Below are 57671 nucleotides of genomic sequence, written 5' to 3' on the forward strand. Positions count from 1 at the left end.
CCTTTTTTAGTGTATAAAATAGTTTTCAAATCAGAAGGCTCGTATTTAATGTTGACTTTATTTTGGTCATCATTAATGCCATGATTCATCTCATATTCTGTTAGCTTAGTTAATTTACGGTCAATATCCGAAACATCAGTACTAACGAGTTGATCAAAACTTACTTGATCATTGATTTTGTCGCTATAATTGTAACCTTGTCCGTCTTTAATATAGCCAATATTAGTGATACTGAATTTTTTCAAACTATCTTTTGGATGTTTGATGAAATCGTTGTTAGATACTTTTTCACTTGGAACACTATCGTTTTTTAATGTAACGATTAATTGTTCTTTTGGATTGTCTAATAATTGTTTAAGTTGAACAGTTTTAGTTGAATGATGTGAACTATCCTGAGTTTGATGTTTGTCTGATTCCGTTTTATGACTTGAGTTAGACTGACCGTCGTCTTGATGTGATGTACTACAAGCTGTTAATAGTAATGTTGCACCTAATATACTTACTAAAATTCTTTTCACTATAAAAAACATCCTTTGAATTTAAAATATTATTTCACACGTGTGAATGTAGTTTCGTCATCTGCTGCTTCACCGGGTTCTTCGGTAACTGTAAGTGTGTCATCTTTGACTTTAACGTAAGCTGTTTCACCTACCAATTTGATCTTAGCTAAATCTTTATGGTCTTCATCGTCTTTAATCGTTCCTTCAACTGTAGATCCTTCAATGTTAACTTTTAATTTATCGTCTTTAACTGTCAGTTCTTGACCTTCACTGTTTTTCCATTTTCCTTCAGCTTGTTTTGCGGGGCCATTAGAACAAGCCGCCGCAAAAGTAATTAGTAAAGTTAATAGTATTAGAATTTTTTTCATGTGAGGAATCTCCTTTAAATTTTGTTTAATATATAATTATTTTGTAATTTCCATAGTTCTTTGCTAAATGTCTCAATTAATGTTTGAGGTGACACCATACGTATAGAATGTCGATACATGAAACAGAGGTTAAGCGCATCAGATTCTGATATCGCAAGAACCACAGTGATTGTTTGACGCGTTCTTTGAATGGTATACGTTTCATATTGTTTGTTTAATTGTCTATAGAGTTGATAAGTCATTTCATAAGTTACATTGATATAAGTAGGGTCATCGTCTTGGGTGAATTGATGTGATAAATAATAATTACATGTTGATTTTTCGTATATTATTGTTTGATTATGTGTATTTAAAAATGACTTAATATCTTTAATATCTCTTTGAATTGTTCGTTCATTTGTATTAAAAAATTCAGCCATATGTTTAACGTTCACGTGATGGTTAGATAACAATTTTTTATAAATAGATAAAATTCTTTTTGTTTTGTACCCCACAGTGTCGTGCCCTCCCTAGCCATATTATATTGAAAAAGTTGCTTGATAATTGTCGTTTCAATGATTTTGTAGATATGGATTTAAAACACTTTATCATGATGTTTTGAGTGTTTTAAGTTGGTAGAAATAAAAATAGAACCACTGACAAAATGTGTCGTGGTTCTAGTCGTCTTAGTAATGATTGATTTGTGATTATGGTGGGGCACTGTGTTTTATTAATAGTTCAATATAAACTTGAATATATGTCATGTCTCTTCCTCCTTTTTTACGTATTCAAGTTGTAAACTAAGAAACAATTGAAAATTGTTTCTCTTGAACTTGAACTTTGGAATGAACAAAGTTTCATTTGGAGGAGGGGATAGGGATGTGTTGCAGTATAAGGAGAGAACGTGCAGTTAAAAATTATTTTTTCTTTGAAAAAATAATTTCGATTTTGGTTTAGTGGTGTGTTGATTTATGAATTGTCGAATGAAATTGAAAGGGTTATTAATGTATTTAAAAAGCCCCAAAGGTGGATTGAATATCCACCTTTGGGGTGATTGCTTTCGTATATCTCCTTAAATGTCTAAATAATATTGTTATCCTTTAAAAATATAATCCATTAATTGATTAATTGTAATTAATTTTAAAATTCAAATTAAAAGGATTACAATTATATATAGATAATAAATTTTAGAGGTGTTGTTCGTGAATATTAAAATTACTAAAATACTAGAATTAGTGATTTCATGGATTACGTTATTTATCATTGGTACGGATTTATTTGTCATATCGCCTTTGTTGCCAAACATTCAACAAAATTTTGATATCTCTAAATATGAAGCTAGTTGGTCTGGGACAGTATTTTCAATTATGTATGCTATCATGGCTCCAATATTTGGGATATTAGCGGATAAATGGGGGAAAAAACGTAATATAGTCGTTGGTTCAATCTTCTTTGCGTTATCTAATTTTTTAACGTTTTTAACTCCAAACTTTGTATTACTGTTAATTAGTAGAATTATTGCTGGTACCTCTGCGTCTATGATTACATCTTCAGTGTTTGCGATAACAGGGGATCTCGCACCGTCTTCTAAAAAAGGATTATGGCTATCCATAGCAACTTCTGGATTTTTAACTTCAATTTGGATTGGTGCTCCACTAGGAAATCTTTTAAGTAACATTACAAATTGGAGAACTGTATTTTTATATCTTTCAATAGCTTCGATCATCAGTGCTATTTTGATCATATTTATATATCCAAATCATATTAATTCTGGAAGTGCTCGTCAGCTTGATGCTAAAACACTTTCTCCTATTATCAAAGATGTTGTTGTGACTACATTTTGGGCATTTGCGATTTACGGTTTATACACTTATTTAGGCAGTGCACTACGAGATATTAATCATTTAAATTCAAGTATTGTGGGTGTTGCCTTTGTATTTTATGGTGTTGGTGCACTTGTAGGTAGTCTACTAGGTGGCGTACTTTCCGATCGCTTAAAAAATAACACATTGATTTCTAGCACATTTATCGGACTAGCCATTGCTTTAGTGCTAGTAGGGATTACGTTTAAAAATATCTATCTAGTTTATCCTTTATTAACATTATTAGGTATAAGTGGTTATATTGTATTTTCGGCCTTTCAAGCCTTTATATCTAAGCGCCATCGTGAAACATCCGGCAGTGCCATGTCATGGAATCAAACAGCAATGTATTTAGGAATCACATTAAGTTCTGTCGTTGGAGGCATTTTAATAGAAAACAGTCATATTGTATTACTAACACTATCATGCGCGTTATCAGCGGTATTAGGAATGATTTGGTTTAAATCTCGAATAAAACATAGCTAATATGTATAGCGGACTGTTTTAGAAAAATAGATGATTTTTTTGAAAAGTGAATACGGCATATGTTCTTTATATTTATGGTTTTATTTTTAAAACGAAATTTGTATGGTTTATCAACGAAAAATCCCCTCAAAATTAGAATTGGAATCTAACTTTGAGGGGATACATTTATCTATAATAATTTAGTCTATTTTTTATTTTTCTTATTACGTTCGTTCATAGAAATGATTATCGGTAATAAACCACAACAAATCATGATCATGAATAAAGTTTCAGCGTTCATGTTAAAACACCTCATTTGTTTTAATTATTTATGTTCTTTTAATTTTTGATATGATGTATAAAATTTAACGCTATCTACAAAAGCCAAAATTAATGGATATAAACTAGCCAAATAGTTATGCTCATAAAAAATGAAATAGGCAGCAACGGTTAAACAAATTAAAAATAAAATAGTGGTTAAAATAAGCATTGATTTATGGTTTTCCATATATTATGTTTCACCTCTATAAATTCACTTTAGTTGTTGTTATGTTCATCATCTTCCTTATTAGGTTTAGTTAAAATATCTGTGGTAAATCCCCATACTGCGACAATAGCAACAAATAGCAATGAATATAGAGCATTAATGTAATCTGTTGTAATGACAAGTATTCCATATACGATTACAAATAAAGTTAACAGTAAAAAAGAAATAGTTCTTATTTTAGATTTAGTCATAGTATAGTCAACCTTTCACGTTACTTTTAAAATTCTATTTTTTTAAATAAGGTTTTTCTAACGGGATAGCTAATGATTACACATTTCTATTCATCTAGTTTTATTATTGAATATAATGTTTTATCGTAAAAAATTCTCTTTTCATTAAAATACTTCTCATAATTTATGATAACTTAAAAATACAATATTTATCTACATATTTTATGTATTTTTATAAAAACAAAGGAATTAGATTAATATATTCAAAGTGAAAAATATTAAATTAAAATGAATAATTCATATATACCGATTACACATAAAGATTAATATGTTATGTTGAAGAAAAAAGGGTGTGGAAAATATGCTAACTAAAAACATAAAATATCCATATACTAAATTCGTTTTTGATGTTGTTGGTGTGATTTCAAGCATTGGTCTGTTATTATTATTGGTATTTAATTCTTACGCTAATTTTGAAAGTAATGGTAGTTCAGAGGTAGGAATTGAATGGACAGGAAATACTTTGGTTTCTGGAGCTATATTAATTGGTCTAATCGTAGTATGTGCTTGTGTTTCTTTTATCCTTAAAAAAATTAAGCAATAATAAGTTATATGTTTTTAACTCGCATAGTCGAATAGACAGTATTAAGGGAGTGGGACAGAAATAACATTTTTCCAAAATTTATTTCGTTGTCCCACCCCGGCAAGGTTGACTATAATTGAAAAAAGCTTGATACAAGTGCATTTTCAAATCAGTCAACTACTGCCAATATAAAATTTTAGCCTGAGACATTGATTTATGTCCCAGGCTGTTTGTATTTTAATTCAACATTTGACTCAAATCATCTTCAATTTTTAGCCTTTTTAATTATCATTTGTTTTCTATGATAATTTCCCATGCAAAAGTATTTTTTTGAGTGATAGTATATTGGAAATCATTTTTCTTAAGTAAAGTGTCTATCTCTTCTAGATAGGGATAGTATTCAGTTTTTAAGTCTTCAACTAAATTAATGTAGTTCTTTTTTGTATACTTCTCTATAATTTCTTTTTTAGATAATTCATCTTTGAATAACGTATCTAATATAATAATACGACCATCTGTAGTTAAATGCCTTTTCATATTCTTAAACGCAGTATCTTTCTCTTTATAAGTAAGGTGATGAAAAGAAAATGAAGCAACAATAAAGTCGAATTTCTTAGTTGTAGGAATATCTAAAAAGTGTCCATATTCAATATCGATATTTTTATCTTTTTTAGCAACCTCGCGCATTTCTTTGGAAGGATCAATAGACAAAATGTTTTTTATATCGTTATTTTTATACATTAACTCTGTTAAATTTCCGGTACCAGCACCAATATCTAGAACATCACCATAAACCTTTTTAGATATTTGTGAAATTAGATCGTTATAGTTATAAAATACATCATAGTATTCCTCGTTATTACCATTTACTGTTTGGTCATAATCGTTTGCCCAATTTTTAAAAATATCCATAAACCGCATAAAGAAGTCCCCTTTTTGAGTAATCATATAGAAATCGTCAACTTTAAAATACTACTTTTTGTTTTATATTTCATCATATAAGTCTTATTACCTTATGGAATATGTAGGTTTTATTGCAAAGTCAGAGAAAAGACAACTTAATTAAAAGTTGTCTTTTGTATTTTAAGTCAATATCTGAGTTGAATAGTTTTTCAATTTTTAGATTTTTTGTTTTGATAATAGCGAGTAATTATCAAGGCAGTAATAGCACATGCGATGCCACCAATTAATCTAGCAATCCATATATTGATTGGAGCACTTTCGAAAATCATCAATACCATATTACCAACAAAAATAGATATAAAAATTATTAAAATAGTTCTTAATGTAGACATATCATCGACCTCTTTCATCTTTAAGTACTAGCATCAAACTTTTATTTATTTTTATCCCTCAGTAAATCAGAAGTTGGAGTAAAAAACAAAGCTAATATAATACTGGTTGCTAGACAGTCACCCCATGAAAAATCTTTACCTAAAATCCAGTCAATAACGTAATGAACTATAAAAATTAATATAAAAAAGAATAAAAATCTCCGTAGATGCTTCATAATAAAGTCTCCTTCTATGGCATTCTTTTTATTAAAATTGGAGTTAAATATTTTAATAAATCAATATTAATGATTTCTTTGTAGAAAAACATTTATTATTAACCAAATCATGTAATATTAAAATATTTAATAGAATAATAATTAATAAAATATTAACAAAGTTCTATATCAGAATCTAATGTAGATGGAATATAATTAATAAATTAAGATTGTAAAATAAAAAATAAATTAAAAATTAATGGTAACTAGAAATCATTTTATGTTAAAAATATAAGAGAGAATAATTTTTTAAAGATTTAACATATTTTAAAACTTTCATTAATGAGGTGTGAGTAGTGTTCGAAATTAAAGATGAAAATTATGTAAAACGTGCATTCAAAGTATTTATTTGTACAATGATTGTTTTGTTGATCACATTTATTTTAGCGCTTATATTTAGTCCTTCATTAGAGACATTCAAACATATTGGAGATAAAATAAGTATAACTGCAACACATGGTTTAGGAAAAGTTTGGCAATATATTGTAAATAATGGTCTTAAAACTCCGTTACAAATGTTCATACTTTCTTTAATTCCAATTCCATTTTTATATTGTTTAAATTTAATATCTACTACAGTTATAACTGGAATTATGTTTGGTTTTGCGATTAACTTTGACTTGCACAAAGGTATAATAATGGTAGTTTCATCGATTCCACATGCAATTATAGAATTACTAGCATTTTGTTTCGTAGTTAGTGCATTGTATAAATTTAATCAAGCAATTGTTAGAAAAGTAAGTAATACGTTTAGAAAAACTAAAAAAACTAATTATTCTATTAAATTAGCCTTTACTAACCTAGTCAAAATCTATGTTTTAATTGCTTTACCTCTATATATTATCGCAGCCTTTTTAGAAACCTACTTTACAGATTTTATAAATAATTTATTCACTTAAATATATTTTGATAGGCAAGTTTCTAAAATTAGAGTGGAGGTTTGAACGAGGTATGACAAAAAGAAACTTAAGACTATTATTTAATATTATCTTTTCTGTATTATTCGTTCTTTACTTTGGACTTGAATTTTTTACAAATATAAATGCGTTTTATTACTTTATACCAATTATCATTTTAATGATTATTTGTTTAATATTAAGAGATAAATTAGCGCCCAAAAATGGCAGATGAACTATGAAAAACATAAAGAACAGGGATAAAAAGAGTACAAAGTAATGCTTTGTACTCTAAATTAATCTATATGAACTTATTTATTATTTTTAGAAAAGCGTTTGAATGTTAATAAAGCACCTGCTGCTAACATTACTGCTGCAATCATAGTAACTAAAGTTGTGTTAGATGTTTCACCAGTTTCTGGTAAAGCTTGAGCTTCAGATTGTGCTTGAGTATTGGCTTGAGTTACTGTGTTATCAGTAGCTTGAGCTTGTTGTCCGTTGTTTTGAGCAGCTACAGTATTGTCAGTAGCTTGAGATGATTGATCATTACCTTGTGTATCTTGACCGTTTAAATAAGCTTTACCTTCTGAAGGTATTACAAAATGAACCATTCCGTATTTCTTTTCATAATCTAAATTATGTTGAACGTACTCATTATAACTATTGTCATAGCTATTTACTGCACCAGGTCCGCCACCTTCTCCACCATGACCAGCAAGACGTGATTCTAGTAAACGGTCATGTTGTTTTTGCCATTGATCAGGTGTAGGTAAAGTAACCTTTTGTGTGTCAGCGTGTGCTTCATTTGAATGAGTAGCGCCGACCCCTGTAAATAATAATGCTCCTGCTAAAGTTGTTGCCCCTAAAATTTTAGTTGTTTTCATAAAAATATCTCCCATCTATAATTTTTTGAATATTGCAACTAAATAATAACATAGGCTACTAAATAAAAAAATAATATTTTTAAAATAATTCTTAGTATTTAGACAATACAAAATAATTGTCATTAAATGTCTATATTATTGGTTGAAGTATATAGTTTTATTTACAAAATCAAGGGGTTAACTTATTTGAAGGATATTTAAACTACGATCAAAAAAATAGGCATTCAGAAATAAGAATATTAGCCTTTAAATGTTAAATTGTATAACTAATAATAGAATAGAGTAGACATTTGTTTTATAATCATATTATTTTTAGACTACCCTTAGACATACTTGGATCAAGTGGGTGACTTGTCTAAATTCCTTTTGTATAAGTTCATGATTTGTGGTAATATCATCATGCATAAAAATACGAGATACTAATAGATAAGAAGGTTTAAATATATTATGAAGGAAAATTTTTGGAGTGAACTACCACGTCCGTTTTTCATTTTAGCTCCTATGGAAGATGTGACGGATATCGTCTTTCGTCATGTCGTGAGTGAAGCGGCTAGACCGGATGTGTTTTTCACTGAATTTACAAACACAGAGAGTTTTTGTCATCCTGAAGGCGTGCATAGTGTTCGTGGACGCTTAACATTTAGTGAAGATGAACAGCCTATGGTTGCACATATATGGGGAGATAAACCCGAGCAATTCCGCGAAACAAGTGTCCGTTTAGCAGAGATGGGCTTTAAAGGTATTGATTTAAATATGGGTTGCCCTGTAGCAAACGTTGCTAAAAAAGGTAAAGGATCTGGCTTAATTTTAAGACCTGAAGTTGCGGCTGAAATTATTCAAGCGACTAAAGAAGGCGGATTACCTGTAAGTGTTAAAACGAGATTAGGTTATTATGAAATTGATGAATGGAGAGATTGGTTGAGACACGTCTTCGAACAAGACATCGCAAATCTTTCTATCCATCTTCGTACACGTAAAGAAATGAGTAAAGTCGACGCACACTGGGAACTCATCGAAGCCATTAAACAATTGCGAGATGAAATTGCACCGAATACATTATTAACAATTAATGGTGATATTCCAGACAGACAAACAGGTCTTGAACTTGCTGAAAAATATGGCGTTGATGGTGTCATGATTGGTAGAGGTATTTTCCACAATCCATTTGCCTTTGAAAAAGAACCACGTGAACATACGAGTAAAGAATTATTAGGATTGTTAAGACTACATTTATCATTATTCCAAAAATATGATAAAGATGAAGCCAAACAATTCAAAAGCTTACGTAGATTCTTCAAAATATACGTAAGAGGTATCAAAGGCGCTAGTCAGTTGAGGCACCAATTGATGGAGACAAAATCGATAGCCGAAGCACGTGAACTGCTTGATGAATTTGAAGCCAATATAGAAGAAGACGTAGAAATTTAAGAAGTGAGATAATGTTGCATCCCAAAGGTTGGACTAAAATCTAACTTTACGGGGTGCATTTGTATGGATAAATATTATAAATTTAAATACACTAAACACCCCTGTTAACCATATGGCTAGCAGGGGTGTTTTTTGGATATTTATCGCATTTTTAATCTCTTTTTATTTATAAGATAAACAGTTAAACATTTTCAGTTATTAAAAACATATGTCGAATTCAAACTTTTATAAGTGGATATAATTGTAAGATTTAGCTTGGCTAGCTGAAATCGTACGAGTGTCTGTTACATAAGGTCCGCCTGAATAGTTCATTTCAGAAACAGTAACGGATCCATCACTACCGACACTTTCTACATAAGCCACGTGACCATAAGTACCTTCAGATGTTTGTAGGATAGAACCTTTTTCAGGACTATTGTCTACAGTATAACCAGAAGATTGTGCTGCACTTGCCCAGTTGTTCGCATTGCCCCATGTACTAGGGATTTTTCCACCAGTTCTATCATAAACGTACCAAGTACATTGTCCAGCAGTGTATAAGTTACCAGATGTAGATGATGTTGTTTGTTTTGAAGTTGATGTAGTTGTAGATGAACTACTTGATGATGAGCTAGAGCTGCTTGAACTTGATGACGAACTATTACTTACTGATGTTGAATTTGATGTGTTGTTATTATGATTGAATGATTGTTGTTTAAACTGAGGTTGTTTATAACCGCTAGATTGATGATTATATTGCGGATGCCATTGACCATTCATTTGATTATAATTTTGATGATTTTGTTGATTAAATTGTCCATTAAACCCTCTAGGTCCTTGTTGATTAAATTGACCTTGTTGTTGAGGTGCTTGATGGTGATTATATTCTGCAGCGTCTGCATGATTAGCATTTATTCCTATTGCTGCTACACCGATGCCTGCTGTTAGAGTTGAAATTGTAACGATTTTTTTCATAATAAATAAGTCCTCCCAAAAATTTGTGATTCTACCATTAATTGAAGTAGCGATAGGTAGAATACACCGTCAGTTTTATTTATATTTTTTCGTCGCTCCCAACGACAAGGTATACTCTAACAGAAGAATTTGAGGTTATGGGTGATGTTACGTTTTCGTAATTGAAATTCAACTCAGTTGCACATCTCCGTAACAAAAGACTTTCCAATATTACTTGCTGTAACAAAACGTGAAGTGTAGATGTTTACTATATTAATTTAATATTTTGGCTTTATTGAATGCGCATTAACATTACAGAAAGTTGTAATAATTGAGAGAGAGGGATTTATGGTTAAAGTGATTAATATGAGTTCTATTATTTCTCAAAATAAAACAAGCACTCGTAGTTGAGTGCTTGTTAATTTATGTGAATAGAATGAATATGACGAATAGAGTAACAATAATAGATATGATGACTTCTTTCCAGTTTTTCTCTAAAGCATATGCCACAATTGATATTAATAATCCGGCAACAATAAAGATGCTCTCTACTGATTTAAAAGGAGAACCTCCATACATAGTATCCAATATGATACGAAGGATAAATATTAATATACCTATAATAATCAATGTCCCACTAGCTATATTCAAGTAAAAGGATAATTTGTTTATATTTGTGTTTTTCTCATCTTTATTAATAGTACTCATATTATCAACTCCAATTAGCATTCTTAAATAAAATTACCAATTCGTTTAAATTTATAGTAACAAAATTTTATGATGTTTTGGAAAAGAATCTGAAAAGGTTAATGATTTTTGTCTAGTCAATTTAACTTGATTAAAAGGGGATTCCAGTTTGGCTTTTAATTAAATACTTTCTTTTGAATATTTAGTCGATATATGAATGCTATTAGTCTATCATTTGCTTATGAATCCAAGGAAAATATTGAATATGCACTTAAGAAAATACGTGAATATGTAGATGGAATCTAAGGGAAATAGAGGGATTCAGTTACTACACACATAATTGTGTTGCATTTCATGGTGTATTATGTTACTATATTATTAACAAATATTTCATTCAAATATGCACCAAATCCCCTAACTACGCCTATAGTTAGGGGATTTTTTAGTGTGGCTAAAATCGCCTATTTATCATTGCGCTTACGTAGCCAATGCGTAAACAAAGCAACGATGCAGCCACTTATCATAGTGGCTTGTTCATAGCATATGCTACTTTTCTTAATGGCAACCAAATTATACGTTTCAAATAATAGTTTAGTGAAATAGATAATTAGAGATTGATAATAAAGGAGGCTTTAATTGATGTTTAATAACAAAAAGAATGATAATCGCTTTAATGTAGAAAATGTCTCTAAGAACTCAAATGTACGTTGTTATGTATTAACTGATAAAGATACGGGCATTCAATATCTTGCGACATGGGTTAGTACAGGCGGTGGCATTACACCTTTATTAGATGAAAACGGTAATGTATCTAAAGTAGACACAACTTCATTGAAAGATGATTAATATACATATTTATTTTTAAAGGAGGTTTTACCTTGTTACCTATGATCATAGGTGGAATAGTAACTATCCTTATTTTAATAAGTATTAGCAAAGTTTTTAATGGCAATGAAAAGTAAAAGACTACATAAAATGATGTAATTATAAATGCAACGGGTAGAGCGCACTTTAAATAGTACGTTACCCGTTGCATGATTTATATTAGGGAGTGTTTTATCGTTATTTTGGATATGTGTCAACGCTCAAGTACAGAATAGGGGGGCTCTATACTTACTAGGGCTTTATCGCAAATGCGCGAACTGGGAAACCAGGTGCGTCTTTAGGTTTAGGGCTGATTGCATAAATGACGGCACCACGTGTAGGTAATTGATCTAGGTTAGTTAATAATTCGACTTGGAATGTATCTTTCCCTAAAACATATCGTTCTCCTACAATATCGCCGTTTTTAGCAATATCAACTGAAGCATCAGTATCAAATGTTTCATGACCAACTGATTTAATATGACGTTCTTCAATTAAGAACTTGAGTGCGTCTAATCCCCAACCAGGTAAATGCTGGTTACCATCTTCATCTTTGTTTTCAAATGCTTCGATATCTGGCCAACGTTTAGACCAATCTGTGCGCAGTACAACAAATGTGCCGTCTTCAATTTGACCATTTTCAGCTTCCCACTGTTCTAAATGTTTGCGAGTTACAATAAAATCTGGGTTTTCTGCAACTTCTTTTGAAAAATTCAAGACAATCAATGGTAATACTAATTCTTTTAAATCTAATTCTTCAAGATATCTTTGATTTTCAACAAAATGAATAGGTGCATCAATGTGTGTACCATATTGGGTTACAATATTCCATCTTTGCACATAGAAACCATGTTCTTTAACTGTAAATAATGTAGATACTTCACCTTTTTCAAAATCACTGAACCTTGGAATATCAGGGTCGAAAGTATGTGTTAAATCGACCCATGTTGATTCTTTCAATTGATTTAATTGATCCCATAAAGGATAGTTTGTCATAAGCATCACCCTTAATTTATTTTATGCTGTTGTAGCATTATTTTCTTCACGTTTCTTTCTAACAGCGTTAACTAGTACAGTTAATGCTTCTTTAACTTCATCTTCTTTACGTGTTTTTAATCCGCAGTCTGGGTTTACCCAGAATAATGAGCGATCAATTTGTTGTAAAGAACGATTAATAGCAGTGGTAATTTCATTTTCTTTAGGGATACGAGGGCTATGGATATCATATACCCCTAATCCAATACCTAAGTCATAATTGATATCTTCAAAGTCTTTAATCAAATCACCATGACTACGAGATGTTTCAATAGAAATCACGTCTGCATCTAAATCATGGATTGCATGGATGATTTGACCAAATTGAGAATAACACATATGCGTATGAATTTGTGTTTCATCTTTGACGGATGATGTTGCTAATTTAAATGAATGTACGGCATCTTTAAGATATTGTTCATGGTATTCAGAACGAAGCGGTAAACCTTCTCGTAGGGCTGGTTCGTCTACTTGGATTACTTTAATACCATTTTCTTCTAATGCTAATACTTCAGCATCAATAGCTAGGGCGATTTGATCTTGTACTGTTTTGCGTGGGATATCTACACGTTCAAATGACCAGTTTAAAATTGTAACTGGACCAGTAAGCATACCTTTAACCGGCTTATCAGTTAAACTTTGAGCATAAACGGTTTCTTTGACTGTTAATGGTTCAGTCCATTTAACATCACCATAAATAACAGGTGGTTTTACAGCACGTGAACCATATGATTGAACCCAACCAAATTTAGTAACTAAAAATCCTTGTAATTTTTCGCCAAAGAATTCAACCATGTCATTTCGTTCGAATTCACCATGTACAAGTACATCAAGTCCAATATCTTCTTGAATTTTAATCCAACGTGCAATTTCATTTTCTAAAAACTCATTATAAGCTTCATCTGAAATACGATTATTTTTCCAATCAGCACGGAATTTACGAACTTCTCGTGTTTGTGGGAATGAACCGATAGTAGTTGTTGGTAAATCTGGTAAGTTCAATCTTTCGTATTGTGCTTGCTTACGTTGTGAGAATGGTGATTGACGTTGTGTTGGAACACTATCAAAATCATACTCTAAGTTTTTAAATGACTGACTTTGGAATCGTTCATATCGAGATTTAAGTTCATCAAATTTAGTAGTGTCATTGTCGTTAAATACACGACGTAAAGCATCTAATTCATCTAATTTTTCAGTCGCAAAGCTTAAACCTTCAGCGATAGATTCATCTAGCGTTTCGTCATCTAATGAAACAGGGACGTGTAATAATGAAGATGATGGTTGAATAACAATATTTTGTGCGTACTGTTGCAATGTTTCGATAAGTGATTTTTTAGATTCGATATCAGCAGCCCAAACGTTTCGGCCATCGATAATACCTGCGTATAAAGTTTTATTCTTATCAAATTCACCAGCTTTAATTTGTTCTAAGTTGAATCCATGATCATGAACGAAATCTAGTCCTAAACCACCAACTGGTAATGAACTTAAGAATTTAAGATTTACACGTTCAAAATATGTTTGAATAACTAATTTTTCTCCTAAACCTGCTTCTGCAAAATAATCATAGGCTTCTTTAGTAATACTTTCATAACTTTCACTTTCATCTGTAACCAAGACTGGCTCATCAACTTGGATATATTCAGCGCCAGCATCAACAAGTGATTGTAGTACTTCTTTATATAATGGAAGTAACGTTTTTACTTTTTCTTCAAATGATTGGTGACCACCTTTTGATAATTTTACGAAGGTAATCGGTCCTACAATAACAGGGTGCGCATTAACATTAATTGATTGTGCATATTTAAATCGTTCTAATAATACATTATGATTTACTTTTGGTTCTGCGTTATCCCATTCAGGTACAATATAGTGATAATTTGTGTTAAACCATTTGATTAAGGCACTTGCGACATGTTCTTTATTACCACGTGCAATATCAAATAACAAGTCATCGTTGACTTCTCTGCCTTGGAAACGTTCAGGAATGATGTTGAATAATAATGATGTATCTAAGATATGGTCATATAAAGAGAAATCACCTACAGGAATGCTGTCTAAATTATAATTTTTTTGTAGTAAAAGGTTCTCTTTGTGTAAGTCAGTGAGTGTTTGATCTAAAGTTTGTTTATCAATTTTTTGAGCCCAATAGCTCTCGATAGCTTTCTTCCATTCTCTTTTTCTACCTAATCTCGGGAATCCTAAGTTTGATGTTTTAATTGTTGTCATAATATTGCCTCCTTATGAGTGGTAATAGATTTTGAATATGCTGCTAGTTCTAATGAATAATCGACCTTTTGAAAAGGTGTGATAATGTACAATCCATTAAAGTATTCATGTACCGTGTCGATAAGTTCCTTAGAAAGTCTAAGGCTAAGTTCTTTTGTTTTTTCTTTATCATCTTTAACTGCTTTGAATTGATTAAGTACATCTTCTGACATTTTTATGCCAGGTACTTCGTTGTGTAAAAATAGAGCATTGTTATAACTTGCGATTGGCATAATACCTATAAAGAAAGGTGTGTTTAAGTGTTTCGTAGCTTCATAGACCTGTTTAATCTTTTCTTTACTATATACAGGTTGTGTTATGAAATAGCTCATGCCACTTGCTACTTTCTTTTCAAGGCGTTTAACTGCTCCATCAAGTTTTCTTACATTCGGATCAAATGCTCCGGCGATGTTAAAGTTCGTATGTTTCTTCAGCGCATCACCATCTGTGTTAATACCTTGGTTAAAGCGAAGTGCGATTTCTGTTAAACCTTTTGAGTTAACATCATAGACATTAGTTGCTCCTGGTAAATGACCGACTTTGGAAGGATCACCTGTAATGGCTAAAATTTCATTTACGCCAATTAATGACAGGCCTAATAGATGAGATTGTAAGCCTATTAGATTTCGGTCACGACAAGTAATATGAACTAGCGGTTCAATGTTGAATCGTTGTTTGATAATACTTGCAGCAGCAATGTTACTAACACGGACAGTAGCTAATGAATTATCTGCTAGAGTGACAGCATCAATATCGGCATCATCTAGTTTGCCAATATTATTAAAGAATTGTTCAGTGTCTAAGTGTTTAGGTGTATCAAGTTCGACTATAACTGTAGGTCCTTGTTTCACCTTTGAAGTCAGAGACTGTTTGAAACTAATATCTTTCTCGCGATTAACTTTCTTATGAATTGGTATAACGTTTTTATGATTGACCGGTTTTAAATTAGACACGGATGTTTTAATGTAATTAATATGTTCAGGAGTGGTGCCACAACAACCACCTATTAATCTCACACCTTCGTGAATTAATTCTTGAGCTATATCACCAAAATATTGAGCGTTATCACTATATTTGAATTCACTATTCTTAATATCTAATAAGCTTGCGTTTGGATAGCAGGAAAGAAAAGCATTATTAGGTAATTCAATATGTGAAAATGAACGTTGCATATGATGTGGACCGTGATGACAATTGAGTCCTACAATATCTGCACCACATTCTACAAGATGTTTTAACGCATCGTTGATAGGTGTTCCATCTACCAAATAATTTGTATTTGAAGCGGTCAATTGCGCTACGATTGGAATGTCATATTTTCTTTTAGTAGAAACGATAATGCCTGTTAATTCTTCTAAATCATAATAAGTTTCGAATAATAGGGCATCTACACCTTCATCTACTAAAGTATCTATTTGATTTTCCGTGTGATATTGAATTGTTGAAAGACTTAATTCATCTTGTTTAACACCTCTAAAGCTACCCACTGTTCCTAATATGAAAGTGTCATTGTTTGCGGCTTTTTTAGCAATTTGGACAGCGGCTTTGTGAATTTCTTTAACTTTATGTTCTAAACCAAAGACTTTTAACTTTTCAAAATTGGCTCCATACGTATTGGTTTGAATAACATCAGCGCCAGCTTCTATATAGGATCGATGGATACGTTCAACCTTTTCAGGATGCGTTAAGTTATAAGCTTCAGGGCAGGTGTCCAAGCCTTCGGAATAAAGAATAGTTCCCATTGCACCGTCAGCTACTAAAACGTTGTTCTGTAATTTCTTCAGAAATTGACTCATTAAATGCCTCCTTTAAAGCGTAGTTGATGTCAGCAATGAGTTCATCCGGATTTTCTAATCCTACGCTTAAGCGGAATAATCCAAATGTAATACCTCTTTCGTTTCTAATATTTTCTGGTATTGCTGCATGTGACATGGTGGCAGGATGAGATAATATCGTCTCAACACCGCCTAAACTAACTGACACGAGTGGGATAGTAAGGGCATCTACAAATGCTTGGGCTTTTGTTTCATCTTTTAACCTAAAGCCAATAACCGCTCCACCGGTCTTAGCTTGTTTGAGATGTATTTTGTTATTTCCTGGGTAATATACTTCTGATATTTCATTTCTTTGACTTAAAAATGTTACTAGTTGTTCTGCATTTGCTACAGATTGTCTGAATCTGACAGGAAATGTTTTAAGATGTTTGGCTAATGTCCAACTATCATATGAAGATAAGGCATTTCCAGTACCATTTTGTATTAAATATAATGCGTCAGCTACATCTTCACGATTAGTGATGACCGCACCAGCAAGTAGGTCGCTATGTCCACCTAAAAACTTAGTTGCACTATGAATGACAATATCTGCACCAAGTTCTAGAGGAGATTGGCCTAGTGGTGTCATAAATGTATTGTCAACTGCTAGTAATAATTGATGTGTTTTAGCTATTTTTGCAACGGCTCTTATATCTGTCACTTTAAAACAGGGGTTAGATGGTGTTTCTACATAAATTAACTTTGTATTAGGTTGAACAGCTTTTTTAATATTTTCTGAATGCGTAGCGTCTACTGTTGTAAATTCGATATTAAATCGTTTTAAAATATCTTCTGTTAAGCGAAAAGTACCACCATATACATCATTAGGTAATATGACATGGTCACCAGTTTTTAAAGTAAGTAAAACTGCAGATATTGCTGCTATGCCAGAAGCAAAAGCATATCCATATTTTCCATTTTCTAAGTGTGCCAATTTTTCCTCTAAAATTGTTCTGTTTGGGTTACCACTTCTTGCATAGTCATATAGTTGATTGCCACCAAGTTGATCTTGGTGAAATGTTGATGAATCATAGTAAGGTGGATTTGCTGAAATATAATCTTTTCCGCGTCGTTCATCAAAAATCACTTCAGTATCTATTGATAAATTCATGAAATCACTCCTAATTTTGAATGCGCTAAAGCTTGAATAATATCTGCTTCAATATCGTTATAATCTTCTATTCCGACTGATAATCTAATTAACTGTTCATCGATACCACGTTTATCTTTCTCTACGTCAGGCATGTCAACGTGAGTTTGGGTATAGGGGAATGTAATAAATGTTTCAGTACCGCCTAAGCTTTCAGCAAAGATGCAAATATCTAAATTTTCCAAAAATTTAGGGACGCTAAACGCCTTATTGAGGCGTAAACTTAACATTCCAGTGCGACCACTATATAGTACTTCATCAATTGCTTCTAATTCCTGACATTTAGTAGCTAACTTTTTAGCGTTTTCTTGAGAACGATCAATACGAAGATGTAGTGTTTTAAGCCCTCTTTGTAATAAATAACTGTCTAAAGGTGAAAGGGTAGCACCTATCATATTATGAAATTGTCCTAGTTCTTCAGCTAAACTTTCATCTTTAACTGTTACTACACCAGCTAAAACATCATTGTGTCCGCCTATATATTTGGTTGCTGAATGTAAAACAATATCAGCGCCTTCTTCTAATGGTGTTGATAGGTATGGCGTTAAAAACGTATTATCAATGATTGTCAGTAAATGACGTTGTTTACTTAATACGTAATACGGTGTGACATCAATATCTATCATTTGCGGATTTGAAATAGGTTCAATGAAAAGTGCTTTTGTTTGTGGTGTAATTGCCTTTTCAACTTCTTCATAATTTAGAAAATCAACGTATTTAAACTTCACGCCATATTGTTGTTCATAGAAATCAAATAATCTAAAAGTACCTCCGTATAAATCAAAAGCGACTAAGACTTCATCTCCTGGTTTGAATAAATTACAAACTAATTGAATCGCAGCCATTCCACTAGATGTTGCAAATGATGCAACACCTTTCTCTAATTTGGCGAATGATTCTTCAAATGCTGAGCGAGTAGGATTTTTAGTTCTTGTATAGTCATAACCTGTTGACTGACCTAGTTGAGGATGTTGGTAAGCAGTTGATAAATATATTGGATTTGCGATAGCTCCTGTATGATCTTTAGTTAAAGCTATTTGTGCTAGTTCTGTATCCTTCATTACTAGACCCTCCTTAATTAAAATAAAAAAGCTTCCGTCCTTTAAACCCGATAGATTCGGATGTAAAGGACGAAAGCTTTAGTTTCGTGGTACCACCTTTGTTTGCTACTTTATTGCTAAAGTAACCTCTATCAGTACACCATATTGCTAAAATAAGAGGCACTGATAAATAATAAGAATCACAAAATTATCATTAAAAAAACTCATTAATTCAAACTGAAGAAATGAGTATTAACGATAAAATGTGCGTCTAGAAATTCCAGTACGCCATTTAACAAAATGTTAATACTGTATCGCTATAACGGGCGAACCCGTTGATACCTCGTATTGGCATCAACACTCCAAGGCCATTTTCAAACTTTCTTTCAATATCTTCTCTCAGCTTGTGAAGATTCTCTGTATAAGCAGTGTAAGTTTTACTTTCCTTTTTATAGTGTGTAAAATGTTTCGTTTTGTAATTGTTAATACATAGCTTACATATAGTAGAATCATTTGTCAACAATTTTTCTGAAAATTTAGATTAAAAAATAAATTCTGATATTAATGTTACGCTGATGACATAGTTAAACAATATGAAAAGAATTTCTTGTAAGTTATCATTACTACTTGTGAAAAAAGATGTAAATTTTTAAAATGAATAGAGATACGATATACATCAATATCAAAGCGTTAAATTCATATAGAAAGATGTGAAAAAATGGCTCATCAAGAAGATCAAAGATTAAAATTAAACAAAGATGAACATATACATTCCGTTTCATTAGCATTAATCAAAGCTAATCCTTATCAACCGAGAAAAACATTTGATGAGTATAAATTAAATGATTTGGCACAATCGATAAAACAACATGGTGTATTACAACCTATTGTTTTAAGAAAAACTGTTCAAGGTTACTATATTGTTGTAGGTGAGAGACGTTTTAGAGCATCTAAACAATTAGGTTTAACTGAAATTCCTGCAATTGTTAAAGATTTATCTGATGAAGATATGATGGAATTAGCCATCATTGAGAATTTACAACGAGAAGATTTAAACGCGATTGAAGAAGCTGAAAGTTATAAGAAACTTATGGAAGATTTAAATATAACACAACAAGAAGTAGCTCAACGACTTGCTAAATCACGTCCATATATTGCTAACATGTTGCGGTTATTAAAACTTCCTACTGATGTTGCTAAGATGGTGAGAAATGGTGAGTTATCTGGAGCCCATGGACGTACACTATTAGGTTTAAAATCTCCTCAAAAAATGAAAACAGTAGCTAAAAAAGCAGCTAAAGAATCATGGAGCGTAAGATACTTAGAAAGTTATATCAATGATTATTTAAACCAAAACTCCACAAAGATAAATACAGACGAACCTAAATTAAACAAACCTAAATTTATTCAAAAACAAGAAAGAGAACTAAAAGAACAATATGGTGCTAAAGTTGATATATCAACTAAAAAGAGTGTTGGAAAAATTACATTTGAATTCAAATCAGAAGAAGAATTTAAGTTGTTAATTAAACAACTTAATCAAAATTTTGAGTAATCGTAATGATTAAAATAATATAAACAGCAATATATTAGTAGCTTATAAAACCGTAGACCGATTAAAAAATCGTGATTTTAAGATATAATGATTTAATTATGAAATGATTGAGATGAGGAGGTAATTACACAATGAATCAGGTCAAACATATCCTTTCTTCTTTATTAGAACCACTTACAAAAGTAGAAACATATGAAAACTTAGCTATTAAAATTATTACAATTTTGATTTATATTGTAGCTGCTATTATTGTAATAAGTATTTTGAACAAAGTTATAGAACAAGGATTTAAAATTCAAAACAAAAGTAAAAAAGGAAATAAAAAACGTTCCAATACATTAATATCACTCGTACAAAATGTAGTTAAATATATAGTATGGTTTATTGTTATTACTACAATTTTAAGTAAATTTGGTATCAGTGTTGAAGGCATTATAGCTAGTGCTGGTGTAGTAGGACTAGCAGTTGGTTTTGGTGCGCAAACAATAGTTAAAGATATCATAACTGGATTTTTTATTATATTTGAAAATCAATTTGATGTTGGTGACTATGTTAAAATTAATAGCGGTGGTACTACAGTCGCTGAGGGAACTGTAAAATCTATCGGGCTTAGATCAACGCGTATTAATACAATTTCTGGTGAATTAACAATCTTGCCAAATGGTAGTATGGGTGAAATTACTAACTTTTCTATTACTAATGGTACATCCATTGTAGCTATACCAGTTTCAGTAGAAGAAAATTTAGATCACGTTGAGAAAGAGTTAAATAAATTATTCCAATCACTTAGAAGTAAGTATTACTTATTTGTGAGTGATCCAGTAGTAGAAGGTATTGATTCTATAGACAATAATAAAGTTACTATTAGAATTTCTGCTGAAACAATACCAGGCGAAGGTGCATCTGGAGGAAGAATTATTAGAAAAGAAGTACAACGATTATTTGTTAGAGAAAATATTAAGATGCCTAAACCTATTTTTGCCCCATACGATGAGCAAAAACGTGGCTAGTTATCATTGGAGGTAATTTCATGACGTCAAATTACGGAATAAATGATATAGTAGAAATGAAAAAACAACATGCATGTGGAACAAATCGTTTTAAAATCATAAGAATGGGCGCTGATATAAGAATTAAATGTGAAAATTGTCATCGTAGTATTATGATTCCACGTCAGACGTTTAATAAAAAATTAAAGAAAATTTTAGTATCCAATCAAGATACAGAAAGTTAGGAGAATGATTAATGGCTTTAACAGCAGGTATTGTAGGTTTACCAAACGTAGGGAAGTCTACACTTTTTAATGCAATTACTAAAGCGGGGGCTTTAGCGGCGAACTACCCATTCGCAACAATTGATCCAAACGTAGGAATCGTAGAAGTTCCGGATTCACGTTTGTTAAAATTAGAAGAAATGGTTCAACCTAAGAAAACGATTCCGACAACATTCGAATTCACGGATATTGCTGGTATTGTTAAAGGTGCGTCAAAAGGTGAAGGTCTAGGAAATAAATTCTTATCACACATTAGAGAAGTAGATGCAATTTGCCAAGTTGTACGTGCGTTTGATGATGAAAATGTTACTCACGTTTCTGGACAAGTAAATCCATTAGATGACATTGAAGTTATCAACATGGAATTAGTATTAGCAGATTTAGAATCAGTAGAGAAACGCTTACCTAAGATTGAAAAAATGGCTCGACAAAAAGATAAAACAGCGGAAATGGAATTACGCATTTTATCAAAAATCAAAGAAACGTTAGAAGAAGGTAAACCAGTTCGTAGTATTGAATTCAATGATGAAGATCAAAAATGGGTTAACCAAGCACAATTATTAACATCTAAAAAAATGTTATATATTGCTAATGTTGGTGAAGATGAAATTGGCGATGAAGAAAACGATAAAGTTAAAGCAATTCGTGATTATGCTGCACAAGAAGATTCTGAAGTAATTGTAATTAGTGCGAAAATCGAAGAAGAAATAGCAACATTAGATGACGAAGATAAAGAAATGTTCTTAGAAGATTTAGGTATCGAAGAACCAGGATTAGATCGTTTAATTCGTACAACTTATGATTTATTAGGATTATCAACATACTTCACTGCTGGTGTACAAGAAGTACGTGCATGGACATTCGTACAAGGAATGACAGCACCCCAATGTGCCGGAATTATTCATACTGACTTCGAACGTGGTTTCATTCGTGCAGAAGTAACAAGTTATAGTGATTACGTTGAACATGGTGGAGAACATGGTGCTAAAGAAGCGGGTAGACAACGCTTAGAAGGTAAAGATTATATCATGCAAGATGGCGACATTGTCCACTTCAGATTTAATGTATAAACGTTAAATAATAGGGATTATAACTACTCTAGAATATCTAGAGTAGTTTTTTAATATTAAAAAAAGCAATGTAGTGCTAGGTCGGAGTTGCTTAGTGACAGACTACATTGCTTGATTTAAAGATAATTTATTTTAAAAGAAAGGAATAGTTTCGCTTGCTTTAATAATATCTGTTGTTCTAAAAAATTGTTTACCTTCACCAGTATAGGCAGGCTCTAAAATCATATTTGCTTTAGCATTATACAACCATTCTGGGTGTAAACCACAATTTAATATATCTTGAAACTCTTGAAAGTCTTTATCCCAATCTAAATTCAATTTCATGTTTAACACCTCAACATTATTATAGAACAAGTGTTCGTATTTGTGAAGTGCTTTTTATAAAAATTTACGATGTAAACCAGTTTGTGTTTACGTTTGAATCTACATAGTTAGCATCTACGTTCTGGTTTAACTCTGGTGAGTAGAAGCTATCAGTATATTGCCAAAGTACTTTTTCGCGAGTTGGTTCTTGAGCTTGATATGACGCTAACCAGTAACCATCGTATGAACTAACGGCATTTGCCACATTGTTTACCATAAAATTCTCATAAGAGTAGAATAGAACTTTTTTATCGCCAGCTAATTTTTTCATTTGGTTAGCCCATGCTATTGTGGCGGTATTAGCATCGCCAGAAGTAACAGTTTGTTGTTCGTAGTCATTAACATAAAATTCAGCTTTTGGCGCACGATTATATAACATTTTCGCTTCGTAGCGAGCATCGTCAGCATTTTCATACATACTATACGAATAAACACCAAACTTCATATTGTTCTTATCTAATAGTTCAGAATTATGTTGTAAACATTTATCGACATATTCAGATCCGTATTGTCCTCGAATGATTATAAAGTCATACTTTTTCTTTAATTGTTTGACTTGAGCGTCAGTCAAATTACCTTGCCATTCAGAAATATCTAATACTCGCTCACCATTATTTGTTGTTGCTGCACGAGATTTAGTTGAAAAAGTAGAACGATTTTGTGTTTTATTTTCAGCTTTTTCTGGATGTTTTTTCATATATTGTTGATAACCATAACCCATTGTGCCTTTTTCATTTTTATTGTCATCAGTATTTTTTGAATTTTCGTCAGCGTATGATAAATTGATACCTGAAATTGTAGTTAACATCGATGCGGCTAACACCGAGTATGATACTTTCTTTAACATATATGTACTCCTTTGTTTATAAAAATTAAATGCAATTAAATTAAAAACGTAACAATGATATTATTACAATTAAATTCTATTTACAATGATGAAAATTGCACAATATACCGATAGATTTTACTATGTAGATTAATGTTTATTTTTATAAAAAGTTATTAAAAAATTTATGCAAAAATAAGTGTGCGAACATTCTAAATTAATGGATAACTGTCAGTTACTAAGTTAATGATAATTTTTGAGGACTATGTATTATTAAATATGATTGTAAAAAGTAATACTCTGTGCTATAATTCTTGATTGTGAGTAATGAAAATTATTCCTTGCTTATCACAAAAATGATGGTAAGCCGTATAGACCACAAGGAGGTGCAAATATACAATGAGAACATATGAAATTATGTACATCGTACGTCCAAACATTGAAGAAGATGCGAAAAAAGCAGTTGTAGAACGCTTTAACGGTATCTTAGCTTCAGAAGGATCAGAAGTTTTAGAAGTAAAAGACTGGGGTAAACGTCGCCTAGCTTATGAAATCAATGATTTCAAAGAAGGTTTCTATAACATCGTACGTATCAAATCAGATAACAATAGAGCTACTGACGAATTCCAACGTTTAGCTAAAATCAATGACGATATCATTCGTTACATCGTTATCCGTGAAGACCAAGATAAGTAATAATTGGACGGGGGCGTTTAAATGATAAATAGAGTTGTATTAGTAGGTCGTTTGACGAAAGATCCAGAATACAGAACCACTCCCTCAGGCGTAAGTGTAGCGACATTTACTCTAGCAGTTAATCGTACTTTCACGAATGCTCAAGGGGAACGCGAAGCAGATTTCATTAACTGTGTTGTTTTCAGAAGACAAGCAGAAAATGTAAATAACTACTTATCTAAAGGTAGTTTAGCTGGCGTTGATGGTCGCATACAGTCACGTAGTTATGAAAATCAAGAAGGTCGTCGTATCTTTGTAACTGAAGTCGTTTGTGACAGTGTTCAATTCCTTGAACCTAAGAATTCACAAAACGGCGGTGGCCAACGTTCACAAAACAACGAATTCCAAGACTACGGTCAAGGATTCGGTGGTCAACAATCAGGACAAAATACTTCGTATAACAACAATTCATCTAAATCTAATTCAAATCAATCAGATAACCCATTTGCAAATGCAAACGGACCTATTGATATTAGTGATGATGATTTACCATTCTAAAAAATAACTAATTAAAAAATAAATTAAAAGGAGGCAGTTAACCATGGCAGGTGGACCAAGAAGAGGCGGACGTCGTCGTAAAAAAGTATGCTATTTCACAGCAAATGGTATTACTCATATCGATTATAAAGACACTGAATTATTAAAACGTTTTATCTCAGAACGCGGTAAAATTTTACCACGTCGTGTAACTGGTACTTCAGCTAAATATCAACGTATGTTGACAGCTGCTATCAAACGCGCACGTCATATGGCTTTATTACCATATGTTAAAGAAGAACAATAATATATAATTTATTGTCAAACCCCGTAAGTATAGGCTTACGGGGTTATTTTTGTGTTTTTTAAAACTAGAGATAAGGCAATGTACGAATGATTTAGAAAAGATAGGTAAGCAATATCTTAATATTATTAAAAGTCTTATCAATGAATATGCTCCATTAAATAGGGGAAGTAAGTAGAGTAAATTAAATCGCTTGTTACAACTTGTTATTAGAAGTAACGAGTTAATAAAAAATACGGTTAGGAGTATTGTTGATGGATAATATTAAAGGTATTAATCATGTAGGTTTAACTGTTCCCAATATCGATGAAGCAACAAAATTTTTAAAAAATGCATTTGGAGCAAAAGTTGCTTATGATGGATTAACTTATGATGACGAACCTCGTAAGGGTAAAGAGGTTGAGAGAATGCTTGGTTTATCAGAAGGAGCAGAAATTATAAAGCAAAGAATGATTGTCATAGGTAATGGCGCCAATATAGAAATGTTTGAAATTCAAAATAGTGATCAAAAATCACCTTTAAGATTAGAGGATTTAGGTTTTAATCATATTTCAATTTTTGTAGAAGATATGGATGTAGCAATCAAACAAGCAGTAGAAGCAGGAGCAATACCTTTATCAGAAAAACATGATAATTCTAGATATGAAGATAGTGAAAATAGTAGTAGTGTTTATTTAAAAACTGAATGGAACTTATTGATAGAATTGCAATGTATTCCAAACGGATATTACTATCCAAATGATAGTGAAGCAGAAGTATTTATTCCTGAATAAAGTCAAATATAAATCATCAAAAAAGCTATGGTTAAGACACTTGATAATAAATGTCATAACCATAGCTTTTTCCTATTTATTCTTACTAACATGGCCAATAATATATGAAGTTAAGCTGCTACAAATAATTAATAGAATTAAAAATGTCATTAAATATATTTGTTTGCTTTCCACATGAAATCCGATTTCAAACTGACCGTGTAAATGACCTTTGATAAAGAAGTTAAGTGTAATAATAGATAGGATTAGAATAATTGAAATAGCACTCAACACATCGAAGCATATTTTAAAAAAGGATAGTTTATTTTTCTTCATATAATGCATCCTCCCATAATCATTATGTTAACAACCATCCCATTTAGTTAGTAGTTATTTATTTTTGTTAAATTAATCGCAATTAAAAATTTTAAACTAATGATTAATAAGAATCAATCAATAAATATCTATTTATTTACTGAATTTAATAAATTTTTATCCAAATTCGTTTCGAATAGTGAATATGGGGTATACACCTTAAGTAGACAATATAATAATTACATATTGAAGGGAGTGAAGATACATGTTTGGACTAATAGGAATGATCATCGTAGGTGGTCTTATCGGTTGGATTGCAGGCGCAATTCTTGGTAAAGATATCCCAGGAGGTATTTTAGGTAATGTTATTGCTGGTATCGTTGGTGCTTGGGTTGGATCAATGATTTTTGGACATTGGGGTCCAGAATTAGGTAGAATTTATATCTTCCCAGCATTACTAGGTTCAATTATTTTAATTTTTGTAGTTTCTTTAATCTTAAAAGCCTTAAGAAAAAAATAATTGAAATATAGTTATAGAGATGACCTTCGAAAATAAGGACATCTCTATTTTTGTATATCATTTTATTTTGGAATTGTAAGTATCAGTTTATCATTCTACGTATATGCTTGCTAAAATGGTCATTAGAAGTGTTAAAAGACAAGAAAGAAGGATAATATTTTGAATTCTAATTGATTGTTGGCCATAACCTTTCTTTTTAAATACATAGAATAGGTAACTCCATGACAACATAACTAGTATGCCTAATATTATAATAAGTATTTTCATAAAAACCCTCCTCATTTATTTTGTACCCTAAAAGATAGTTAATAAATAAAGTAAATGGTTTTTAAATAATTTATAAAATGAAAATTGCAATACCACTTAAATTTTTGCATAAAAAGAGGATGACGCTGGGTAACGCCATCCAGGAGTATTATGTTCATGAATATAAAAGACTTTGTAGTTACTTAATAACTACATGTACATAGTATCATGAATTAAATTAAAATACCAATTAAAACAACTTAATTCTATTAATATTTTTTCGTTGTACACATTTAATTTTAATTAGGCAATCATATTTGAATATGTTTAATTCTATTAATTTTATATACATGAATTGTTAGTCTATTCTCAATATTTTTCGTTTTGTTGTATGTTTATGCGACTCTTGATAGGATACTATTATGGAGGGATTCATCATGGAAGGTATTGTAACGTTTATTTTAATTTCACTATTAATGATTATCGTACCGGGACCAGATTTTCTAATCGTCATGAAGAATACTGTCCATTCTGGAAAAAGAAATGGTATGTTAGCTGCATTGGGCATTACGACTGGTCATATTGTTTATGCGTGTTTAGCTATTTTCGGAATTATATACATATTAACAAGTTTATATTACGTCTTTCTATTAATTAAAATATTTGGGGCGTGTTACTTAATTTATTTAGGTATTCGTTCTATTTTGTCAGCGCGTCAGTCTATGTCTTTTAATGATCAAAAGCAAGATTTAAACAAAGTTTCATATCTTTCATCGTATAGACAAGGATTTTTAAGTACCATATTAAATCCTAAAGCATTACTTTATTACGTGAGTATACTGCCTCAATTTTTATCACAAGGAAATATACATATGACATCTCAAGTGGCGATTTTAGTCTTATCTGTAGTGTTAGTCGTATGTTGTTGGTTTTTATTTTGTGTATTCATATTCCAATATATTAAATTATTATTCAGTAATCCGAAAATTAAAGCAATTTTTGATTATGCAGTAGGTATTATTTTGATTGGTCTATCAATTAATTTATTATTAAGTAAATCAAGTTAAGCAAATTAGGGTGGGAATTAAAGTGAAAATATATTTAGTAAGACATGGTGAATCTAAATCAAATTATGATAATAAGCACGGAGAACCTTATTTCTGTGGTCAACTTAATGTGCCATTAACTGAAAAAGGAACTGAAAGTGCACAAGCATTAGTAGGTTACTTTGCGAATAAAGCGATTGATCATGTGTACGTGTCGAGTTTATTGAGAACACAGCAAACATATGAAGCAATATTTCCATACAATATTCCTACGACTTCTACAGATTTACTTAAAGAGAGATCATTAGGTGTGTTTGAAGGTAAATTTAAAAAAGAAGTATCGGAAGATCAGCATTTTTATAAATATTTTAATGACGATAATTACAAAGATTTTCGCCATAGCTTTACTCAAAAAGCACCTGAAGGAGAAAGTTATCAAGATGTTTATGATAGAGTTTCGATGTTTTTCGATACGATTGTAGATAAAAAAGCAGAAGCGATTGTTATTGTAGCGCATCAAGTTGTTATTAGATGTCTATTTGTTTATTTAGAGCAACTAACAAAAGACGAAGCATTAACTGCTAACGTTGAAAACTGTAAGCCATATTTGATTGAAATATAATAAAAAGGTGAAATGCGTGTATGATACAAACGCATTTCACTTTTTTTATAAATTAAGACAGCCGGGTGTCTTGTTTTATGAATTTTGTTTCTTCTGTTTAGGTGATCCCACAATTAAAGTAACGAACGTACTAATAATAATTAAAATAACAGAAATTGCAGCAGTAATACCGACTGAATAGTCTTCTAGGATAAATGCGACAACAGCTAATCCAGACCAAGGTACAATTGCAATAATTTGTAGAACGCTAGATATAATTCTAGTAGTAAGATGATTGAAAATACTTAAAATAAGTGCAGGTAGCGCAAATGCAACTACAGTACCAATAGCAGTCCAAAGTTCTGCAGGTTTATCTAAGCTTATTGTATGTGGGCCTGTCGGATGCTTAGCGCACATAATGATTGTAGCAACAGTTGATAAAATTGCAATAATCACAAAAATTACGCGACGTTTCATGTTCTCACTCCTATAAATATATGTTGTTTTTAAAATTTTGCTCATTTATTAGTGTGACTAAGTATTGTAATGATGTCAATGTTACGATAAATGCGTATAACCAAATAAATACAGCATACAAAAAGCTTCTACTCGATTAGTTTTCATAATGAAACTTACCGAATAGAAGCTTATTTACTATTTATCAAAAACGTCTGTCTTGATATTTTTCTTATCCAAGAATGATTTGATTTTATCTTGTTGTTTTTTATTTACATCGCCTGCATAGTTAGTTGGCACATCAACAACATTGATTGAATTTTGAGGTTGATAGTTTAATTGTTCAATCTCTTCATCGACATCAGCAATAGTACTATTTAATGCTTTGAAATATTTGATAATACGATTGGTTGGATCTTTATATTCATTTGGAATTTTATTATTATTCACGAATTTTTTGAAGTGTAAGTCGTTTTTAACAGCCAAATTAGATAGTTCACTTAAACGATCTGATTGTTTTTTAGTAATCTTTTTACTGCTATCACTTTGACGATCTAATTGGTGTTGGATAACGTACTTATTATCAAGAATATCGCTATTGACTTGTAAATATTTTTCAAGTGCTTTGTTCATTTCATCTTCACTTATTGTTGCATTCTTTTTGTTAGAAGTGAAAATATCTTTTTCTTTTAATTGCTTAGCATTTTTAGGTGCATGAGCATTACTATGTGAATCTTGATCATTGTCATCTTCACTTTTATTGGCACAAGCTGATAGTACAAGTGCAAATGATAAGATTAACGTGAGTAGGACTCTTTTCTTCATTAGGTTTGGTACTCCTTTTATTCGTACAATATTCATTGTGTTTAATTTATTATATATTATAGCGTATCACGTATCAAAAATGATTTGAATGTTTAAGCATTGATTAAATAATGAACTATGAACATTTTGTGTACGTTCATTATTTAGTGGAATTCAAGATTTCTTGAACTGTAAAACCACGTGTACTCCATAATCTTAGATGAGTCCAACCTTTTTCTATTTGTTTGCTCAATGTTTTATCCGGTACTGGTAAAATCTTATCCTCTTTAATAAGATTGTTCATCATTTCAACAGCATGTTCTTCATCGGGTGCTATTCGTAAATGAAATAGTATATACTGAACGGCTTTTTCTTTTTCAATATCATCATTTGCTTTAATGTTATTTCTAATGAATTTAATGAACTGTTTAAGTTTGGTATTGCGTTCATAATATTCATTGTTTACATATGTTAGCAGTTCATCTAAATTGTCTGGTACATAGAACTCTTTAAACGGGTCATCAATATCACTACTATTTGTTAACAAAGGAATGACAGGATGTAATAGCATATCGTTTTGAATAGTGACTAAACGACTGATATCCATATCTTTAATCTCATCTTTGATATTATTTTGAGTCATCTCTTTATTATATAGATGTTTCATCAAATAGGACACACGCTCTAAAGAAGCATAACCATACAGATTTGTGATTGCAATATAGATATTTAGAGGTGTAACGTAATGTTGTTTTTTAGGATCATTTTTAAAATGCTTCAATTGCTCTTGCACTAGATTTTGACGGATTTCTGGATCCATATAATTTTCTATGTTAACTGATTCTAATGTACTGTTATCTAACTCGTCTTTATTATCTGGATTATTTTCCTCAAATGCCTCAATGATATCATTTTCAGTAAAATTGTCTTCAGAATCTGCTAAGCTATCAAAGTCACCTAAACTATCCCAACCAGTTAAATCATCCTCAATTTCAGAGATTAATGAATGTTCTGCTAGTGATTCAAATATATTATCTTTTTGAGTGCCGATTCTTTCAATTTGGTCATCAATAACCGATTCTAAGCCACCAGTTGACTGAATATATTTATCTATAAAATCTAATGCGTCATATGGTATCGAAACGATATTATAACGTGCATTGTAGTTGAATATAAATGAATAATTGAATAACTGTGATGGTGAAGTGAGTTCTTGAACGTCATTAACTGTTGATGCGATATCTATATTGGAAGTGTAATTTTTGTCGTTTTCATATATAGATTGAAATATAAATAATGTTGAATTTGTAAATTGATTGAATACACGTTCTAACAATTCATTATTTTCAAAGAATGTATCATTGATTAATTTCACAGCATCAGCTTTTTTTAATTTTGAAGTATTTTTAAATTCGTAAAATTTTAAGATGTTTTGAATATCTTTTGCTTTTAAAGTTGTTAAATAATCTTTTAAATTAGTATGTTCTATATTGTAACGTACTTTTTCATCTAGCTTTTTAAATTCTTTTAGCAATTGCTTGTTATCATTATCTAAGTCTTTATATTCATAGAGTCCAGTAAAAACATATTCATTTACCTTATTTAAATAGATAGGGTCTATAATATATTCATCTGTAGATTCTTTATAGAAGAATCCTAATTGATCTGTTAATTTGCAAGTAGTCTTTATGTCTTCATTAACGTTAACAGTTGATGAAGCATCCTTTAACAAGTTTTCGATGTATGTTTGTTCGTCTTTTCCCATATTGTTATAAATAAGGTTCACATTGTGTGGTTGAAAAGCAATATGTAAGGTTTCGAGTGGTGAAAGTTTTCTAGGGATGTCTAAAAATGTTTGGATTTCATAAATTTTCACTTTAGTAATATGATTTAAGGTATTCATAATAGCTCCTTTAAAATATATGATGTGTGATGGATTTAGACTAGAAAACAGTTTACGTCATAATGTAAAAACCCAACGATGTTAAAAGATAAAAATTTTTCATTACTTATATCATAACATGTTTATTGAATATAATAATAAAAAAACAGAATTCCATTAAGGAATTCTGTTTTGAAGATATATTTTAATGAAATGTTTTATAGCGGGTATTAATTTCTAATAATATAATCGAATGCGTTTAGGGCAGCATTTGCGCCTGCACCCATAGAAATAATGATTTGTTTGTTTTTCTGATCAGTCACGTCACCAGCGGCAAAGATACCTGGAACGTTTGTGCTGTTATTATTATCAATAACAACTTCTCCACGACCATTTAATTCAACAGCATCTGATATCCATGCTGTGTTAGGTACTAAACCGATTTGTACAAAGATACCATCTAAATTAACCACTTGTTCTTCGCCAGTGTTCATATCTTCGTATTTAATACCAGTGACATGGTCTTCACCAATAACTTCTGTTGTTCTTGCTTTAGTTTTGATATCAACATTTGATAATGAACGTAAACGATTTTGAAGTACACTGTCAGCTTTCAATTCTTCTGAATATTCGAAGACAGTGACATGCTTAACAATTCCAGCTAAATCAATCGCTGCTTCAACACCTGAGTTACCGCCACCGATTACTGCAACGTCTTTGTTTTCAAATAAAGGACCATCACAGTGAGGGCAGAAAGCAACACCTTTGTTGAGTAAACGATCTTCGCCTGGAATATTAAGTTTACGCCAACTTGCACCTGTAGAAATGATGGCTGTTTTAGTTTCTAGTACAGCATCGTTTTCTAACGTAACGCGAATTGCACTATCTGTTTTTTCAATATTAGTAGCACGAATACCAGTCATAGTATCAATGTCGTATTGAGCAATATGGTCTGCTAAATGAGATGAAAATTCAGAACCTGTTGTTTCTTTAACAGTAATGAAGTTTTCAATACCAGCAGTATCATTAACTTGTCCACCAATGCGGTCAGCCACAATACCAGTGCGTAAACCTTTACGTGCCGTATAAATTGCAGCACTACCACTTGCTGGACCGCCACCGATAACTAATACATCATAAGGGTCTTTGCCTTCGAATTCTGATGCGTCAGCAGTACTTCCTAATTGGTTAAGAATATCTTGAATTGACATACGGCCGTTACCAAACTCTTCTCCATCTAAGAAGACAGCAGGTACTGCCATGATGTTTTCAGATTCTTCACGGAATACTGCACCGTCAATCATTGTATGTGTAATGTTAGGGTTGATTACACTCATTAAGTTTAATGCTTGAACAACATCTGGACATTTTTGACAAGTTAAACTTACAAAGGTTTCAAAATGGAATGAACCTTCAAGTCCTTTAATCTGATCAATAACAGATTGTTGTTCTTTAGGTGGACGACCACTTACTTGTAAAATAGCTAATACAAGTGAGTTAAATTCGTGACCTAAAGGAATACCTGCGAAAGTAATACCAGTTTCTTCGCCTGGACGATTTACTGAGAAACTAGGTGTACGTTTCAATTCTTTTTCAGTAAGAGTGATGTGAGATGACATCTCTGTTACTTCATCTAATAATTCTTTTAATTCTTTAGATTTATCATCAGAGCCAAGGCTAGCGACGAATTCAACGTCGCCTTCCATTAGCTCAAGTAATTGTTGTAATTGTTGTTTTAAATCAGCATTAAGCATAATTAATTAATGCCTCCTTAAATTTTACCTACTAAGTCTAATCCTGGTTGTAAAGTTTCAGAACCTTCTTCCCATTTTGCAGGGCAAACTTCACCTGGATGTTGACGTACATATTGAGCAGCTTTGATTTTGTGAACTAATGTACTAGCGTCACGGCCGATTCCATCAGCATTGATTTCTGCAGCTTGTACAACACCATCAGGGTCGATAATGAATGTACCACGTTGTGCTAGACCAAGTTCTTCATCTAATACGTCGAAGTTACGAGTGATTGTTTGAGAAGGGTCACCAATCATATTGTATTGGATTTTGCTGATAGCATCTGAATGATCATGCCAAGCTTTGTGTACGAAATGAGTATCAGTAGAAACTGAGAATACATTTACGCCTAATTCTTGTAATTTGTCATATTGGTTTTGTAAGTCTTCTAATTCAGTTGGACAAACGAATGAGAAGTCTGCAGGATAGAAGCATACTACACTCCAAGAACCTTTTAAGTCTTCTTGAGATACTTCTTTGAATTCATCTTTCTTTGGATCGTAAGCTTGCGCTGTGAATGGTAAGATTTCTTTATTAATTAAAGACATAGTTAAATTCCTCCTGATTAATTGAGAATGTTTTATTAGAATTAGATAACAATCATTGTTTAATTATAATAATTCTAATCTCTTGTTTAATATTATTACATCTAGATATTAAATAGTCAACTTCATCAACTCGTACATATGAATATATACTTTTAAAATTGATGTTGTAAGTGTTTTAGCATATCTAATGAAATTATTATTTAGAATAGAGTAAGTAATTATTAATATTAATAATGATACTTTTTAATATTAAAATAATAACTTCATTCTCAACTAAATACTTATGATTGATAATATGGTGTAATTTTATTACATCATACTATACCTCGATACTAACATGTTAAATCATAACTTTCATAAAACACGATTTAATCATTGTAAGACTATCATTTTAGTGAGTGCAACTCATTTAAAATCTAATTGAAAAGGGTATACAATAATTAAAGATAAATTACGGGAATTTTATTTTTCGAATATATAGGAGTGGAACTATAATGTCAGATTATGTATATGAGTTAATGAAAAAGCATCATTCGGTGCGTCGTTTTAAAACAACACCATTAAGCCAAGAAATAGTAGAGAAATTGGTTGAAGCAGGTCAAAGCGCATCAACATCTAGTTTTTTACAAGCATATTCAATCATTGGTGTTGATGACCCTAAAATTAAAGAAGATTTGAAAGAAGTATCAGGACAACCGTATGTTGTTGAAAATGGATTTTTATTTGTATTTGTTTTAGATTATTATCGTCATAATTTAGTTAATGAAAAAGCAGAATCAAATATGGAAATTTCATTTGAATCAGCTGAAGGTTTATTAGTAGGTTCTATTGATGTTGCACTTGTTGCAGAAAACATTGCAGTCGCAGCTGAAGATATGGGATATGGTATGGTTTATTTAGGTTCATTACGTAACGATGTTGGACGAGTACGTGAGATTTTAGACTTACCTGAATATACCTTCCCTCTATTTGGAATGGCTGTTGGTGAACCAGCTGATAATGAAAATGGTGCAGCGAAACCCCGCTTACCTTTAGAGCATGTCTTCCATAGAAACAAATATAATTCAGATAAAGACAAACAAATTAGTGAACTACAAGATTATGATCAAACAATAAGTAATTATTATAAAGAACGTACCAATGGTGAAAGAAGCGAAACCTGGTCAGAACAAATTGAATCATTTATGGGAAATAAAACAAGATTAGACATGTTGAATCAATTGAATAATGCAGGATTAATTAAAAAATAATAAATACATGAACATAAAAAGGGAGAATGCCACTACAATAGGCATTCTCCCTTTTTTAATCTGAAATTTAATTCGTTGTTAATTCACCGTATTCATTAGATTCAAATGATTTTTTGTCCCAATTTTTAGTGAGTTTTGCGGTACCAGTACCGGCTAAAATAGAATCGTTGACGTTAAGTGCAGTACGACCCATGTCTATAAGCGGTTCTATAGAAATTAAAACACCGGCTAAAGCTACAGGTAAGTTTAGAGTTGATAAAACTAAGATGGAAGCGAATGTCGCACCGCCACCTACACCTGCAACACCAAATGAACTTATGATAACAACTGCTACTAATGTCACGATGAACTGTAAGTCGATATCTACATGAGCTACTGGTGCAACCATAATTGCAAGCATAGCAGGGTAGATACCCGCACATCCATTTTGTCCAATTGATAAACCGAATGTTGCTGAGAAGTTTGCGATACCTTCAGGAACACCAAGACGTGTTGTTTGTGTTTGGATATTTAATGGTAACGCTCCAGCACTTGAACGTGATGTGAAGGCAAACACTAGCACTTCGAATGTTTTCTTCATATATTTTATTGGATTAATACCAAGGATAGATAAAATGATTAAGTGAATGATATACATCGTAATTAGTGCTGCATAAGATGCAATCATAAATTTACCTAAAGTCCATATAGCAGCAAAGTCACTTGTCGCAATTGTTGATGTCATAATGGCTAAGATACCATATGGTGTCAATCTTAATACGAAAGTAACAATAGCCATGACAACTGAATAAATGGCTTCTATACCACGTTTAAGTACATCGCCATGATTAGGTTCTTTACGAGCTACACGTAAATAGGCAAATCCTACAAATGAAGCGAATATTACTACGGCAATCGTAGACGTAGTTCTTTGACCAGTAAAGTCTAAGAAAGGATTGCTTGGTAATAGTTCTAATATTTGTTGAGGTAATGTGTGTGCAGTTAAGTTTTTAGCTTCTTTTGAAATTTCACTACCACGTGAATGTTCTGCACTACCTAAATCAATTGAAGATGCATCTAAACCGAATAATAAAGCATATCCAATACCTACTAATGCAGCTATTGCAACAGTTCCGATGAGAAACATAAAAATGTAGCTACCAATTTTAGCAAATTTATCCCCAATTTGAATTTTACTAAATGCTGAAACGATTGAAATAAAGATAAGAGGCATAACAATCATTTGTAGTAATGCGACATATCCGTCACCTACGATACTAAACCAATCACTTGTAGTTTCGATTACTTTTGAGTCCACACCATAAATGAGGTGCATTGCGATACCTAAAATGATGCCTATAGCTAACGCTGTAAACACACGTTTAGGAAATGATATATGCTTTCTAGCCATGACATTTAACATGATAATAAAGGCAATAAGCACGATAACATTAACCACTGTTAAAAATGGAACCAAAATCAACACTCCCTTAACAATTCATTTTTTATAAAAGTTATGTATTAAGAATATAACTGTTATTTTTATAAATCAAGGGTATGATTGTAAATATTATAGGAATACTCAGAATTAAAAATAAAACATAAATTTGTAGATTTAGTTTTATTTATCAATATATTTTTAGTCATTATAAAAAGCCGTATTCATTATGAATCACTTCGCTAATATATAGATAGACAACTTAGTTTGTTATGTTATATATTAAATATGTTATATAATAATTTAAAAATGATATCCTTGTTACGATTAAAAGGAGAATTGATAAATGAAATTTGCTGGAATACTTGCTGGTGGAATCGGTTCAAGAATGGGGAATGTTCCTTTACCTAAGCAATTTTTAGATTTAGATAATAAACCGATTTTAATACATACAATTGAGAAATTCATTTTGTTAAACGAATTTGAAAAAATCATCATTGCTACACCGTCAAAATGGCTATCTCATACGATTGATACATTGAAAAAATATAATATTTCAGATTCAAGAATTGATGTCATTGCAGGCGGTAAAGATAGAAATGAAACGATTATGAATATTGTTGAACATATTGAAAAATATAAACCTATAGAAGAAGACGATATTATAGTCACTCACGATGCTGTGAGGCCTTTTTTAACATATCGAATAATCAAAGAAAATATTGACGGAGCTATTAAATATGGTGCTGTAGACACTGTTATTGAAGCTATTGATACTATTGTCGTTGCTAAAAATCAAGACAGTGTCACTTCTATTCCAATAAGAAGTCATATGTACCAAGGACAGACCCCGCAGTCTTTTAAAATCAAATTATTGAAAGAAAGTTACAACCGATTAAATGAGAAGCAAAAAGAAGTATTGACGGATGCTTGCAAAATTATCGTTGAAAATAATCAGACAGTCAAACTAGTTAGAGGAGAAACATTCAATATTAAAGTAACGACGCCATATGACTTACAAGTAGCTAACGCTATTATCAAAGGTGACATCCATCATGATTAATCAAATTTATCGCCTTACTTCTCCAAGACAATTTGAAGTTTCATACGATAGTGTCGATATTTTTAGTGATTATGTTATAGTTCGTCCTCAATATTTATCCATTTGCGCTGCAGATCAACGATATTATACAGGTAATAGAGATAAACAAACGTTAAAAAAGAAGTTGCCTATGTCTTTAATTCATGAAGGGGTAGGTGAAGTTGTATTCGATAGTAAAGGTATCTTTAAAATAGGTACTAAAGTAGTCATGGTTCCCAATACACCAATAGAAAATAGCGAATTCATTTTAGAAAACTATTTACCAACCAGTCAATTTAAATCGAGTGGCTATGATGGATTTATGCAAGATTTCAATTTATTAAAACATGATAGAGTTGTACCTCTGCCAGAAGGTAGCGACTTAAGTATATTGTCATACACGGAATTAGTTACTGTTAGTTTGCATGCGATTGATCGTTTTGAACAAAAGGCAACTGGTCATAAATCGTCGTTTGGCGTATGGGGAGATGGCAATTTAGGTTATATTACCGCACTTCTACTTAGAAAATTATATCCAAAAGCCCAAATATATGTTTTTGGAAAAACAGATTATAAATTAAGTCATTTTTCTTTCGTAAATGGCGTATACCACATAGATAATATAACCGATGATTTAGACATAGATCATGGGTTTGAATGTGTTGGAGGTAAAGGTAGCCAAGATGCAATCAACCAAATCATTAATTTAATTAGACCAGAAGGAAGTATTTCTTTATTAGGTGTTAGTGAAATGCCAGTTGAAATCAATACTAGACTTATTTTAGAAAAAGGACTGACAGTGATAGGTAGTAGTCGAAGTGGTGCTGAAGACTTTAAAAATGTAGTTAATCTTTATGAAAAACACCCTGACATTATTGACAAGTTAGCATTATTAAAAGGCGAAGAGTTTGAAATTCGTACTATTAATGATGTTATCAATGCTTTTGAATCAGATTTATCTAATTCATGGGGAAAAACAGTTTTGAAATGGATTATGTAATACGAAAGGATGCTCATATTGATCAAGACAAAACTATATATAGATAATATTTATTGGGAAAGAGTGCAGTTATTTATAGAAGGACATGTAGATAATTTAAATATTGAAAATAGTGAGTTTGTTTTAAGAAACTTAACAGAAACAAAAGAATTAAAAGCTAATCAAGTTGAAATTAATGAAAATAGATTTATTTGTCGATTTAATGTGGCTATTCTTGATAATGGTTATTATTTATCTTCAGGACAGTACCTACTAGTTAATAAACAACAAGAAGAACATATTGCTACTATGAATCAAGAAGTCATTAATCAATTTTATGAACAACTTGATGAGACAGAGTTAGCCTTGTATGAAGCTCTGGAAACTTCAAACGCAAAAGTGAACTTTTTACTTGAAAGGTTAATGAAAGAATTCCATAAAGGTGGGAACTCTAGTACCACTGTTTATACAGTTAAACCTGAAATTTCAAGTGAAGTAAACGAACTTGTATTAAATGTAATGTATAAGGTGCCTAGAAAGAGAAATAGTATGTTAATAGAGATGTATAAAGAGATGAGACTTAAATATAGAAGTTATGCATATAACATTCGAGATAGTATCTTCAAATCAATATTTTATGTTACTAAGTTTTTCCATCTTCGAAAGGGTAAAACAGTATTATTTACTTCGGATTCAAGGTCAAATATGTCTGGTAACTTCAAATTCATATATGATGAAATGATTAAAGTTAATTTAGACCAAAAATACGATATTCATGCTTTATTCAAACCCCATATTACAGAAAGAAGAAAGTTTAAAGATAAATTTAAATTCCCATATTTATTAGGAAAAGCAGATTATATTTTCGTTGATGATTATCACCCTATGCTTTATAAAGTTAAATTTCGCAAGTCACAAGAGATTATACAAGTTTGGCACGCAGTTGGGGCCTTTAAGACAGTAGGGTTTAGTAGAACAGGAAAAAAGGGTGGGCCATTCTTTAATTCTCTTAATCATAGAAACTATACTAAAGCATATGTTTCTTCGGAAAATGATATTCCGTATTACGCAGAAGCATTTGGAATAAAAGAACAAAATGTAATACCTACTGGAGTACCTAGAACAGATATCTTATTTGATGAAGAATATAAAACTAAAATTATTAATAAAATGGAAACAGTAATACCTAATATTAAAGGAAAAAAAGTGATATTATTTGCACCAACATTTCGAGGAAGCGGACATCATACTGCACACTATCCGTTCTTTAAAATTGATTTCCAAAGGTTGGCTAAATATTGCGAAGATAACAATGCCATAGTTTTATTTAAAATGCATCCATTTGTTAAAAATAAATTGAAAATTCCGAATAAATTTAAAAAGTATTTCTTGGATATATCTGAATTAAGAGAAGTAAATGACTTGTTATTTATTACGGATATTTTGATTAGTGATTACTCTTCATTAATATATGAATTTGCAGTATTTAAAAAACCGATGTTATTTTATGCATTTGATTTAGAAGATTATATTACGACACGAGATTTTTATGAAAGTTATGAAACGTTTGTACCTGGTAAAATAGTGCAAACATTTGAAGCGTTAATGGATTCGCTTAATAATGAAGACTTTGATCAATATAAAGTAGAACCTTTTTTAAATAAACATTTTAAATATCAAGATGGCAGGTCAAGTGAACGATTGGTTAGACATTTATTTGGTAGTTAGAAGTGAAGTGCATTAAGCAATGACAGCAAGGAGGTCATCAATGAAGCAAGCATATATGATAGTGCATGAGTTAGATGTTAATAAAGGCGGCATGACAACAGCTATGCTTACTAGAAGTAAGTACTTCTTAGATCATAAAATCAAAGGACATATTGTCACTTTTGATTATAAAATACATTATGATAGTATTCTCAAAAGTTTAGTATCTTCAAATAAAATGGATAAAAGAACGGAAATGTTTAATCCATTTATCTATTTTAAAAAGAAATCTAACAAATTAATAAGAAAGAAAAATAGTCATCCATATAAAGAATTAGCAAAAATGTTAAAAGGTACTGTGGAGATAAAACAAAATAAAAATATATCAAGATTTTTCAATAATAAAAGTGGTGAATACATAGCTTATAAACGAAAGATAAATCGCCAACAAAGCGTTATCGATGTATTTGAAAATAATACACGATTAAAACGAGTATATTTATGTAATAACAAAATACATAAAGTTGATGTATTTAATAAAGATAATAAACTTGTTGCTGAACAATTTTATGATAACCAAACTTATCTATATTTATATAGACAGATCAGTGCTAAAAATGGTGTGATTGGCAATACTTATTTAATTAATGAGAAAAAGCAGTTTAGTAATAATGTTGAATTTTGTAGTTATTTTTTAGACAGGCTAGTTAAAGATGATAAAAATAGTATTATGATTTGTGATGGTCCAGGTAGCTTTCCTAAAATGTTAAATACTAACCATAAAAAGGCCAAAAAATTCTCGGTTATTCACACTAACCATCATAAAAACTTTGATAATAGCGGTGCTAAAAAGAAACATGAAGATTATATATTGAAAAAAGCAGGTTTGATAGACGGTGTCATTGTATTAACAGAAGGACAAAAGAAAGACATTATTACAGAATATGACATCAAAAACTTATATGTGATTAGTAACTTTATAGATATTCAAAAGGATGATTTAAATAATAAACACCATAAGGTTGTAGGACAAGTCTCTAGGTTAGTAGCAACAAAGGGTCTAAATTATCTATTGGAAGTCGCTGAAAAAGTAATATCAAAAGATAATAGCATAGAATTTCATATATATGGGGATGGACCAGAAAAAGGTAATTTGGAACGAATGATCAAGGAAAAACAGTTACAGCATAATGTTAAGTTGCTTGGTTATACAAATGAACCTTTGAAGAAGATTAAAAAATTTGGTTGTGTTGTTTCAACTTCTCAAGTGGAATCTCAAGGTTTGAGTATTGCCGAGGCAATGTTACAAAGAAAACCGGTAGTAGCTTTTGATATTAAATATGGTCCATCTGATTTTATAAAAGACGGTGAGAATGGATATTTGATTGAAAATAAAGATATTGAAAGTATGGCTGAAAAAGTTTTAGAAATTATTAATAATAAAGATTTAGCGAATCGACTTGGTGAAAACGCAAGAAATAATGTTGTAGGATTATTTAGCCCTGAAAAGATAATGAATCAAGGGCTTAATATTTTTAAATAAAATTAAAAAAGTGTTAGGACAATTACAACTTTGTCCTAACACTTTTCTTTTTTATTATAAGTTAAATAATCTAGCGAAAAATCCTTTTTTCTCTTCTTTAGGCTCTTGATGAGCTAGAGGAGAAGATTGTGATTCAACATGGTCTTTATTAGTATTAGATACTTCAGATGTAGATGTTGAATGAGATGTAGATTTTGCTTGAGTTGATTGTTCTGAAGTACTTAATGATGTACTTTCTTTTTTATTATCAACACTATTAGAAGTGCTCAAGCTGTCAGTAGTTGTTGACACTGATGTAGATGCAATCGTTTTATTTTGCTCTGAATTATTTTCACTTGAGGAAAGTGACGTTGATTGTGATGATGAAGTACTTTGGCTTGAAGTACTATTCACAACATCATTATTGCTTTGTTTTGATTCAGAAGTAATAGCTTGTTGCTCATCTAACTTTTTAGTATGAGATTGTTGTGTTGATTGTATTGCATCTTGTGTAGTTTGAATCGCTTTTAATGATTCAGTGTTAGCATCTATTTTAGAAGTAATTTGGCTTTGCAGTTCTTTCAATTCTTGTTGTTGATGATGAACTTGACTAATCATTTGGCCTAACATTTGACGTTCTTCACGCATTTTTTGAATTTCACTACGTAAGTCTTCTACCAATTGTGAAATATTTTGATCAGTTGGTAATTGACTATTATCTTCTTTTACTAAGACTTGAAGGAAATCTTTTTCCTTTTCTAATTCTTCAAATGCTAAATCATAGCTATTAGTTTGCTTTACTTTATCAGCAATATCTTTAAATAATTCGATATCTTCTTCTTTAAAATCAGTTGCTTCACGTCCACGATATTCAGTCTTACTAAGTTGATAGCCACGTTCTTCTAAATGTTGGACGATTTTACGGACTTGTTTTTCACTTAGCTCGACGCGTTGTGCGAATTCTTTAGTTAACATTAATAAAGTCCTTTCATATTATGGTTTATGTATACTGACGGTTGTCTACGGTTAGTGAAACCTCAGTCTTACCTCATATGATAGTTTACCGTTATTTATAGTTAATTTCAAGTTTTGTTACAGAGGGCTTCTTAATTTCATTTGCTCAAGTAATGGATATATTATATCTCTTGAAATACGGTTGGCGAAGACATATTTAAGAATGTAGTTAGACTTAACACTTGTGCCATAAATATCTTTTGATAAAAGAATGTTAGCTTTGATAAACAAGTCAATTTCTTTGGGATCTTCATCATTAGTATAATTTGGATGAATATAATCAATTTCGGTTTGTTTTTCGAATTGATGTTCATATAAAAATTGTCTGCGACGCTCAAGTACTTTATTTGTTTCTTCGTCAGTTGTTAGAGGTTCTCTTGGAACTTCCATCATTATAAAATTGATATCTCTATCATGAATGTCGTTAGATAGAACATTTAGTTGTTCTTCAATTTTTTCTAATGTCTTAGACATGACCTCATCATGGTTATCTTTGTTCTTAGTGATGAGATAAATGAGGAAAGCAGAATTTGTTGTTGCTTCGTAATGTGCACTAGCCATACTAACAACTTCATCATTTTCAACACCAACAATAAATGCATAATCTTTTTCAGTCTTATTATTTTCAAGTGATTGTTTGAAAATATGACTGTCTTCTGTGAGGCTGATGTCTAATTTTGAATCGTAAATTTGTAATGCTTCGTTGAAATATGGGTCGTTAGCAGACGTTATCGTTTTAAATACCATTATGACACCCCCGAAAATATATTTTGTAAATTATATCATAACTTTGTACCTGGTACGGAAAGATGAATGTGTATGAAAATATTTATAAAAAAACACTATAACTGTAACGACATTGCGTATCAGTTATAGTGCCATGCTTAGCATTGTTTTAACATTAGCAAATTATGATTTTGGTCCTTTTGATTCAGAAGCATAATGTGTAATGTCAATTTCTTCATATGCTGCATTATGTTCTTCAACTTCATTATGAGAAGAACGGTCACGATTAGCAATAACTAAAAATTTACCGTCCAAAATGTCTTGTTTATGACTTTCGATTTCGTCATCACTTAGATTATATCTTGTAAGCACAGCTTGTTCGCCGTCTTCACCAATAAGTAATCTAGACATACGGTCACTAAATGAACCGCTTGTAGCAATTAAACTAATTTGAGAATCGTGTAAATCATCTAAATGTAATTTTGAACGACTAATAACTGCTAATTCGCTTTCTAAATAGCCTTCAGATTTCTTTTGGTTAATCGCGTTGTATAATTCTGATTGATTTTCTACTACTGTAATTTCTGCCATGATTATCGCCCCTTATTTTTTCTCTTAGTTCAAATTCTATACCCTTGCCCTATAATTATAAAACTTTTGTTTATATAATTATATAATTTTACTGATTTATTTACCAAATTTATTTTTAAATTAAAAATCAAAACGCTTTCAGTGAGAACTACTGATAAGACAAGGATGATAGTGTATGATAGATATTGAAAAAGTAGCTGAAATTTGCTATCATCATTAAATAATTTATATGACTCATATAATCTAAAGAATATGGCTTTAGAAGTTTCTACCATGTCGCCTTGAACGACATGACTATGGGTAACAACTCAATACTTAGGAGCAGTTTAAATCGATCAAAATATGAAGGGCTAATGTTAAATGTGTTATTGATATAGGGATTTGTTATGCAATCTTACAAAGGTCCTTTATCTATTTGTATACATTTAATTATCGATTAATTTGACGTATCTACTTCTTTATTTGCTAATTGACGCAATGTATTGCACGTTCCCTCATAGATCCTGAAACTTAATCAAAGTTTGGGGATTTTTTTGTATCAACAAGTCTATGGATTACATAAATTTGAGGAGGTTTTCCGGGTGGAGTCGTTAGGACGTAAAGTAAAAGAAGATGGTGTAGTCATTGATGAAAAGATTTTGAAAGTAGACGGTTTTTTAAATCATCAAATTGACGCAAAGTTAATGCATGAAGTAGGGCAAACATTTTATAATCAGTTTAAAAATGAAGGTATTACTAAAATATTAACTATCGAAGCATCTGGTATTGCACCAGCCATTATGGCTGCTCTTCATTTTGATGTACCATGTTTATTTGCTAAAAAAGCAAAACCTAGTACTTTGAAAGATGGTTTTTATCAAACAGATATCCATTCATTTACTAAAAATAAGACAAGTACAGTTATCGTTTCTGAAGAATTTCTTGGTGAAGATGACACAGTCTTAATTATTGATGATTTCTTAGCTAATGGTGATGCATCACTAGGATTAAACGAAATTGTCAAACAAGCCAATGCTAAAACTGCAGGCGTTGGTATTGTCGTAGAAAAGAGCTTCCAAAATGGTCGTCAAAGACTTGAAGATGAAGGATTGAATGTATCTTCATTATGTAAGGTGGCTTCATTAAAAGGTAATAAAGTGACGCTATTAGGTGAAAATTAATGAAGAATTTTATTCTTAGTATTCAACATTTATTAGCCATGTATGCAGGAGCGATTTTAGTACCGATTATCGTTGGTACTAGTTTGAAATTCACACCAGAAGAGATTGCGTATTTAGTTACAGTTGATATTTTCATGTGTGGTATTGCTACATTCTTACAAGTTAATAAGGTAACAGGTACCGGATTGCCAATCGTCCTAGGGTGTACCTTTACGGCGGTTGCACCTATGATTTTAATCGGTCAGACAAAAGGATTAGGTGTATTATACGGTTCATTATTCCTATCAGGTATCTTAGTGATTATTATAGCGCCATTTTTCTCTCATTTAGTTAAATTCTTCCCACCAGTAGTAACAGGAAGTGTTGTAACAATTATTGGTATCAATCTTATGCCAGTTGCAATGAATTATTTAGCAGGTGGCGAGGGTGCTAAAGACTATGGTAATCCTAAAAATATCATTTTAGGCGGCGTTACACTGATTGTCATTTTAATTCTCCAACGATTTACTAAAGGATTCTTGAAATCAATCGCTATTTTAATAGGGTTGGTTATCGGAACAATTTTAGCAGCTATCTTTGGTATTGTGGATATCAAACAAGTCGGAGAAGCCAATTGGGTTGGTATACCAATGCCATTCCGATTTTCAGGATTTGGATTTGATTTAAGTGCAACGTTAGTATTCTTTATAGTAGCCATTGTAAGTTTAATTGAATCAACAGGTGTCTATCACGCATTAAGTGAGATTACTGGGAAAAAATTAGAAAGAAAAGATTTTCGTAAAGGTTACACTGCGGAAGGTCTAGCTATAGTAATAGGATCTATGTTTAATGCATTCCCATATACTGCTTATTCTCAAAATGTTGGGCTTGTATCTTTATCAGGCGCTAAGAAGAATAAAGTAATTTATGGAATGGTAATCTTATTACTTATTTGCGGATGTATTCCTAAATTAGGTGCTTTAGCTAACATTATTCCATTACCAGTATTAGGTGGTGCTATGATAGCAATGTTTGGTATGGTAATGGCATATGGTGTGAGTATTTTAGGTAAAATTAATTTTGCAAATCAAAATAACTTATTAATTATTGCTGTATCAGTTGGTTTAGGCACAGGAATTAGTGCCGTACCACAAGCATTTAAAGGTTTAGGAGAACAATTTGCATGGTTAACTCAAAATGGAATTGTTTTAGGTGCTATCTCAGCAATTATCCTAAATTTCTTTTTTAATGGTATAAACTATAAACAAAGTGAAGAAAATGTGAAATAATAGAACAAACTATATAATATTGGAGGCTGTTTTTAAATGTGGGAAAATAAGTTTGCTAAAGAGTCATTAACATTCGATGATGTATTATTAATTCCAGCTCAATCAGACGTGTTACCAAGTGATGTTGATTTAAGCGTTCGTTTATCAGATAAAATTCAATTGAACATTCCGATTATTTCTGCTGGTATGGATACAGTTACAGAATCTAAAATGGCAATTGCGATGGCAAGACAAGGTGGACTAGGCGTTATCCATAAAAATATGGGTATCGAAGAGCAAGCTGATGAAGTACAAAAAGTAAAACGTTCAGAAAATGGCGTTATTAGTAATCCGTTCTATTTAACTCCTGATGAAAGTGTTTTTGAAGCAGAAGCTTTAATGGGTAAATATCGTATTTCAGGTGTTCCAATTGTTAACAATAAAACAGATAGAGAATTAGTAGGTATTATTACTAATAGAGATTTACGTTTTATTGAAGACTTTTCTATTAAAATCTCAGATGTAATGACTAAAGAAGACTTAATTACAGCTCCAGTAGGTACAACGTTAGATGAAGCAGAATCAATTTTACAAGAACATAAAATTGAAAAGCTTCCTTTAGTAGAAAATGGCCGTTTAGAAGGACTAATCACAATTAAAGATATTGAAAAGGTATTAGAATTCCCATATGCAGCTAAAGATGCTAATGGTCGTTTATTAGCAGCGGCAGCTATTGGTATTTCTAAAGATACTGATATTAGAGCTGAAAAATTAGTAGAAGCAGGCGTTGATGCACTTGTTATTGATACTGCACATGGTCATTCAAAAGGTGTTATCGAACAAGTTAAACATATCAAAGAAAAATATCCTGACATCACATTAGTTGCTGGTAATGTGGCAACTGCTGAGGCGACTAAAGCACTATTTGAAGCGGGGGCAGATGTAGTTAAAGTTGGTATTGGACCAGGTTCAATCTGTACAACTCGTGTAGTTGCAGGTGTTGGTGTACCACAAATTACAGCTGTTTATGATTGTGCAACTGAAGCACGTAAACAAGGCAAAGCAATTATTGCAGATGGCGGTATTAAATTCTCTGGAGATATCATTAAAGCATTGGCAGCTGGTGGACACGCTGTAATGTTAGGTAGCTTATTAGCAGGAACTGAAGAAAGTCCTGGTGCTACTGAAGTATTCCAAGGTAGACAATACAAAGTATATCGCGGTATGGGATCTCTAGGTGCTATGGAAAAAGGTTCAAATGACCGTTACTTCCAAGAAGATAAAACGCCTAAGAAATTCGTACCAGAAGGTATTGAAGGCCGTACAGCTTATAAAGGACCTTTACAAGATACAGTTTATCAACTTATGGGCGGTGTAAGAGCTGGTATGGGTTATACTGGTTCTGAAAATCTTGAAAAATTACGTGAAGAAGCACAATTCACACGTATGGGACCAGCTGGTTTAGCAGAAAGCCACCCACATAATGTTCAAATCACTAAAGAATCACCAAACTATTCATTCTAATAAGATTTAAAGGAGAACGACAATTATGGAAATGGCGAAAGAGCAAGAGTTAATTCTTGTCTTAGACTTTGGTAGCCAATACAACCAATTAATCACAAGACGTATACGTGAAATGGGTGTATATAGTGAGTTACACGACCATGAAATTTCTATTGAAGAAATTAAACGTATGAATCCAAAAGGTATTATATTATCAGGTGGTCCTAATTCAGTTTATGAAGAAGGTTCATTTACTATCGACCCTGAAATTTATAACTTAGGTATTCCTGTATTAGGTATTTGTTATGGTATGCAATTAACTACTAAATTATTAGGTGGTAAAGTTGAGCGTGCCAATGAACGTGAATATGGTAAAGCAATCATTAATGCGAAATCTGATGAATTATTCTTTGGCTTACCATCAGAACAAACTGTATGGATGAGTCATTCAGATAAAGTGATCGAGATTCCAGAAGGATTTGAAGTTATTGCTGATAGCCCAAGCACAGATTATGCAGCTATCGAAGATAAATCTCGTCGTATTTATGGTGTTCAGTTCCATCCAGAGGTACGTCATACTGAATACGGTAATGATTTATTAAGAAACTTTGTGCGTCGTGTTTGTAATTGTACAGGCGAATGGACAATGGAGAACTTTATTGAAATCGAAATTGAAAAAATTCGTGAACGTGTAGGTGACAGAAAAGTACTATGTGCCATGAGTGGCGGAGTAGACTCATCTGTTGTTGCTGTATTATTACACAAAGCGATTGGTGATCAATTAACTTGTATCTTTGTCGACCATGGTTTACTTCGTAAAGGTGAAGGCGACATGGTTATGGAACAATTTGGTGAAGGTTTCAACATGAATATTATTCGTGTTAATGCACAAGATCGTTTCATGGATAAATTAGCTGGTGTATCAGACCCAGAACAAAAACGTAAAATCATTGGTAATGAATTTGTTTATGTATTTGATGATGAAGCATCTAAGTTAAAAGGCGTAGATTTCTTAGCGCAAGGTACACTTTATACAGATGTAATTGAATCAGGTACTAAAACAGCTCAAACAATTAAATCTCACCATAATGTAGGTGGATTACCTGAAGATATGGAATTTGAATTAATCGAACCAATTAACACGTTGTTTAAAGACGAAGTACGTGCTTTAGGTATCGAGTTAGGTATTCCAGAACATTTAGTATGGAGACAACCATTCCCAGGTCCTGGTTTAGGTATCCGTGTACTTGGTGAAATTACTGAAGATAAATTAGAAATCGTACGTGAATCAGACGCGATATTAAGAGAAGTAGTTAGAGAAGAAGGTCTTGAAAGAGACATTTGGCAATACTTCACTGTACTTCCAGGTATTCAATCTGTGGGTGTTATGGGTGACTATCGTACATACGATCATACAGTAGGAATTCGTGCTGTAACATCAATTGATGGTATGACTAGTGACTTTGCTCGTATCGATTGGGAAGTCTTACAAAAGATTTCAAGCCGTATTGTTAACGAAGTTGACCACGTTAACCGCGTTGTCTACGATATTACTTCTAAGCCACCTAGTACAATAGAGTGGGAATAATAAAATAATTTAAAATTAAGGCTAGAAACCCTATATTAGCGGTTTTTCTAGCCTTTTTATTTTGCTTTGAATAAGCCATGTATAAATTGTTCAATATTTTTAAGGACTGTTTTCGATAATCTTATTTTAAATCTTTATTGATTAATCGGAAATAATCCTATAGAATGTAAAGCGTAATAATTACTATTTACATAACAGAAAAAGAAAGGGAGTTTATTATGGCTAAAATTCCAGTAACTGTGTTAAGTGGGTATCTAGGTTCTGGTAAAACAACATTATTGAATCATATTTTACAAAATCGTGAGGGACGACGAATTGCGGTTATTGTTAATGATATGAGCGAAGTGAATATCGACAAAGACTTAGTAGCAGAAGGTGGAGGTTTATCTCGAACTGATGAAAAATTAGTCGAGCTATCAAACGGTTGTATTTGTTGTACGTTGCGCGATGATTTGCTAAAAGAAGTTGAACGTATTGTTAAAAAGGGTGATATTGATCAAATAGTGATTGAATCCACAGGTATTTCTGAACCAGTACCTGTTGCACAGACGTTTTCTTATATCGATGAAGAATTAGGGATTGATTTAACAGCCATTTGTCGATTGGATACAATGGTAACGGTTGTAGATGCTAATCGATTTATTAATGATATTAATTCCGAAGATTTATTAATAGATCGTGATCAAAGTGTAAGTGATGAAGATGAACGTACCATTGCGGATTTACTTATTGACCAAGTAGAGTTTTGCGATGTGATGATTATTAATAAAACAGATTTAGTATCAAAAGATGCATTAAATCGATTAGAACAAATTTTAACGACACTTCAACCTGAAGCGAAAGTGATTAAAACTGTAAATGCTAAGGTTGATTTATCAGAAGTATTAAATACACAACGTTTTGATTTTGAAAAAGCAAGTGAATCTGCGGGCTGGATTAAAGAATTAACAGAAGGGGGCCATGCGGAACATACACCAGAAACCGAGGAATATGGAATTTCTTCATTTGTATATCGACGACAATTACCTTTCCATGCTGAAAGATTTAATGAATGGTTAGAACACATGCCGGAAAATATTGTTAGAGCTAAAGGAATAGTCTGGTTAGCTCAATATAATCAAGTTGCATGTCTATTTTCTCAAGCTGGATCGTCTCAATCGATATATCCAGTAACATACTGGGTAGCGAGTATGCCGCGTGCAAAACAGGAAATGATTTTAGAAGAAAGACCTGATGTTGCAGAAGAATGGGATTTAGAATATGGAGATCGTCATACACAATTTGTTATTATCGGTACAAATTTGAATCAAGAGCAAATCATTAAAGATTTAGATCAATGTTTAATCAATAGTAATGAAATTGATGCAGATTGGTCACAATTGTCAGACCCGTATCATTGGACGATTACATCCCAATAATTTAGATTTTAAAAAATAAAGTTTCACGTGAAAACTACATATAAAAAAGATACTCCCTTGTACTACTTATAAAGTAACAGTAGTACAAGAGCGTACCTTTAAATTATTTAATATTATCTTTTACAAATTTACCGGCTTTTCCTTTAAATGATTCTCCGCCAGCCATTTCTTGTTTGGCATATTTATCTGTAGAATTATTCCATAAATTATAACCATAAGTACGAAGACCATAAATTTTTGAATATTTCCCATCTAACATAGGAGAACCAGAAGCACCAGCTCTGAAAATATCTTTTGTCATAATTTCAGTACCATTTGCTGAAAATTGGACGAATCTTAATTTACTAAAATAAGCTTTAGTATTGTCGCCATTTTGCCATGGATATCCTAATGAATATAATGGTGTATTAAATTTTAATCCTTTGATTTCCTTGTCAGTTGCTAATCGTATTGGCTTAACATATTTAGACATTTTCTCTTTGGTATGAACAACAGCTATATCATAACCTGATAATTTTTTTACATCAGAGGCATGGAATTTATAAGGAATATGCTTCCCATCTCGGTTCATTGCGAATGAGATATATTTCGCTGAAGCGGCTTTCCCATTTTTATCATCAATAACATGAGCATTTGTAACAAACGTATGATCTCCGATAACTGTACCTGTGCCCATTGAATCTTTGCCTTTACCTTTATGGCCATTCATATTAGAAACTCGACCAATTGCTTTTAAATTATTTTTATTAGCTTTTGTATAATGTTCAATACTGATTGAGTTTTTACTTATTTTCTTAGCTTTGGGATAAGCTTGTTGGTCAGATGGAGAATTTAATCCATCACGGTAGTAATGATCTGTTTCAGCATGCGCTTGTTGAGAAAATGTTGCAGTGGCTGTCAACGCAATTGTAGTGATCATGACACTGCTAATAATCGTTTTTATTGGTTTGAAATATGACAAAATAGAAGTCCCCTTTGTTTTTTAAAGTTGATACGAAATTTTAAAGAAAGTCAAAATAAAATAATGATTATTGTAAATTTATTATCATCAATCAGTTTCATTATATGTGAAATAAGTTGTATTACAATAGAAAATCTAAAATTTATAGTAATTGATTAATTAATAATAATAAATATGTAAAATGTAACAATAATAGCAATAATATAAATTGCTAATTACTGCATAAAATAAAACAACGACTTTTCGAATCATAAAAATGTTGCTTTAAAGAATAATTCACTAAATATCTATATCTTTTCTTATATAAATGTGATATTTTTTATTGTAACAAAGAAATCATTTTATCCGATTACATCTAGCTCTCATGTAGAGTTAGATGTTTTTTAATGACACAATCAATAGGAACGAATGAGATGGACATATTATATCTAATAAGGTGTAAACTGTTTGAACCGTTCATTTCCGTATTATTGTAATGCAAACTAAAAGAGGCGAGACCTAATGTCTCGCCTCTTTTATATATTTATTGTCTTTATTTGAAAAAGCCAATGATAGTTTTGATGATTGAAATGATGCTTGTAACGATTTCCATTGATAGTCCTCCTTTTCAATCAGAATGAGTTATTTATTGGGTTAGTGCAATTTTTGAATAATATTAGATTATTTATTGCCTTTTACAAGATCGATGATTGTTTTCACTAAAGAAACGATACCTGAAATAATACTCATGTAAAGCCCTCCCTTTTAAATGGATTAGTGTTATTTAAATACATATAATCGTCATTAAAGACGAATTATTTATTACCTTTTACAAGGTCGATGATTGTTTTTACTAAAGAAACAATGCCTGAGATGATTTCCATTATAATTACCTCCTTTGTTTGACTTGTTAAATACATTGTAACGAGATAAAGGGTGGTTTATGACGAAATTTCCTAACTTGTATTTTGAAGGTCATAACTGGGCGTTTTCATTGAATAACTCACAGAATTTCATGCCTAAGTGTATTAACTATTAAATGCCTTTACAAAAGCTTTACATGGCTGTTTTGAAGTTGTAAAGATATTGAATTTTCATATAAAATTAGCGTCCTTATTGGTATGAGATTTGACATAGTTAATATCATCGACTATATTAATATTAATATGATCAAAAGTAGAATTAAGCTTTAGCTAGCGATGATTGCTATAAAATTATAGTGTTTATCGAGAGTGAAAGAATAGTTGGCTTTTGACCGGACACAGAAAATTAAAAAGGTAGCTTTTTAAAAGGAAATAACATCATTCTAAGATTAAAATACATACGTAGATTTAAAATGCGAGGAAAATGAAAAGTTAAGTCGACTTTTTCACAAGGAGTAAAGACCGCTAACTTATTTAAAATTCAAGTCGTAATGTTGATGATATTTCAAGTTGAAATGAAGCCTATAGTAGCATGTTTCTCATAATTCAGAGTGTGGGATATTGTCTATTGTAGGCTTTTTATAGTACGTAAATTTAAACAGAGGAGGTATCGATGTTAAGTATGAATGCACTCTTAATTGTGTTCCTTATCACTTTACTCATTGCTATGTTGAGTGGTTTAGTATTTTTATCTGCTAAAGTTCCCACTCAATATATTAAGATACATATGTATATACTTGTCTTACCTATCATTGTAGGACTGATTGGATTATTTTCAACGACAAATCAACTTATCATTGGCCCTTTTAAATTAGATAAATTGGCTTGGTTAATGGGAAGTTTCATTTTAATATTAGGTTTTATTATCCAAAAGTTTTGTGTTCGTTATTTGCTTGGAGATAAAAATTATCGTCAATATTTCCCATTATTCACTTTGATTACCGTTTTTGCATCTGTTGCATGGTTAAGTGGTGATTTAAGATTTATGGTTGTAAGTTGGGGCGCAACATTATTATGCCTTACGTTATTAATTAGAGTTAATCGTTTCTGGAAAGTACCACATGAGGCTGCTAAAATTTCTGCTAAATTATTTTTAATTGGATGGCTAGCATTAGTTGTAGCTGTTGGTTTGTTATATATTTTTACAGGTCATTGGTATATTGATGAAGTAGCAGTTGATTATAGTCATTTATCTTTTGGTATGAAATTAATTATAGATTTATGTATTGTACTTGCTGTAATTATTCCCGCAGCACAGTTTCCTTTCCAAAGTTGGTTAATTGAATCTGTTGCAGCACCGACACCTGTATCAGCTATTATGCATGCCGGAATAGTCAATGCTGGTGGGATTATATTAACAAGATTCGCACCTGTATTTGATAATGCAATAGCGATTACAGTTTTATTGTTGATTGCGAGTGTCTCAGTGTTACTTGGTTCAGGAATCAGTTTGGTTCATGTCGACTATAAAAGACAACTTGTAGGATCTACAATGAGTCAAATGGGCTTTATGCTTGTTCAATGTGCATTAGGTGCATATTCGGCAGCTATTATTCATCTTGTGTTACACGGCGTATTTAAAGCAACATTATTTTTACAATCTGGATCTGTAGTTGGCAGATTTAATATACCAACGCCACCTAGTGCTAAAAGATCATATGGATGGATCTTGTTAGGTCGACTATTGGCGTTAGTGATTGCAGTGCTATTTTGGATGAATAGTGATCATAGCGCTTATGAGCTAATTAGCTCGCTTATACTAGCATGGTCGTTAATGGTGTCATGGAATCAACTAGTTGCCTTTAGTAAGACGATTATGGGTAAAGTGGTTGGTGTTTGTATGATTATTATTGTTGCTGTAGTTTATATTGTGACGCATCATTTCTTTAAATATTTATTAAGCACAGTGGATATTAGTGTGACGCATCCACCGATTATAAGTAGCATTATAAGCATTGCTATCTTAGTATTTGGAAGTGTATTTAGTATTTGGGTATCACGACATCGTAACTCGCATGCATTTGCTGTATTGTATTTATGGTTAGTTAAATTGGGTGAGGCGAAATCAGCTTCAGTTGAAAGCCATCCAACATATTTGAAAAAGTATTTATAAAAGGGTGAAAAACTATGGTTAATTCACAACAAAATAACAATATCGAAATGATTGTCTCTGAGGCTAAGCGTGTCATTACACCGTTATCACCAATTTCTATTTTTGCTGCGAGAAATCCTTGGGAAGGTTTGGAAGGACAAACATTTAACGAAATAGCTACATGGCTAAAAGATATAAGAGATGTCGATATTTATCCTAATTATAGAGCGATTGAAAATGCTGTACAACATGGTGAGATAGATGAAGAAATCTTTGAAACATTATTAAATGAAGCGATTCAATCGTCTAATATCAAAGTAGAAACCGAATTTGAAAAAAGTTATATAGATAACATTAAACATATTGAACCAATTTCAGATGATCTTTTAAATACTACTATGCGTCATCGTATCTTTGAAACTTTACCTAAGGTTTCAAACAGAGATGTAAATCAAGATTTATACCGACCTAAGAGTGCGGATAGTGTTAATGCAAAAGGTGAACGATTAATTGATGAGGTAGATATGCATATGATTAAGTGGTCTAAACTGTATTTAGACCAGTTTCAATCTAGTTGGACTATGCCTAAGAGAGAGCAAGGCTTTTATACTGCATGGTTACATTTAGCACAACATGATCCTAATCTGTCTAAACAAGCAAGACAACTTGTTCGTCAGTGTGCATCTACTTCACACGAAATGATTAGCCAAGTATTAACAGATTTGAATATTCAAAGTGCAGACTGGCAAGCTTATATAGAAGGACAGTTGTTAGCTTTACCAGGTTGGGCTGGGATGATGTATTATAGAGCAGAAGAAAATGAATCAGAGCGTCAACTCTTAACAGATTACATAGCAATAAGATTAGCCACTGAATATATTTTATTATCAACAACTAAAGAACAATACAACGTGTCTAATATTTATCACTATAAAGACGTAGATTTAGTTATAGCATTAATGTTTTATGGTCATTTATCACTTGAAGAGTGGGATCAATTATCTAAAGAAGATAAAATAAGATACTTAGATTTTGCGAGAACATATCATAGACAGTATTTCCAAAAATTATGGCTTGATGCATGGGAAGAAACACATGAACGTGATTTAGTAGATACAATTTATGAGTCGTCAAATTCAGATAGTGAACCACAAAAGACACAAGCCCAGTTAGCGTTTTGTATCGATGTCCGTTCTGAACCGTTTCGTCGTCATCTCGAAGGAGAAGGCCCATTTGAAACAATAGGTATTGCCGGTTTCTTTGGTTTACCTATTAAAAAAGAAGTTATTGACGCACAATTCGATCATGAATCTTTACCTGTCATGGTACCACCAGCGTACAAAATTCAAGAATACGCAGATCGCCATAAATTAGAATATTATCAGCAACAACAACATACAATTACATCAATGCTTTATACGTTTAAATTAATGAAACATAATGTTCTACCTAGTCTATTATTACCAGAATTAAGTGGGCCATTTTTAAGTCTAAATACCATTGCCAATACGTTAATACCAACAAATGCAAGACAATTTGCGCATCGGTTCACTAAAAAATGGCTTAACAAACCTGAAACAAAGTTAACCATTGATAGAGAGCATCATGTATATTCAGAACTTCCTATTGGTTTAACGGAAGAAGAGCAAGTTCAATTTAGTAAACAAGCACTACAATTAATGGATTTAACGAAAGATTTTGCTCCACTTGTCGTATTAGGTGGACACGGTAGTGAATCTCATAATAATCCTTATCATTCTTCACTAGAGTGTGGTGCTTGTGGAGGGGCTTCAAGTGGATTTAATGCTAAATTGTTAGCGATGTTATGCAATATGTCTTCTGTAAGAGAAGCACTGAAACAAGATAACATTAATATTCCTGATGAAACTGTCTTTGTTGCGGCAGAACATAAGACCTCAGTAGAT

Annotated in this window: 59 protein-coding genes, 1 riboswitch and 1 other annotated feature (2 of these 61 running past the window's edge); of the genes, 29 read left to right on the forward strand and 30 right to left on the reverse strand. The window is 31.6% G+C overall.

Annotated elements, in window-relative coordinates; translation table 11 throughout:
• The 3 genes in view from LFT63_RS09525 to LFT63_RS09535 are tightly spaced (at most 29 nt apart) and all read right to left on the reverse strand, a layout consistent with a single transcriptional unit that may run on beyond the window.
• On the reverse strand, positions 1-518 hold the 5' portion of the coding sequence (locus LFT63_RS09525) for a membrane lipoprotein lipid attachment site-containing protein (protein WP_117239372.1). Its footprint begins 403 nt before the window's first position; the window shows 518 of its 921 coding nt (coding positions 1-518); the start codon lies at positions 516-518; its stop codon lies beyond the left edge, outside the window.
• A 29-nt stretch (positions 519-547) separates the two neighbouring features.
• Positions 548-868 (reverse strand): hypothetical protein, encoded by a 321-nt coding sequence (locus LFT63_RS09530; RefSeq protein ID WP_017637593.1) that lies wholly within the window; start codon positions 866-868, stop codon positions 548-550.
• 14 nt (positions 869-882) lie between these two features.
• The gene (locus LFT63_RS09535) at positions 883-1362 is read right to left on the reverse strand and encodes an HTH domain-containing protein (RefSeq protein ID WP_340768916.1); all 480 of its coding nucleotides are present in this window, start codon (positions 1360-1362) and stop codon (positions 883-885) included.
• A gap of 687 nt (positions 1363-2049) precedes the next feature.
• On the opposite strand from LFT63_RS09535, the gene LFT63_RS09540 reads away from it, so the two are divergent.
• Positions 2050-3195 carry an MFS transporter gene (locus tag LFT63_RS09540; RefSeq protein WP_340768918.1) on the forward strand — a complete coding sequence of 382 codons (1146 nt, stop codon included), beginning with the start codon at positions 2050-2052 and terminating at the stop codon, positions 3193-3195.
• Between the two features lie 304 nt (positions 3196-3499).
• Here the strand turns inward: LFT63_RS09540 and LFT63_RS09545 are convergent, their stop codons facing one another.
• Positions 3500-3682, reverse strand: a complete 183-nt coding sequence (locus LFT63_RS09545) for a hypothetical protein (protein WP_017637598.1) — start codon at positions 3680-3682, stop codon at positions 3500-3502.
• Between the two features lie 29 nt (positions 3683-3711).
• Positions 3712-3912: a hypothetical protein gene (locus LFT63_RS09550; protein ID WP_046467337.1), complete on the reverse strand. Its 201-nt coding sequence runs from the start codon at positions 3910-3912 to the stop codon at positions 3712-3714.
• A 340-nt stretch (positions 3913-4252) separates the two neighbouring features.
• Between LFT63_RS09550 and LFT63_RS09555 the strand changes: the two genes are divergently transcribed.
• A complete protein-coding gene (locus LFT63_RS09555; protein ID WP_117239374.1) occupies positions 4253-4495 on the forward strand; it encodes a hypothetical protein in 243 nt (80 codons plus the stop codon).
• 267 nt (positions 4496-4762) lie between these two features.
• Here LFT63_RS09555 and LFT63_RS09560 read toward each other — a convergent pair whose 3' ends face one another.
• Together LFT63_RS09560 and LFT63_RS09565 are read right to left on the reverse strand one after the other, a co-directional pair.
• On the reverse strand, positions 4763-5395 hold the full coding sequence (locus LFT63_RS09560; RefSeq protein WP_181910905.1) for a class I SAM-dependent methyltransferase: 633 nt from the start codon (positions 5393-5395) through the stop codon (positions 4763-4765).
• Between the two features lie 191 nt (positions 5396-5586).
• Positions 5587-5787 (reverse strand): hypothetical protein, encoded by a 201-nt coding sequence (locus tag LFT63_RS09565; RefSeq protein ID WP_340768925.1) that lies wholly within the window; start codon positions 5785-5787, stop codon positions 5587-5589.
• Positions 5788-6319: 532 nt separating this feature from the next.
• Here LFT63_RS09565 and LFT63_RS09570 point away from each other — a divergent pair.
• Together LFT63_RS09570 and LFT63_RS09575 are read left to right on the forward strand one after the other, a co-directional pair.
• Positions 6320-6922, forward strand: coding sequence for a stage II sporulation protein M (locus LFT63_RS09570; RefSeq protein ID WP_340768928.1), 603 nt, complete (start codon positions 6320-6322; stop codon positions 6920-6922).
• Positions 6923-6974: 52 nt separating this feature from the next.
• The gene (locus LFT63_RS09575) at positions 6975-7154 is read left to right on the forward strand and encodes a hypothetical protein (RefSeq protein ID WP_017637511.1); all 180 of its coding nucleotides are present in this window, start codon (positions 6975-6977) and stop codon (positions 7152-7154) included.
• A gap of 76 nt (positions 7155-7230) precedes the next feature.
• On the opposite strand, the gene LFT63_RS09580 is transcribed toward LFT63_RS09575, so the two are convergent.
• Positions 7231-7803: an LPXTG cell wall anchor domain-containing protein gene (locus LFT63_RS09580; RefSeq protein WP_340768930.1), complete on the reverse strand. Its 573-nt coding sequence runs from the start codon at positions 7801-7803 to the stop codon at positions 7231-7233.
• 447 nt (positions 7804-8250) lie between these two features.
• On the opposite strand from LFT63_RS09580, the gene LFT63_RS09585 reads away from it, so the two are divergent.
• Positions 8251-9231: a tRNA dihydrouridine synthase gene (locus LFT63_RS09585; RefSeq protein ID WP_046467349.1), complete on the forward strand. Its 981-nt coding sequence runs from the start codon at positions 8251-8253 to the stop codon at positions 9229-9231.
• A 225-nt stretch (positions 9232-9456) separates the two neighbouring features.
• Here the strand turns inward: LFT63_RS09585 and LFT63_RS09590 are convergent, their stop codons facing one another.
• From LFT63_RS09590 to LFT63_RS09600, 3 genes are all read right to left on the reverse strand, one after another.
• The gene (locus tag LFT63_RS09590; RefSeq protein ID WP_029056602.1) at positions 9457-10185 is read right to left on the reverse strand and encodes a CHAP domain-containing protein; all 729 of its coding nucleotides are present in this window, start codon (positions 10183-10185) and stop codon (positions 9457-9459) included.
• Positions 10186-10587: 402 nt separating this feature from the next.
• Positions 10588-10872 (reverse strand): hypothetical protein, encoded by a 285-nt coding sequence (locus LFT63_RS09595; protein WP_123186392.1) that lies wholly within the window; start codon positions 10870-10872, stop codon positions 10588-10590.
• A 440-nt stretch (positions 10873-11312) separates the two neighbouring features.
• Positions 11313-11396, reverse strand: a complete 84-nt coding sequence (locus LFT63_RS09600; RefSeq protein WP_225880645.1) for a type I toxin-antitoxin system Fst family toxin — start codon at positions 11394-11396, stop codon at positions 11313-11315.
• A 94-nt stretch (positions 11397-11490) separates the two neighbouring features.
• Here LFT63_RS09600 and LFT63_RS09605 point away from each other — a divergent pair, with 94 nt between their 5' ends.
• A complete protein-coding gene (locus LFT63_RS09605) occupies positions 11491-11697 on the forward strand; it encodes a DUF6440 family protein (protein WP_017637506.1) in 207 nt (68 codons plus the stop codon).
• Positions 11698-11967: 270 nt separating this feature from the next.
• Here the strand turns inward: LFT63_RS09605 and LFT63_RS09610 are convergent, their stop codons facing one another.
• The 5 genes from LFT63_RS09610 to LFT63_RS09630 are packed head-to-tail and all read right to left on the reverse strand — an operon-like array spanning position 11968 to position 19043.
• Positions 11968-12711: a cyclase family protein gene (locus tag LFT63_RS09610; RefSeq protein ID WP_340768934.1), complete on the reverse strand. Its 744-nt coding sequence runs from the start codon at positions 12709-12711 to the stop codon at positions 11968-11970.
• 21 nt (positions 12712-12732) lie between these two features.
• Complete coding sequence (gene metE, locus LFT63_RS09615; protein WP_340768935.1) at positions 12733-14979, reverse strand: 5-methyltetrahydropteroyltriglutamate--homocysteine S-methyltransferase; 2247 nt, start codon at positions 14977-14979, stop codon at positions 12733-12735.
• On the reverse strand, positions 14976-16814 hold the full coding sequence (locus LFT63_RS09620) for a bifunctional homocysteine S-methyltransferase/methylenetetrahydrofolate reductase (RefSeq protein WP_340768937.1): 1839 nt from the start codon (positions 16812-16814) through the stop codon (positions 14976-14978). Before LFT63_RS09620 ends, metE begins: the two co-directional genes overlap by 4 nt.
• The gene (metC, locus tag LFT63_RS09625; RefSeq protein ID WP_029056598.1) at positions 16768-17943 is read right to left on the reverse strand and encodes a cystathionine beta-lyase MetC; all 1176 of its coding nucleotides are present in this window, start codon (positions 17941-17943) and stop codon (positions 16768-16770) included. The genes LFT63_RS09620 and metC overlap by 47 nt, the downstream gene beginning before the upstream one ends.
• A complete protein-coding gene (locus LFT63_RS09630; protein WP_029056597.1) occupies positions 17940-19043 on the reverse strand; it encodes a PLP-dependent transferase in 1104 nt (367 codons plus the stop codon). The genes metC and LFT63_RS09630 overlap by 4 nt, the downstream gene beginning before the upstream one ends.
• A 62-nt stretch (positions 19044-19105) precedes the next feature.
• Positions 19106-19484: a binding site (T-box leader), on the reverse strand.
• A 256-nt stretch (positions 19485-19740) separates the two neighbouring features.
• Here LFT63_RS09630 and LFT63_RS09635 point away from each other — a divergent pair.
• From LFT63_RS09635 to ychF, 4 genes are all read left to right on the forward strand, one after another.
• Positions 19741-20577: a ParB/RepB/Spo0J family partition protein gene (locus LFT63_RS09635; RefSeq protein WP_029056596.1), complete on the forward strand. Its 837-nt coding sequence runs from the start codon at positions 19741-19743 to the stop codon at positions 20575-20577.
• Positions 20578-20708: 131 nt separating this feature from the next.
• On the forward strand, positions 20709-21587 hold the full coding sequence (locus LFT63_RS09640; RefSeq protein WP_046467355.1) for a mechanosensitive ion channel family protein: 879 nt from the start codon (positions 20709-20711) through the stop codon (positions 21585-21587).
• Positions 21588-21607: 20 nt separating this feature from the next.
• The gene (locus LFT63_RS09645) at positions 21608-21811 is read left to right on the forward strand and encodes a DUF951 domain-containing protein (protein WP_017637499.1); all 204 of its coding nucleotides are present in this window, start codon (positions 21608-21610) and stop codon (positions 21809-21811) included.
• An 11-nt stretch (positions 21812-21822) separates the two neighbouring features.
• Positions 21823-22920 carry a redox-regulated ATPase YchF gene (gene ychF / locus LFT63_RS09650; RefSeq protein ID WP_029056594.1) on the forward strand — a complete coding sequence of 366 codons (1098 nt, stop codon included), beginning with the start codon at positions 21823-21825 and terminating at the stop codon, positions 22918-22920.
• A gap of 132 nt (positions 22921-23052) precedes the next feature.
• Here ychF and LFT63_RS09655 read toward each other — a convergent pair whose 3' ends face one another.
• On the reverse strand, positions 23053-23244 hold the full coding sequence (locus tag LFT63_RS09655) for a hypothetical protein (protein WP_017637497.1): 192 nt from the start codon (positions 23242-23244) through the stop codon (positions 23053-23055).
• A 64-nt stretch (positions 23245-23308) separates the two neighbouring features.
• The gene (locus LFT63_RS09660; RefSeq protein ID WP_017637496.1) at positions 23309-24130 is read right to left on the reverse strand and encodes a GH25 family lysozyme; all 822 of its coding nucleotides are present in this window, start codon (positions 24128-24130) and stop codon (positions 23309-23311) included.
• 378 nt (positions 24131-24508) lie between these two features.
• On the opposite strand from LFT63_RS09660, the gene rpsF reads away from it, so the two are divergent.
• The 7 genes from rpsF to LFT63_RS09695 all read left to right on the forward strand — a co-directional run bounded on the left by rpsF (position 24509) and on the right by LFT63_RS09695 (position 29126).
• Positions 24509-24805 carry a 30S ribosomal protein S6 gene (gene rpsF / locus LFT63_RS09665; protein ID WP_017637495.1) on the forward strand — a complete coding sequence of 99 codons (297 nt, stop codon included), beginning with the start codon at positions 24509-24511 and terminating at the stop codon, positions 24803-24805.
• Positions 24806-24826: 21 nt separating this feature from the next.
• Positions 24827-25342, forward strand: coding sequence for a single-stranded DNA-binding protein (gene ssb / locus LFT63_RS09670; protein ID WP_017637494.1), 516 nt, complete (start codon positions 24827-24829; stop codon positions 25340-25342).
• 43 nt (positions 25343-25385) lie between these two features.
• Positions 25386-25628: a 30S ribosomal protein S18 gene (rpsR, locus tag LFT63_RS09675; RefSeq protein WP_002451519.1), complete on the forward strand. Its 243-nt coding sequence runs from the start codon at positions 25386-25388 to the stop codon at positions 25626-25628.
• Positions 25629-25879: 251 nt separating this feature from the next.
• Complete coding sequence (locus LFT63_RS09680) at positions 25880-26398, forward strand: VOC family protein (RefSeq protein ID WP_029056593.1); 519 nt, start codon at positions 25880-25882, stop codon at positions 26396-26398.
• A 559-nt stretch (positions 26399-26957) separates the two neighbouring features.
• Positions 26958-27212, forward strand: coding sequence for a GlsB/YeaQ/YmgE family stress response membrane protein (locus LFT63_RS09685; protein ID WP_017637491.1), 255 nt, complete (start codon positions 26958-26960; stop codon positions 27210-27212).
• 683 nt (positions 27213-27895) lie between these two features.
• Complete coding sequence (locus LFT63_RS09690) at positions 27896-28525, forward strand: LysE family translocator (protein WP_340768945.1); 630 nt, start codon at positions 27896-27898, stop codon at positions 28523-28525.
• Between the two features lie 22 nt (positions 28526-28547).
• Positions 28548-29126, forward strand: coding sequence for a histidine phosphatase family protein (locus tag LFT63_RS09695; protein ID WP_029056591.1), 579 nt, complete (start codon positions 28548-28550; stop codon positions 29124-29126).
• Between the two features lie 75 nt (positions 29127-29201).
• Here LFT63_RS09695 and LFT63_RS09700 read toward each other — a convergent pair whose 3' ends face one another.
• The 5 genes from LFT63_RS09700 to ahpC all read right to left on the reverse strand — a co-directional run bounded on the left by LFT63_RS09700 (position 29202) and on the right by ahpC (position 34588).
• The gene (locus LFT63_RS09700; protein ID WP_029056590.1) at positions 29202-29582 is read right to left on the reverse strand and encodes a hypothetical protein; all 381 of its coding nucleotides are present in this window, start codon (positions 29580-29582) and stop codon (positions 29202-29204) included.
• A 177-nt stretch (positions 29583-29759) separates the two neighbouring features.
• Positions 29760-30386: an NDxxF motif lipoprotein gene (locus tag LFT63_RS09705; RefSeq protein WP_017638451.1), complete on the reverse strand. Its 627-nt coding sequence runs from the start codon at positions 30384-30386 to the stop codon at positions 29760-29762.
• Positions 30387-30525: 139 nt separating this feature from the next.
• On the reverse strand, positions 30526-32268 hold the full coding sequence (locus LFT63_RS09710; protein ID WP_029056589.1) for a hypothetical protein: 1743 nt from the start codon (positions 32266-32268) through the stop codon (positions 30526-30528).
• 209 nt (positions 32269-32477) lie between these two features.
• Positions 32478-34001, reverse strand: a complete 1524-nt coding sequence (gene ahpF / locus LFT63_RS09715) for an alkyl hydroperoxide reductase subunit F (RefSeq protein WP_046467363.1) — start codon at positions 33999-34001, stop codon at positions 32478-32480.
• Positions 34002-34018: 17 nt separating this feature from the next.
• The gene (ahpC, locus tag LFT63_RS09720; protein WP_002451489.1) at positions 34019-34588 is read right to left on the reverse strand and encodes an alkyl hydroperoxide reductase subunit C; all 570 of its coding nucleotides are present in this window, start codon (positions 34586-34588) and stop codon (positions 34019-34021) included.
• A gap of 494 nt (positions 34589-35082) precedes the next feature.
• On the opposite strand from ahpC, the gene nfsA reads away from it, so the two are divergent.
• The gene (nfsA, locus tag LFT63_RS09725; RefSeq protein ID WP_070451902.1) at positions 35083-35838 is read left to right on the forward strand and encodes an oxygen-insensitive NADPH nitroreductase; all 756 of its coding nucleotides are present in this window, start codon (positions 35083-35085) and stop codon (positions 35836-35838) included.
• Positions 35839-35905: 67 nt separating this feature from the next.
• Here the strand turns inward: nfsA and LFT63_RS09730 are convergent, their stop codons facing one another.
• Positions 35906-37294 carry an L-cystine transporter gene (locus LFT63_RS09730; protein WP_029056586.1) on the reverse strand — a complete coding sequence of 463 codons (1389 nt, stop codon included), beginning with the start codon at positions 37292-37294 and terminating at the stop codon, positions 35906-35908.
• Between the two features lie 307 nt (positions 37295-37601).
• Here LFT63_RS09730 and LFT63_RS09735 point away from each other — a divergent pair, with 307 nt between their 5' ends.
• From LFT63_RS09735 to LFT63_RS09750, 4 genes are read left to right on the forward strand one after another with little or no spacing between them, the layout of a single operon-like run.
• On the forward strand, positions 37602-38318 hold the full coding sequence (locus LFT63_RS09735) for a D-ribitol-5-phosphate cytidylyltransferase (RefSeq protein WP_029056585.1): 717 nt from the start codon (positions 37602-37604) through the stop codon (positions 38316-38318).
• The gene (locus LFT63_RS09740) at positions 38311-39336 is read left to right on the forward strand and encodes a zinc-binding dehydrogenase (RefSeq protein ID WP_117239394.1); all 1026 of its coding nucleotides are present in this window, start codon (positions 38311-38313) and stop codon (positions 39334-39336) included. Before LFT63_RS09735 ends, LFT63_RS09740 begins: the two co-directional genes overlap by 8 nt.
• Before the next feature lie 18 nt (positions 39337-39354).
• Positions 39355-41043: a teichoic acid ribitol-phosphate polymerase TarL gene (tarL, locus tag LFT63_RS09745; protein WP_340768948.1), complete on the forward strand. Its 1689-nt coding sequence runs from the start codon at positions 39355-39357 to the stop codon at positions 41041-41043.
• A gap of 40 nt (positions 41044-41083) precedes the next feature.
• On the forward strand, positions 41084-42565 hold the full coding sequence (locus tag LFT63_RS09750; RefSeq protein WP_340768951.1) for a glycosyltransferase: 1482 nt from the start codon (positions 41084-41086) through the stop codon (positions 42563-42565).
• 54 nt (positions 42566-42619) lie between these two features.
• On the opposite strand, the gene LFT63_RS09755 is transcribed toward LFT63_RS09750, so the two are convergent.
• The 3 genes from LFT63_RS09755 to LFT63_RS09765 all read right to left on the reverse strand — a co-directional run bounded on the left by LFT63_RS09755 (position 42620) and on the right by LFT63_RS09765 (position 44875).
• Positions 42620-43519 carry a hypothetical protein gene (locus LFT63_RS09755; protein WP_340768953.1) on the reverse strand — a complete coding sequence of 300 codons (900 nt, stop codon included), beginning with the start codon at positions 43517-43519 and terminating at the stop codon, positions 42620-42622.
• 117 nt (positions 43520-43636) lie between these two features.
• A complete protein-coding gene (locus tag LFT63_RS09760; protein ID WP_029056580.1) occupies positions 43637-44305 on the reverse strand; it encodes a hypothetical protein in 669 nt (222 codons plus the stop codon).
• 162 nt (positions 44306-44467) lie between these two features.
• Positions 44468-44875: a general stress protein gene (locus LFT63_RS09765; RefSeq protein WP_340768955.1), complete on the reverse strand. Its 408-nt coding sequence runs from the start codon at positions 44873-44875 to the stop codon at positions 44468-44470.
• Positions 44876-45089: 214 nt separating this feature from the next.
• Positions 45090-45192, forward strand: a riboswitch (purine riboswitch).
• A gap of 264 nt (positions 45193-45456) precedes the next feature.
• Here LFT63_RS09765 and xpt point away from each other — a divergent pair.
• From xpt to LFT63_RS09790, 5 genes are all read left to right on the forward strand, one after another.
• Complete coding sequence (gene xpt, locus LFT63_RS09770) at positions 45457-46035, forward strand: xanthine phosphoribosyltransferase (protein ID WP_017638440.1); 579 nt, start codon at positions 45457-45459, stop codon at positions 46033-46035.
• Positions 46035-47303: a xanthine permease PbuX gene (pbuX, locus tag LFT63_RS09775; protein ID WP_017638439.1), complete on the forward strand. Its 1269-nt coding sequence runs from the start codon at positions 46035-46037 to the stop codon at positions 47301-47303. Before xpt ends, pbuX begins: the two co-directional genes overlap by 1 nt.
• Positions 47304-47339: 36 nt before the next feature.
• Positions 47340-48806, forward strand: a complete 1467-nt coding sequence (guaB, locus tag LFT63_RS09780; protein WP_017638438.1) for an IMP dehydrogenase — start codon at positions 47340-47342, stop codon at positions 48804-48806.
• Between the two features lie 25 nt (positions 48807-48831).
• Complete coding sequence (guaA, locus tag LFT63_RS09785; RefSeq protein ID WP_017638437.1) at positions 48832-50373, forward strand: glutamine-hydrolyzing GMP synthase; 1542 nt, start codon at positions 48832-48834, stop codon at positions 50371-50373.
• Positions 50374-50591: 218 nt separating this feature from the next.
• Positions 50592-51791, forward strand: coding sequence for a GTP-binding protein (locus LFT63_RS09790; protein ID WP_029056578.1), 1200 nt, complete (start codon positions 50592-50594; stop codon positions 51789-51791).
• A 103-nt stretch (positions 51792-51894) separates the two neighbouring features.
• Here LFT63_RS09790 and LFT63_RS09795 read toward each other — a convergent pair whose 3' ends face one another.
• The 3 genes from LFT63_RS09795 to LFT63_RS12660 all read right to left on the reverse strand — a co-directional run bounded on the left by LFT63_RS09795 (position 51895) and on the right by LFT63_RS12660 (position 53651).
• Positions 51895-52752: a trypsin-like serine peptidase gene (locus tag LFT63_RS09795; RefSeq protein WP_029056577.1), complete on the reverse strand. Its 858-nt coding sequence runs from the start codon at positions 52750-52752 to the stop codon at positions 51895-51897.
• A gap of 660 nt (positions 52753-53412) precedes the next feature.
• On the reverse strand, positions 53413-53481 hold the full coding sequence (locus LFT63_RS12655) for a hypothetical protein (protein ID WP_219906379.1): 69 nt from the start codon (positions 53479-53481) through the stop codon (positions 53413-53415).
• Between the two features lie 65 nt (positions 53482-53546).
• The gene (locus tag LFT63_RS12660; protein ID WP_445684205.1) at positions 53547-53651 is read right to left on the reverse strand and encodes a hypothetical protein; all 105 of its coding nucleotides are present in this window, start codon (positions 53649-53651) and stop codon (positions 53547-53549) included.
• Between the two features lie 616 nt (positions 53652-54267).
• On the opposite strand from LFT63_RS12660, the gene LFT63_RS09800 reads away from it, so the two are divergent.
• Positions 54268-55767, forward strand: coding sequence for an NADH dehydrogenase subunit 5 (locus LFT63_RS09800; RefSeq protein WP_029056576.1), 1500 nt, complete (start codon positions 54268-54270; stop codon positions 55765-55767).
• 14 nt (positions 55768-55781) lie between these two features.
• Positions 55782-57671, forward strand: the 5' portion of a protein-coding gene (locus tag LFT63_RS09805) for a DUF2309 domain-containing protein (RefSeq protein ID WP_340768959.1). The gene runs 687 nt beyond the window's last position; the window shows 1890 of its 2577 coding nt (coding positions 1-1890); its start codon is at positions 55782-55784; its stop codon lies off the right edge, out of view.

The sequence above is a fragment of the Staphylococcus sp. FSL H8-0121 genome (genome assembly GCF_038008425.1).
In the GTDB taxonomy this organism is placed as follows: domain Bacteria; phylum Bacillota; class Bacilli; order Staphylococcales; family Staphylococcaceae; genus Staphylococcus; species Staphylococcus pasteuri.

What these genes read in the sequence shown, in the direction of transcription:
- LFT63_RS09585 (WP_046467349.1), top strand. Translation starts at nt 8,251, where the DNA reads ATGAAGGAAAATTTTTGGAGTGAACTACCACGTCCGTTTTTCATTTTA.
- ahpC (WP_002451489.1), bottom strand. Translation starts at nt 34,588, where the DNA reads ATGTCTTTAATTAATAAAGAAATCTTACCATTCACAGCGCAAGCTTAC.
- nfsA (WP_070451902.1), top strand. Translation starts at nt 35,083, where the DNA reads ATGTCAGATTATGTATATGAGTTAATGAAAAAGCATCATTCGGTGCGT.
- LFT63_RS09705 (WP_017638451.1), bottom strand. Translation starts at nt 30,386, where the DNA reads ATGAAGAAAAGAGTCCTACTCACGTTAATCTTATCATTTGCACTTGTA.
- LFT63_RS09565 (WP_340768925.1), bottom strand. Translation starts at nt 5,787, where the DNA reads ATGAAAGAGGTCGATGATATGTCTACATTAAGAACTATTTTAATAATT.
- LFT63_RS09735 (WP_029056585.1), top strand. Translation starts at nt 37,602, where the DNA reads ATGAAATTTGCTGGAATACTTGCTGGTGGAATCGGTTCAAGAATGGGG.
- LFT63_RS09555 (WP_117239374.1), top strand. Translation starts at nt 4,253, where the DNA reads ATGCTAACTAAAAACATAAAATATCCATATACTAAATTCGTTTTTGAT.
- LFT63_RS09685 (WP_017637491.1), top strand. Translation starts at nt 26,958, where the DNA reads ATGTTTGGACTAATAGGAATGATCATCGTAGGTGGTCTTATCGGTTGG.
- ychF (WP_029056594.1), top strand. Translation starts at nt 21,823, where the DNA reads ATGGCTTTAACAGCAGGTATTGTAGGTTTACCAAACGTAGGGAAGTCT.
- LFT63_RS09660 (WP_017637496.1), bottom strand. Translation starts at nt 24,130, where the DNA reads ATGTTAAAGAAAGTATCATACTCGGTGTTAGCCGCATCGATGTTAACT.
- metC (WP_029056598.1), bottom strand. Translation starts at nt 17,943, where the DNA reads ATGAATTTATCAATAGATACTGAAGTGATTTTTGATGAACGACGCGGA.
- LFT63_RS09690 (WP_340768945.1), top strand. Translation starts at nt 27,896, where the DNA reads ATGGAAGGTATTGTAACGTTTATTTTAATTTCACTATTAATGATTATC.
- LFT63_RS09560 (WP_181910905.1), bottom strand. Translation starts at nt 5,395, where the DNA reads ATGCGGTTTATGGATATTTTTAAAAATTGGGCAAACGATTATGACCAA.
- guaB (WP_017638438.1), top strand. Translation starts at nt 47,340, where the DNA reads ATGTGGGAAAATAAGTTTGCTAAAGAGTCATTAACATTCGATGATGTA.
- LFT63_RS09630 (WP_029056597.1), bottom strand. Translation starts at nt 19,043, where the DNA reads ATGAAGGATACAGAACTAGCACAAATAGCTTTAACTAAAGATCATACA.
- LFT63_RS09550 (WP_046467337.1), bottom strand. Translation starts at nt 3,912, where the DNA reads ATGACTAAATCTAAAATAAGAACTATTTCTTTTTTACTGTTAACTTTA.
- LFT63_RS09645 (WP_017637499.1), top strand. Translation starts at nt 21,608, where the DNA reads ATGACGTCAAATTACGGAATAAATGATATAGTAGAAATGAAAAAACAA.
- LFT63_RS09610 (WP_340768934.1), bottom strand. Translation starts at nt 12,711, where the DNA reads ATGACAAACTATCCTTTATGGGATCAATTAAATCAATTGAAAGAATCA.
- LFT63_RS09640 (WP_046467355.1), top strand. Translation starts at nt 20,709, where the DNA reads ATGAATCAGGTCAAACATATCCTTTCTTCTTTATTAGAACCACTTACA.
- LFT63_RS09800 (WP_029056576.1), top strand. Translation starts at nt 54,268, where the DNA reads ATGTTAAGTATGAATGCACTCTTAATTGTGTTCCTTATCACTTTACTC.
- LFT63_RS09750 (WP_340768951.1), top strand. Translation starts at nt 41,084, where the DNA reads ATGAAGCAAGCATATATGATAGTGCATGAGTTAGATGTTAATAAAGGC.
- pbuX (WP_017638439.1), top strand. Translation starts at nt 46,035, where the DNA reads ATGAAGAATTTTATTCTTAGTATTCAACATTTATTAGCCATGTATGCA.
- ssb (WP_017637494.1), top strand. Translation starts at nt 24,827, where the DNA reads ATGATAAATAGAGTTGTATTAGTAGGTCGTTTGACGAAAGATCCAGAA.
- LFT63_RS09710 (WP_029056589.1), bottom strand. Translation starts at nt 32,268, where the DNA reads ATGAATACCTTAAATCATATTACTAAAGTGAAAATTTATGAAATCCAA.
- ahpF (WP_046467363.1), bottom strand. Translation starts at nt 34,001, where the DNA reads ATGCTTAATGCTGATTTAAAACAACAATTACAACAATTACTTGAGCTA.
- LFT63_RS09700 (WP_029056590.1), bottom strand. Translation starts at nt 29,582, where the DNA reads ATGAAACGTCGCGTAATTTTTGTGATTATTGCAATTTTATCAACTGTT.
- LFT63_RS09765 (WP_340768955.1), bottom strand. Translation starts at nt 44,875, where the DNA reads ATGGCAGAAATTACAGTAGTAGAAAATCAATCAGAATTATACAACGCG.
- LFT63_RS09590 (WP_029056602.1), bottom strand. Translation starts at nt 10,185, where the DNA reads ATGAAAAAAATCGTTACAATTTCAACTCTAACAGCAGGCATCGGTGTA.
- guaA (WP_017638437.1), top strand. Translation starts at nt 48,832, where the DNA reads ATGGAAATGGCGAAAGAGCAAGAGTTAATTCTTGTCTTAGACTTTGGT.
- LFT63_RS09740 (WP_117239394.1), top strand. Translation starts at nt 38,311, where the DNA reads ATGATTAATCAAATTTATCGCCTTACTTCTCCAAGACAATTTGAAGTT.
- LFT63_RS09635 (WP_029056596.1), top strand. Translation starts at nt 19,741, where the DNA reads ATGGCTCATCAAGAAGATCAAAGATTAAAATTAAACAAAGATGAACAT.
- metE (WP_340768935.1), bottom strand. Translation starts at nt 14,979, where the DNA reads ATGACAACAATTAAAACATCAAACTTAGGATTCCCGAGATTAGGTAGA.
- rpsR (WP_002451519.1), top strand. Translation starts at nt 25,386, where the DNA reads ATGGCAGGTGGACCAAGAAGAGGCGGACGTCGTCGTAAAAAAGTATGC.
- LFT63_RS09545 (WP_017637598.1), bottom strand. Translation starts at nt 3,682, where the DNA reads ATGGAAAACCATAAATCAATGCTTATTTTAACCACTATTTTATTTTTA.
- LFT63_RS09760 (WP_029056580.1), bottom strand. Translation starts at nt 44,305, where the DNA reads ATGGTATTTAAAACGATAACGTCTGCTAACGACCCATATTTCAACGAA.
- LFT63_RS12660 (WP_445684205.1), bottom strand. Translation starts at nt 53,651, where the DNA reads ATGTATTTAACAAGTCAAACAAAGGAGGTAATTATAATGGAAATCATC.
- LFT63_RS09790 (WP_029056578.1), top strand. Translation starts at nt 50,592, where the DNA reads ATGGCTAAAATTCCAGTAACTGTGTTAAGTGGGTATCTAGGTTCTGGT.
- LFT63_RS09605 (WP_017637506.1), top strand. Translation starts at nt 11,491, where the DNA reads ATGTTTAATAACAAAAAGAATGATAATCGCTTTAATGTAGAAAATGTC.
- LFT63_RS09575 (WP_017637511.1), top strand. Translation starts at nt 6,975, where the DNA reads ATGACAAAAAGAAACTTAAGACTATTATTTAATATTATCTTTTCTGTA.
- LFT63_RS09530 (WP_017637593.1), bottom strand. Translation starts at nt 868, where the DNA reads ATGAAAAAAATTCTAATACTATTAACTTTACTAATTACTTTTGCGGCG.
- LFT63_RS09655 (WP_017637497.1), bottom strand. Translation starts at nt 23,244, where the DNA reads ATGAAATTGAATTTAGATTGGGATAAAGACTTTCAAGAGTTTCAAGAT.
- LFT63_RS09620 (WP_340768937.1), bottom strand. Translation starts at nt 16,814, where the DNA reads ATGAGTCAATTTCTGAAGAAATTACAGAACAACGTTTTAGTAGCTGAC.
- LFT63_RS09580 (WP_340768930.1), bottom strand. Translation starts at nt 7,803, where the DNA reads ATGAAAACAACTAAAATTTTAGGGGCAACAACTTTAGCAGGAGCATTA.
- LFT63_RS09595 (WP_123186392.1), bottom strand. Translation starts at nt 10,872, where the DNA reads ATGAGTACTATTAATAAAGATGAGAAAAACACAAATATAAACAAATTA.
- rpsF (WP_017637495.1), top strand. Translation starts at nt 24,509, where the DNA reads ATGAGAACATATGAAATTATGTACATCGTACGTCCAAACATTGAAGAA.
- LFT63_RS09755 (WP_340768953.1), bottom strand. Translation starts at nt 43,519, where the DNA reads ATGTTAACTAAAGAATTCGCACAACGCGTCGAGCTAAGTGAAAAACAA.
- LFT63_RS09680 (WP_029056593.1), top strand. Translation starts at nt 25,880, where the DNA reads ATGGATAATATTAAAGGTATTAATCATGTAGGTTTAACTGTTCCCAAT.